This window comes from Nonomuraea montanisoli (assembly GCF_013363975.1).
In the GTDB taxonomy this organism is placed as follows: Bacteria; Actinomycetota; Actinomycetes; order Streptosporangiales; family Streptosporangiaceae; genus Nonomuraea; species Nonomuraea montanisoli.
The window spans coordinates 115,344-171,953 of sequence record NZ_JABWGN010000014.1 but is presented as its reverse complement, the minus strand read 5'-3'; the positions used below and the strand labels follow the sequence as shown (position 1 = coordinate 171,953).

The following is a 56,610-nucleotide window of genomic DNA, read 5'->3' as shown; positions in this document are numbered from 1 at the left end:
CGTGACCGTTGATTACGGAGCGTAATAGAAACCGGCTAGAGGAACGTCGCGGAGCCCTCCGGGCCGCCCAGCACGACCGGGCGGTCACAGGAACCCGGAGCGGCCGCGCGGACCATCCTCGTCCGAGCCACGGACGCGGACCGTCAGGGCGGCCGGCCGACCGGTGCGCCTGTCCGCACGCGACCCGACAGCAAGGATCGCATTGGACAGCAAACGCGCTCTTCACAGCGCTCTGGCCGCGACGGCAGCCGTCGTCGCACTCGGCGCCACGGCCGCGGCCGCCGGGGCCGACTCCGACCCGGGAGCACTCCGGCGCGAGGCCGCCGGTGCTCCGGTGGTCCACGAGGGCGTCTGGCACGCTCCGGTCATCCGGATGGGCACGTGGAGCCCGTCCGTCAGACCCCGGTTCGCCACCGCGCTCCTGAACGGCCGCCGCGCCGCCGACCTGCGGCCCAAGCGCAGGAACAAGGTCATCGCCCTGGACCAGGTGGTCCGCAGATCCTGGTCCTACCAGGAGTTCCGGTGCCTGGACAGCCTCTGGACCCGGGAGAGCAACTGGGACCATCGCGCCTACAACAGCTCGTCCGGCGCGTACGGCATCCCGCAGGCCCTGCCCGGAGGCAAGATGAGCGGGGCCGGCGCCGACTGGCGCTCCAACCCGGCGACGCAGATCCGCTGGGGGCTCGCCTACATCAAGGGCAGGTACGGACGCCCGTGCGGCGCCTGGGGGCACTTCCAGTCGCACAACTGGTATTGACGCTCACGTACCAGGCACTGACGGCAGCCGTTCAGGGGAAGGGACGGCTGCCCCGCCCGGAGGGCGCCCGGTGTCAGCGGGCGCCCTCCCGCGTGTCCGCGCTCAGTGGGTGCCCTCCTTGCGCGCGTGCAGCACGGTGATCGCCTGGATGAGCAGTTCGACGCCGAACTCGAACTCGGCGTCGTGGTCGCAGGCGCCGAGCAGTGGCGCGAGGGCGCTCACCTCGGGGAACAGGGCCGGATCGACGGCCTCGGCCCCGGCCAGGTGCCGGTGATGGACGGGCGCGAACGTCGGCGTCACCCCCACCTCGCGCAGCAGCGAGCCGACGATGAAGGCGATGAACAGCCGCACCATCCGCACCGCGTCGGGCCCGTCGAACCCGGCGCTGCGCAGGGTGGCCAGGGCCCGCTCGACCGGCAGCAGCCCGGCGGCGGAGGAGAGCTGGCGGCTGACCACGAGCATGGTGCAGCGCGGGTAGTGGTGCGCGATCTGCCGGAAGGCGCGTGCCTGGGTCCGCACCCGGTCGGTCCAGTCGTCGTCGGGGTCGTCGGTGAACTCGATCTCGCTGAGCACGGCCTCGGCCACGCCGTTGAGCAGCGCGTCCTTGTTGGGCACGTGGTTGTAGAGGGACATCACGCCGACGCCGAGCTCGGCCGCGATGCGCCGCATGGACACCGCGTCGGCGCCCTCTCTCTCGATCAGGTCGATCGCGGCGGTGACGATGCGCGCCCTGGACAGGGGCTCCGTGGTCATAGCTCATTCTATTGACGTACGTACGGTGTACGTGCCAGCCTCGAAAGGGTACGTACGGTGTACGTCTCCCCCTTGGAGGTCCGATGTCGACGCACGATCTCTACACAGTCCCCCCCGAGCTGCGCACCTGGGGCCTGGACATGGCCGGGCAGACCAGGTTCACCTGGGAGTACGACGACGGCCGGGACCGGATGCTCGCCCTGTACCAGAAGGGCAAGGACAAGCAGTGGGACTCCACCAAGCGCATCGACTGGGACCTGGAGGTGGACCCGTACGACGTGCTCGGCGTCCCCGACGAGACGCTCGCCATCCACGGCACCCCGCTGTGGGAGCGGATGGACGAGGCGCAGCGCCGTGAGGTGCGCCGGCACAGCGCCGCCTGGCAGTTCTCCCAGTTCCTGCACGGTGAGCAGGGCGCCATGATCTGCTCGGCGAAGATCGTCGAGAGCGTCCCCGACCTGGACTCCAAGTTCTACGCCGCCACCCAGACCATGGACGAGGCCCGCCACGCCGAGACCTACGCCCGCTTCCTCCAGGAGAAGGTCGGCCTGGCCTACCCGATCAACGAGCACCTCAAGGCGCTGCTGGACAGCACGCTGACCGACTCCCGCTGGGACATGCCCTACCTCGGCATGCAGGTGCTCATCGAGGGGCTCGCCCTGGCCGCGTTCGGCGTGATGCGCGACTTCACCACCAAGCCGCTGCCCAAGCAGATCCTCGCGTACGTCATGCAGGACGAGGCGCGGCACGTCGCCTTCGGCCGGATGGCGCTGCGTGACTACTACCGCGACCTGTCGGAGAGCGAGCTGCGCGAACGCGAGGACTTCGTCATCGAGGGCTGCTACCTCATGCGCGACCGCCTGCGCGGCCGGGAGACGTGGGAGTACATGGGCCTGTCCCGGGCCGAGGTCGACGAGGCCATGGAGGCCACCGACCGGTCGGAGTACCTGCGGGTCTTCCGCTCGCTGCTGTTCAGCCGCATCGTCCCGTGCGTGAAGGACATCGGGCTGTGGAGCCCCAGGCTCCAGCAGGCGTACGCGGACATGGGCGTGCTCGACATGGCCGGCCAGTCGCTGGAGGCCCTGATGAAGCAGGACGAGGACATCGCCGAACGGCTCGACCAGAAGCGCTTCGCCGAGGAGGAGACCGAGCGGCACGCCGAGGTCGCCGAGACGATCACCCTCGGCGACTCGGCCTGACGGCCGAGCCGCTCCGGTGGCCGACTCGACCTGACGACAGGGGAGGGCCGCGCGGTCAGGCGGGGTCCGCACCCTCCTCCGCCACCCGGGCGATCAGCTCCTCCACCTGGGCGTTCAGCTTGGCCCCCCGCGACCACCCCGCGTAGTGGGTCACGAACACCACGACCTCGCGCAGCTCGCCCTCCGACAGCAGCTTCGTGCGCAGGGCGGCGTCGAGCTGGATCTCGGCCTGGTCGTCGATGCCCTGCCCGACCAGCAGGCCGAGCAGCAGCAGGCGGCGGTCCCTCGTCGACAGCACGTCGCGGGCCCACAGGTCGCTGAACTGACGCTCAGCCGTCATGCCGTAGGAGTCCACGGTCTCGATCACCGGTTCCTTCATGAGAGTGCTCCCCAGTCGGAGGGATCCTCATATCTTTCGTCACTTCCTGAGAGGAACCAATGGGGGGTTGCATGAACGTTGTACGGCGGTGACCGTGGAGGGTGACTCCCTGACTGGGGCATTGCCTGGTCTGTAACAACTGAAGCCAAGGTCCGGGCAAGATTTGGTCAAGATTTCTCACCGTACATCCGGCTCATCGGGCCTGAAAACGGGCACAACAACGGCGTTGGTCCGCAAAGCGGAGGTACCCCCCGGTGAGAACGGCACGGGCCAGGGTCGCGCTCATGGCCGCGGCCCTCATGCTGCTGTCCGCTTGCGGACAGCCTGAGTACACCTACGTGCGCGACCGGGACGGCACCACCTACTTCAAGGTGCCCTCCTCGTTCGCCCAGCTCAACGCCCACCCCATCGACCTTTACCTGAGCGGGACCCAGCCCGGCTCCCTCGCCGAGGCCGAGCGTGCGCGGCGCGTCTGGTCGGTCGCCTTCGACCAGTCGGCCGAGCCGGACATCACCCACCTGCTCGGCTCCGCCGACCCCTTCCTCTACGCCACCGTCCACCAGCTCACCGACGAGCAGCGCGACGCCGTCTCCCTCGACCAGTTGCGCGACTTCCTCCTCCCGGTGACCGAGCGGGTGCGCCAGCTTTACGAGGCGCGGGCGGCCGCCTCCGGCAGGCAGCCGCTGTTCGGCGGCTTCGAGGAGATCAGCGACCAGGTCCTCACCCTGGACCGGGGCGCCAGAGGTGTCAGGGTGCGCTTCAACTACCGGATCGGTACGGAGATCCAGACCTTCGACCACACCGCCATCCTCGATGAGCAGGGCGACACCGTCTCGGTCATGCTCATCGGCTGCCAGGCGATCTGCTTCCGGGCCCGCGCCGCGGAGTTCGACAAGATCGCCGACTCGTTCCGACTGCTCCGGCTGCCCGGTTAGAGGGGGCACAGTTGAACACCACCACCCACCACGAGGGGCTGCGCGCGCCCGGCAGCGGGCCGGCCGACCCCGACTCCGTCACCAGGAAGCGGATGCCGTTCTGGGACCGCAGCAAGTTCCTCCTCGGGCTGGTCCTGGCCTTCCTCGTGCTCTCCTGGAAGACCATGGCCGACTACGAGGGCATCGTCGGCTTCCCCGAGGCGGTCCGGTTCATCGCGTACGAGCACCAGTGGATCTTCTGGCTGCTCGGCGCGGAGTCGCTGCGCCAGCTCCACTTCCTCGTCAGCGAGCGCTCCTCCGGCTACCACGGCTTCTGGAGCCGCCGGGTGTTCGGCGGGTTCGAGCGGTGGTCGCACCGGCGCTTCGACGACTGGACGCGCTACCGGATCGCCCGGGCCATCAAGATCGTCTTCTGGGGCGTGCTGGTGGCGCTGGTGCTCGGCGCGGTGCTGGAGACCAGCCCGTTCCTGGCGCTGTTCCGGGCGCCCGCGCTGGTGTTCCAGGCGCTGCCGTTCCTGTTCCAGATCGTCTTCCTGTTCTTCGTGGTCATCATCCAGTTCGTCGGCATGTTCTGGTTCCTGTCGCGCGGCGGCGTCGAGACGTACTTTCCGGACGACATCAAGACCCGCTTCGCCGACGTCTGGGGTCAGGACCACGTCGTCGAGCGCGTCCGGGAGAACATCGTCTTCCTCGAACGGCCCGGCGAGATCGAGGAGCGCGGCGGCTACGTGCCCAGCGGCCTGCTGCTGTGGGGGCCGCCCGGCACCGGCAAGACGCTCATGGCCGAGGCGGTCGCGGGGGAGACCGGCAAGCCGTACGTCTTCGTGGACCCCGGCGCGTTCACCAACATGTTCATGGGCATCGGCATCCTCAAGGTCAAGACGCTGTTCCGCAAGCTGCGCAAGCTCGCCCTGCGGTACGGCGGCGTGATCGTCTTCTTCGACGAGGCGGACTCGCTCGGCAAGCGCGGCCGGCTCGCCGTGCAGGGGCCGCCCGGCCAGGGCGGCGGCTGGTCGGCGTTCTCCGGCGCGCCCGGCTGCCACGGCCTCGGCTACCTGTCCGAGGAGACCCGTTCGGCGCTGGCCTTCCGCCGCGCCCGCGAACCGGAGGAGCCGGGCGCCCGCAACCGCTTCTTCATGGGCGGCGGCATGAACAGCGGCGACCCCGGCACCCTCCAGGCGCTGCTCACCGAGCTGTCGGGGCTCAAGAAGCCGCGCGGGTTCTTCAACCGCCTCGTCCGGCGGCTGCTCGGCATGCGGCCCAAGCCGCCGCCCAAGTACCGCATCCTCGTCATGATGGCCACCAACCGGCCCGACGCGCTCGACGAGGCGCTGCTGCGGCCCGGCCGCATCGACCGCATCTACAAGGTCGGCTACCCGTCCAAGGCCGGACGGCTGCGCACCTACCAGGGCTACTTCGACAAGGTCGAGCACGAGCTCACCGCCGAGCAGGTCGACAAGCTCGCCACCATCACCCCGTACGCCACCGGCGCCACCATCAAGGACCTGGTCAACGAGTCGCTGATCACCGCCATCCGCGACGGGCGCGAGGTCATCACCTGGTCCGACGTGCTGCGCGCCAAGCGGCTCAAGCAGCTCGGGCCGCCCGAGGACGTCGAGTACATCGAGCGGGAACGGCACGCGGTCGCCGTCCACGAGGCGTGCCACGCCGTCGTCGCCTACGTCACCCGCTTCCACCTGGAGATCGACATCGCCACCATCGAGAAGGGCGCCGACTATCTCGGCATGGTGGCCTCCATCAAGCCGGAGGACCAGTTCACCCGGTGGAAGTCCGAGTACGAGGCCGACATCATGGTCTCGCTCGCGTCCCTGGCGGGCGAGCGGATGTTCTTCGGCGAGGACAACTCCTCCGGCGTGTCCGGCGATCTGCACTCGGCGACCTACCTGACCGCGCTCATGGAGTCGCACTGGGGCATGGGCTCCGGCGTCACCTCGCTGCCCGCCCTCCAGGAGCTGGAGATCATGGGCGGCAAGGCGATGCCCCGGCGCGGCGGCGGCCCCGTCGACATCGCCGGCAAGCCGCCGCTCCAGGGACAGGCCGAGCTGACGCCCGACGTGCTGGGGGAGCGGATCGAGTTCAACCTCGTACGGCTGCTGGAGCGGACCGAGCGGCTGCTGCAGGAGCACCGGCGCGACGTGCTGTGCGTGGCGCACGCCCTGGAGACGTACAAGACGCTCAACGGCGACGACGTGGTGGCCATCATCGAGCGGCGGCCCGGGGCGATCATCAACGGCGCCGTCTACGCCTCGGACGAGCTGTACGAGGAGCTGGAGGAGTACCACCGGGACGCGGCGCGAGCGCACAAGGAGCACAGCCGCATCGACCGGGACCTGCCGGAGGCCGCCGGTCCGCCGCCCGCCGGTGAGGTGGTCACCGGGGAGATCGGTGAGGTGGTCAGCGGGGAGATCGTGGAGACGGTGCCCGGCGAGGTGCTGCCGGTGGTGGCGGCCTCCCCGCCGCCCCCGCCCGCCGCTGCCGGGACGTCCGTGGTGGTGGCGTCGCCGGGGGGCGGGGCTGACGGGCGGCCGGAGTTCATGCCGTGGGCGCCGGAGACCGGAACGGCGGTCGTCCCCGGATCCGGCCCGTTGGCCACGCCCGCGCCGTCCCCACCCTCGGCCGCGCCCGGTCACGGTGCCGGGCCCGGCTACGGTGCCGGGCCCGGCTACGGTGCCGGGCCCGGCTACGGCGGGACGCCCGGCTACGGCGGGACGCCCGGCTACGGCGGGACGCCCGGCTACGGCGGGACGCCCGGTCACGGCGGGACGCCCGGTCACGGGGCGGCGCCCGGGTTTGGCGCGCGGGTCCCGCAGGCGGGGGCCGCGGCCTCGGCCGAGGCCGTCACCACTGAAGCCGTCGCGCTCCCGGCGCGCGGACCGCGCGGCCGGGGCTGGGTGCTGGTCACGAGCCTGCTCGCCCTGGTGACGCTCGTCCTGCTGGTCGGCCTGACCCTGACCGGGATGGCGCCGCCCACCGGCGCCGGTCAGGGGACGGGGGTCGCCTCACCGGGGCTGCTGCTCATCGTGTTCGTCATCGTGGTCGCGGTGATCGTCGGCATCGGGCTGGCGCTCGTCGCGGTCCGCGGCATGCGGGCGGCCCAGATCAAGGCCGAGCGTGAACGCGACGAGGCGCACGCCCGGGCGCAGCTCCTGGCCGCCGCCATGGACCCGGACACCGCGATGCGGCTGCTCGGCTACGACGGCAGGCACGGAGGGGAGGGACGCGTCGCCTGAGCGACCGCGGGCCGGCCGGCCGGCGAGGCGGGTCAGATCTGGATCCGCAGCCGGCCGATCGGCCCGGCCAGCTCCTCCTCCTCGTACGCGAAGTGCGACGACAGGACCTCGGTCAGCCGCACGGCCCGGGCCCTGACCTCCTCCACCTCGGCGGACCCGGCCACCAGCCGCACGCACGCCTCGTCGAGCGCCGTCAGCAGCCCCGCGATGACCTCGTGCTCCTGCGAGAGCTTGGCCACCACCGGCGCCAGCCCGGAGTCGCGCTCCGCGATCGCGGGGAACAGGTTCTCGTCCTCGATGGTGTGGTGGATCGTCACCAGCCGGCAGAACGAGGCGCAGAACGCGCCCAGCGTCCACAGGTTCTGCCGCATGGTGAGCCGGTTGATCTGCGAGCGCAGCGCCTCGGGATCGAGCGTGCCCGCCGCCACCTGCTCGGCCGCCGTCACCACCTGCCGCATCTCGTGCCGGTAGCCGTCGTGGACGGCGGCCAGGTGCTGCCCGAGCCGGCGCTCCTCGGGGGTGAGCTCCGCCGGGTCCGGCTTGGGCGCGCGCGGTCGGCCGGCCTCGTCGAGTTCCGCGAGTTCCGCGAGCTCGTCCGGCGACGCTTCGTGGTGGGTGTGCATGGGGGAACCTCCGGCCCCACATGATCGCACGATCCGCACAGCGGAACGTACGGACCGGTGCGGATTAACACGACGTTCACATTCGGGCAAAAAGCGGGAAACGGCCACCCGTAAGACTCGGCGTGGCTGAGAGAGACCCCGAAAGGACCGTTCGTGAGCTACAAGGCTGAGTACATCTGGATCGACGGCACCGAGCCCACCGCTCTGCTGCGCTCGAAGACCAAGATCCTTGCCGACGGAGCCGAGCCGCCCGTGTGGGGATTCGACGGCTCCAGCACCAACCAGGCCGAGGGTCACTCCTCCGACCGGGTGCTGCGCCCGGTGTTCACCTGCCCGGACCCGATCCGCGGCGGTGACAACATCCTCGTGCTGTGCGAGGTCGAGGAGATCGACGGCGCCGCGCACAAGAGCAACACCCGCGCCCTCCTCCGCCCGATCGCCGAGCAGTTCGCCGACCAGGACTCCTGGTTCGGCATCGAGCAGGAGTACACCTTCTTCAAGGGCAGCCGCCCGCTCGGCTTCCCCGAGGGCGGCTTCCCCGCGCCGCAGGGCCACTACTACTGCGGCGTCGGCGCCGAGGCCGTGTTCGGCCGCGAGATCGTCGAGCTGCACCTCGACCGCTGCCTCGCCGCCGGTCTGGCGATCTCCGGCATCAACGCCGAGGTCATGCCCGGCCAGTGGGAGTTCCAGGTCGGCCCGGCCGGCCCCCTCGAGGTCTCCGACCACCTGTGGGTCGCCCGCTACCTGCTCTACCGGACCGCCGAGGAGTTCGGCGTGGAGGCCACCCTCGACGCCAAGCCCGCCCGCGGCGACTGGAACGGCGCCGGCGCGCACACCAACTTCTCCACCAAGGCGATGCGCGAGAACTACGACGCGATCATCGCCGCGTGCGAGGCCCTCGGCGAGGGTGACAAGCCGATGGAGCACGTCACCCAGTACGGCGCCGACATCGAGTCGCGCCTGACCGGCCACCACGAGACCGCCCCGTGGAACAAGTACACCTACGGCGTGTCCAACCGCGGCGCCTCCGTCCGCATCCCGTGGCAGGTCGAGGTGGACAAGAAGGGCTACATCGAGGACCGCCGCCCCAACGCCAACATCGACCCGTACGTGGTCACCCGCCTGCTGGTGAACACCTGCTGCGCGGCGCTGGAGAAGGCCGGCCTCGTCTGAGCGTCAACCGCTGACGGCTGAGGGAACGCGGGCACCCCCGATGGGGCCCGCGTTCCCGTGTTTTCCGGCTGCGTACCGTCGCCGTTCGGAGCCGTTCCGTAACCGGAGTACGCCCATCCTGGCACGACGCCGCTCCGCCGGCAGGCGAACGCCGGCCGGCGGAGTGGCTTTCTTGGCTTCCGGCGGGAGGATCCTCCACCGAAGTCCCCGTATTTTCGCTACAGCGGTGCCGTGCGGGTTGCTACGGAAGGCGGAAGTCGAGGTCCGGCGTGATGTCGGCGACGTCCATCTGGGCCTTCTGCAGACGGCCCGAGTGGTCCCAGTTCATCGCCTGCCAGCGGGTGAACTGGTCCAGCACCCACATGCCGGACTGCCTGCTGCCGTTGCCCGACTTGCCGTTGCCGCCGAACGGCAGGTGCGCCTCGGCCCCCGACGTGGAGTTGTTGACGCTGACCATGCCGGCCGATATGCCCTCGCGGAAGCGGAAGGCGTTGCGGGCGTCGGTCGTGTAGATGGAGCTGGACAGGCCGTACCCGGGCAGGTTGGCCAGCTCGATCGCCTCGTCCAGGGTCCGGAACGTCGTCACGCCGACGATCGGCCCGAACGTCTCCTCCAGGAACAGCCGGTCGTCCGGGCGCACCCCGTCGACCACGACCGGGTGGTAGTACAGCCCGCCCTCGCCGGTGAAGTCCTGGCGCGGGCTGTCCGCGGTGACGCGTCCGGTCTCGCCGGAGACGACCCGGTGGTGGGGCTGGATCCAGGTCAGGTACTCCTCGTACCGGTCGGCGAACTTCTGGTCGAGCAGCGGGCCCGCCAGCACGTCCTGGTCCGGCTCGCCGATCCGCGCCTCGCGCACGGCCTCGGCGAAGCGCCGCAGGAACTCGTCGTGGACGCTCTCGTGCACGATCACCGTGCCGAGGCTGGTGCAGCGCTGGCCGGCCGTGCCGAACCCGGAGAACAGCGCCCCCTCGACGGCCAGGTCCAGCTCGGCGTCCGGCATGATCACCATCGGGTTCTTGCCGCCCAGCTCCAGGCACGCCGACTGCAGGTGCCGCCCGGTCAGCTCGCCGACCTTCCGGCCGACCTCGCTGGAGCCGGTGAACCCGACCTTCTGCACCGTGCCCTCCTCCAGCGCCCGCTCCAGGCCCCGGAACGTCTCGGCGCCGTCGGCGAACACCACGTTGAGCACCCCGTCGGGCAGCCCGGCCGCGGCGAACAGCCGGTACAGGGCGTGCCCGGACGCGGCGGCGTACTCGGCGGGCTTCCACACCACGGCGTTGCCGCACAGCAGCGCCGGCACCAGGTACCAGGACGGCACGGCGACCGGGAAGTTCCCCGCCGTGATCACCGCCGCCACGCCGACCGGGTTGCGGAAGGTGAACAGGTTCTTGTCCGGCATCTCCGACGGCACCGTCTGCCCGTACAGCCGCCGCCCCTCGCCGAGGAAGAAGTCGCACGTGTCGACGATCTCCCGGACTTCGCCCAGCGCCTCCGCGTACGGCTTGCCGATCTCCTCGGTCACCAGCCGGGCCAGGCTCTCGGCGTTCTCCTCGACCAGCCGCCCGATGGACGCGATCACCCGGCCGCGCACCGGCGCCGGCACCTTGGCCCACTCGCGCTGCGCCTCCTTGGCGGTACGGCAGGCGGCGGCGAACGTGTCGGCGTCCGCCATCCCGACGCTCGCGACCACCTCACTGGTGCGCGCGGGGTTGGTCGACTGGTACGTGCTCGCGCTGGCGGCGTCCTTGCCACCCACGACGGAGACGATCTGACGGGTCACCGGTGCCCTCCTCATAGTTCCTACGGTCAGACAATCATCCCGCCGCAAAAAACCCAACCTCAGAGCGCGCCGGGCTTCGCACTCCGGCCCCCTCGCGCACCCCCGGCGCGTTGACCGTGTCGTTCAGCTCGGAATGGTGCCACCGGCCACCCAACGCGGTTGCCCCCGCAATCGACCACCTGCAGTGGGCTGCTGCCCCCGTGGCCGGCTCGCCGGGCGGGCGAGCGAAGCTGCTGCTGTCCACGGTCCTAGAGGTCGTGCCATTGCCGGACCGCGTCCAGGTGCTCCTGGCGGCCGATGGCCACGAGGTTGGAGCGGTACAGGCCGATCGTGTCAGGAGCGTCGAGGTCGGCTCGCGTGCACAAGCGCAGGACGCCGGCCAGCTCGTCCACCAGGAAGACCCAGTGGTAGTGGGCGAAGACGAGGTCGAGCAGGTCGCCGGCGTCGCCGCCGCAGTTCGCCTGGAGCTCGGGGTGCAGTTCGAACAGCAGCGTCGGCGCCGCGGTCAGGGTCTGAGCCGCGCCCTGCAGCACGAATCCCTCGTACCCCTCGACGTCGATCTTGATGACGTCGGGCGGCCCGAGGCCGCTGCGGTCGAGGTAGGCGTCGATCGACGTCATGGGGACGGTGACGGCGCCGGCAGACGTCCCCACATTCGCCGCGGCGGCCGAGTGCTTGCCGGACTGCTCGCCCGACAGGTGGACGGTCAACTCGCCGGGCGCGGCCCCGACGGCCATCTGCTCCACGGTCACGCGGGCGTCGAGGTCGTTGCGTTCGACGTTGCGCCGCAGGTAGGCGGCGTTCTCCGGCGCGGGCTCGAACGCGATCAACATGCCGTCCCGGGGTAACCGCGCGGCGCCCGTGCAGGTGTAGGCGCCGATGTTCGCTCCGACGTCGACCATGGAACGGCTCACCGAGGCGAGTCGCTCGAAGACGCCGACCTCGAACTCCTCGTAATATCCACCCGAGATCGACGGCATGATCGTCGCGTCCCACATCGGGCCGGTCAGCACGACGCCCCGGTATCGCGCCTCGACGTCTCGATCTCCGGCGGCGACGCCGATCCGGAACACCGCGTGATAGAGCCGGTTGACCAGGGGGAAACGCCGGACGCTACGGCCCCTCAGCACGGTGCGGGTCAACCGGTTCCTGCTCGCCGCCCTGGCTGCGCGCATCATCCCGATGGCGATGGTCTGCCGCAGTCGCTTCGTGGATAGGGACATGCCGGAAAAACTTACCAAGCCGATCAACCGAATGTCGGTAGATTCGGTCACGCTCGCCGTGGTTCGTGAATTTCCCGCTTTCTGGTCAGGTGATTGCGGTTGCGGTGCGATATCCCAACGGGCTCAGGCAAGCGCGTCCGGCCTCTGATGGCAGGTCGCCTCGGCCGAAGCTTCCAGCAGCTTGCGCTCGCTCTCCTGGCGCATCACCACGATCATGGCCAGAGGCCGTATGGACCCGCTCGCGGCCTGAAAGCCGTGAGCACCCATCCCGGTGATGTCGTAGTCGTGACTACTCCCGGTGTCGCAGTCGCGGGCCGGTCGTTGATCCCGGTGCGGTAGAGGCGAATGACCCTCCACGGGGACGCCTCGGAGCGGCGGATGGCCGACGATTACCGGTCATGAGAACCCCAGTCAGCTACATCCACGGCGCGGCGTTGCTCGCCACCGGGCTGCTCGCGGGGGCGTTCGGCTACGGCGCGGCCAATGTGGTCCCGACGTTCGACGCCGTTCCGCTGGATGTGCGCCTGACCTTCCACATCACGATGATGAAGGTCAACGAGCCGGTCATGCAGAGCGCGATGGCGCTGGCCATCATCACCACCTTCGGCCTGGCGATCGCCGGCCGTGACCGGGCGCGCAGGCTGGCGCTCGGTGCCGGTGCGCTGGCGCTGGCCTCACTGCTGATCACTCTGTTCGGCAACGTCCCCCTGCACGCGCATTTCCGGAAGTGGGCCGCCGGCACGGTCCCGGACGGCTACGCCGAGATCTTCCAGCGCTGGGAACTGTTCCACACCCTGCGCACACTGACCGCGCTGGCCGCGTTCGTGCTGATCGTCACCGCCGCCGTCGTACCCCGTCCCGCCACCCCCTGAAATGCGCGAAGACATGGCCATGATGACTTCCGCGCCTTTCTGACGCGATCGCCGTACGAGCCGGCCTTCAGCGAGGAGGACCCGCCACGATCGCGGACCGCCTGACCTGCACGCGACGCTGCTCGACGGCGATCGAGCCGCCCGCTCCACCACGCCCAGCTCGCTCCCGACGGGCGCGTACGCCCCGTCGACTCCCTCACCCGGACCGCGAACCCATGAACGTCACTCTCACCAGGACGGCGAACCCATGAACGTCACCCTCATAGGCTCCACCGGCCGCACCGGCCGCCACGTTCTTGCCGAGGCCCTGCGTCGCGGCCATCGCGTCACCGCCTTCACCCGCGACGCCGCCGCCCTGCCGGTCGAGCCGCACGCCGTCGTCGAGGGCGACGGCCGCGACCTGGAGAAGATGCGGACGGCCGTCGCGGGCGCGGGCGCGGTGATCTCCATCATCAACGGCGGTGACAGCGGCGACCCGCATCGCGCCGCCCAGGCCACCCGCACCGTCATCCAGGCCATGACCGAGACCGGAGTCCGGAGGCTCGTGGTCACCACGCCCTATCCGATCGTCGCCCGCCGGCCGTACCCGCTGATGTGGCTGCTCCGCCGCCTGCTGGCCACCCCGTACGCCGACGCCCGCGACCTGGAGCAGACCGTGAGCGCCAGCGATCTCGACTGGACCATCGCCCGGTTGACCCGGCTCACCGACCGGCCCGCCACCGGCGCGGTCGCGATCCACCGCGGGCTGCTGGCCAGGCCGCGCGCCCTGACCCGGGCGGACGTGGCCCGCACCCTGCTGGACATCGCCCAGGAGACGCATCTGAGCGGCGTGGCCGTCAACATCCACGGCCGCTGAGTGGCCTCACAAGAGCATGGTCGCGATCTGAAAGCCCTGCGTGGCGAAGGTGGATCAAGGCTGTGGTCGCTCACTCGCCGCACTGATCATGTAGGGATGCGGGTGTTATCGTCCCTCGCGTGACCGAACTGATCGCTCCTACGGAACGGCTGCACTCCTCGTGGCTAGCGGCGCGGGACGAGTGGCAGCCCCGTGCCCACCAGGACGGCGCCGGCCTGCGTCTGGTCGGTGACGACGACCTCGACAGCCCGGAAGGGTTCGCCTCGTGGGTCGAGCGACTGCGCCGGCAGTCGGACCGGTCGATGCCTGTCGGAGAAGGGCGCGTCCACGCCACCCACTGGTGGATCGCCGACGGCGAGAGCTACCTCGGAGCCATCGACCTCCGACATTATGTGAACGCCTTTCTGCTGGAAGGCGGCGGAAACATCGGCTACAGCATTCGGCCTTCCGCACGAAGGCGCGGACTGGCCACGTGGGCGCTGGGAGAGGTTCTGCGGAAGGCGCCGGCGCTCGGTCTGGACCGGGTTCTGCTCACCTGTGACGACGGCAACCTCGGCTCGGCGCGCACCATCGAACGCAACGGCGGTGTCCTGGAAGACGTGCGCAGCACCGAGATCGGGATCAAGCGCCGTTACTGGATCGCTCTCGATGCCGCTGATCGCAGCCCTTCCTCGATGACAGCGACGAGGACGGTCACCTCGTAGCGGACGGCGGATCTGCCGGATCCGCCGGATCGTCTGGTCGGCCTGGCGAGGAGCGGTGACGCGGCATGCGCGGGCGTACTGCCACTGGCCCCTCGTGGGTACGCCCGGGCCCGCTCCTGGTCGGTCAGGGGCGCACGTAGCGCCGGAACATGATTCCCGACGCGAAGGAACGGTGCTCGACCAGGCGCAGCCGCAGTTCTTCCTTAACCGGCAGGTACGGCTTCCCGCCCCCGATGATCACGGGGAACGCGCATACCCAGAACTCGTCGATCAGGTCCAGCAGGGAGGCTGCCAACTCGGGGCCGCCGAGCTGGAGGGTGCCGTCGATCTCCTGCTTGAGACGCGTCACCACGGACACGGCGTCCTTGCGACGGACGATCGTGACCCCATCGGGGACGGTCTGGAGGGTGTCGGAGAAGACGTACCGCGGCGTCTGCTTGTAGAGCTGGGCGAACTCCCGCTCGATGGCCGGGGCGCCTTCCCCGCCGAGGTCCTGCGTCCAGGGCTTCTCCATCGCCTCGTACAGCCGCCGCCCGAACAGGAACGCCGCGATCCGGCGCACCTCGTCGTTCGCCGCCTGGTGAAAGTCCTCGGCCGGGTCCAGGAAGTCCATGCCACCGTCAGGATCCTCGATATAACCGTCGATCGAGGTGTTCATCCAGTAGATGACCTTGCCCATGAACTCCTCCTTGGTCGTGGGCGCGTACCGGAGTGGAGACCTGATGGAGCGCCGGAACTCATCGCAGGCTGGGCACCCAACCTATGCTTCTCCTGATCGACTGAGGTCGTGCTGGACGGGCCAGGCCGCTCAGGATGAATTCCGGGCCGAAAGTGCAGCGGCCGTCCAGGATGTCGGTGTCGTCGTGGCCGGCGCAGCCCGTGCGCGCGAGGACGCCGATCAACACGGTAGTGATCAACGTCGCCGGGGCCGGGGCAGGCACGCGGCCCGCGAGCGGAGATCGCATCATGATCCTGTTTCTGATCGAGCAGGCGCATCTCCGCAACGGGCCACCCACACCCCCACAGCGGCTCGGCGACGTCGAAGCGGCTTCTCCGCCTACGACATCAGCGATCCGTCGGCATCCAGCCGCTCGGCGCTCGTGCCACCAGCATCGAGCGACGACGCCGTCTCCGACGTGCCTTCGAACGACGTGCTCTCGAACGGCGTGCTCTCGAACGGCGTGCTCTCGAACGGCGTGCTCTCGAACGGCGTGCTCTCGAACGGCGTGCTCTCGAACGGTGTGCCCTTGACCGGGGTGCTCTCGAACGGCGTGCCCCTGACCGGGGTGCTCTCGACCGGGGTGCTCTGGAAGGGGGTGCTCTCGACCGGGGTGCTCTCAACGGGCGTGTGCCTGGTGGATGCGCGCTTGAAGGCGGTGGCCAGCACGGCCAGTCCCGCGATGCCGGCCGCGGCGATGAGGACGGCCGTCCGCAGGCCGTCGCTGGTCGCCGCGCGCAGAGCGGCTCCGGTCAGGCCGTCGGTGCCGGCGTTGGCGACGGCCACCAGGACGGCCAGGCCGACGGCGGAGCCGACCTGCTGGCCGGTGGAGGCCATGCCCGAGGCGATGCCCTGGTCCTCGGGTGCGACGCCGATCGAGGCGGCGGCGAACATCGTGGTGTAGGCGACGCCCTGGCCCAGGGAGAGGATGACGAGGCCGGGAACGAGGGTGAGGAAAGAACCGGAAGGGCTCATCGGCAGGGCGAGCAGCAGCGTCCCGGCCGCGCCGAGCACCGACCCCAGGGTCAGGGCGGCGCGGACGCCGAGACGGGTGACCAGGCGCCCGCCCGCGTTGGAGCCGACCAGCACGGCGACCATGGGAACCACGAAGGCGAGTCCGGTCTGCAGGGCGCTGTAGCCGTGGACGTTCTGGAAGTAGACGGTCTGGAAGTACAGCAGGCTGCCGAACGTCCCCATGAACAGGAACATGGTGGCCATCCCGGCGCTCAGGTGGCGGTTGGCGAACAGCCGCAGCGGCATGAGCGGATCGCGGCTGCGGCGTTCGACGGTGATGAAGGCGGCCAGCGCCACGGCGGCGAGCACCGCCGCGATCACCACCGGGACCGACCCCCATCCGGCCTCCGGGCCTCGGACGAGCGCGAACACCAGGGCGGTGACGCCGATGCTGCCGGTCAGGGCGCCGGGCACGTCGAAGCGGCGGTGCGCCGCCCGGGCCTGGTCGGGGGTGATCAGCGGGAAGGCGAGCACGATGGCGAGTCCGGCCATCGGCGCGTTGACGAAGAAGACGGACTCCCAGCCGAACGCCTGCGTGAGCAGGCCGCCGAGCAGCGAACCCAATGTCATGCCGACCGCGCCGGCGGTGGCCCACACGCCCAGGGCGCGATTGCGCGCGGCGCCTTCGGCGAAGATCGTGTTGATCAGGGAGAGGGTGGCGGGGAAGAGGACGGCCCCGCCCAGTCCCTGCACGGCGCGGGCGGCCACGAGCGCCCACTGAGTGCCGGCCAGCCCTCCCACGAGCGACGACACTCCGTACAGCGCCAGCCCGAGCACGAACATGCGGCGCCGGCCCAGCAGATCCGACATCCGGCCGCCCAGCAGCAGGGCCCCGCCGAAGGCGACGACATACGCGCTGACGACCACCTGCAGGGACTGCGGGGAGAAACCGAGATCGGCGCCGATCGCGGGGAGTGCGACGTAGACGATGTTGTAGTCGAGCGAGACGATCAACTGGGCGAACGCCAGCAAGGCGAGCGCCGGACCTAGTCGTCGTGCTGATGGCATGGTTCCACTCCCACATCTTTACTAAACCGTTTAGTCAGAACGCTAGAACCGCAAGTGCGGTTGAGGTCAACAGAGAGTGGCGTACATCGCAACTAAACGGTGTAGTTTATGCTCGTCCCCATGACGGACGAGGTGGACCAGGACGGCATTCCGATCGTCGCCGTGCCCGCACGCGCATCGGTGGGCCGAAGGAAGGCGATCATCGAGGCGGCCCGCGAGGAGTTCCTCAAGGTCGGCTACGCCGCCGCCTCCATGGACGCGATCACCGCGCGCTCCAAGGTGTCCAAACCCACGCTCTACAGCCATTTCGGCAACAAGGAACGGCTCTTTCTGGCCGTCATCGGGGGCGCGCTCAGGGATGCCTACGCCGAGCTCGGTACGCCTCCTTGTGAGATGTCCAGGTCGCCCGATCTGCGGGCCGCCCTGAGCGGCTACCTGGGCCGCTGGGCGCGTGCCCTGCTGGATGAGGACCTGCTGCGCCTGCGGCGGCTGGTCATCGGCGAGATCGGCCGCTTCCCCGAGCTGGGACGGCTGTGGTTCCAGATCACCGACGACCAGCTCAACCGTCCGTTGGAGGACGAACTGGCCAAGTTGCACGTCAAGGGCCGCCTGCACGTTCCCGACGCGCCGCTCGCCGCGCGCCAGCTCATCGCCATGGCGATCGGCGCGCCCCAGCTCGTCCGCACCATGCTGCCTGAGCGGGCCTTCGACGAACGTGAGCTGACGCCGGTCGTCACCTCGGCGGTCGAGGTCTTCCTCTCCCACTACGGCCCATCATCGTGACCTTGACCACGTGGCCACCCATGCGCCTATGTGCTGCATATCCATGCCCGTATGCCCGTATGCCCGTGTGCGCATGATCGGCTCGGGCGCAGGCGTGACCCTACGCCGGTCAAGCGCCCGCCGCCCAGCCCGGCCGCCGCACACTCGCGTGCATGCTGCTCCGACGTGGCTGCTCGTGACGCGGCGAGACGGCGATGTGGGGACACGGCGATGTGGGTGCGCAGTGCTGCGGGGACGTGGGGACTGGGGACGTGGCGACGCGGGGGCGCAGGGCTGCGGGGACGTGGGACGCCGCAGGGACGCAGGGCTGCGGGGGTGGCGACGCAGGGACGCAGGGCTGCGGGGACGTGGAACGCCGCAGGGACGCAAGGTCGCAGGGAGGCAGGGGCGCGGGGGCGCGGGGCGCCGCAGGGACAGCACTCGATCGACCGCCCATAGCCGTGCGCCTCGGCGCGACGACCGAAGAGCGCCAGCCGCTTACCTGGCGCGTAATTGGCACGCATACCTCCACCACGCAAAACTAGTCCCATAAGCACCAACACCCACCCGCACCACCACATAAGGGGCAACGAGATGTTCTTCGCGACGAATGACGGCACCCGCCTGGCCTACGAGGACTACGGCCAGGGCCGGCCGATCGTGTTCGTGGCCAGCGCGATGCTCTGCGCCGACATGTGGGAGTACCAGATCCCGTACTTCGTGGAGCAGGGCTACCGTTGCATCGCCCTCGACCGCCGCGGCCACGGCCGTTCCGACCGTCCCAGCACCGGTTACGACATGGACACCGCGGCCGACGACCTGGCCGAGCTGATCGAGCTGCTCGACCTGCGCGACGTGATCCTGGTGGGCCACTCGATGGGCGGCGCCGAGATCGCCCGGTACCTGCACCGGCACGGCGACGAGCGGATCGAGCGGATCGCGCTCATCTCGGCCATGCTGCCGTTCATGCGGCAGACCGACGACAACCCCGAGGGGATCCCCGGCGCCCTGCTGGACGCGTCGATCGCCGCGCTCGACGCCGACCGGCCCAAGTGGCTGGCCCGGCAGGCCCAGGCGTTCTTCGCCACCCACCTGGGCAACGACGTCTCCCCGGCGCAGGTCGACTTCACCATGCGCCAGTGCCTGGAGGTCTCGCCGTGGGCGGTGCGCCAGGCCCAGCGCAACGTGGTGAGCTTCGACCACCGGGCCACCCTGCCCGAGATCAAGCTCCCCACGCTGGTCATCCACGGTGCGGCCGACTTCTCCGCGCCCATCGACGTCACCGGCCGCCGCACCGCCAAGATGATCCCCGGCGCCGTCTACCACGAGTACCCGACCGCCGGCCACGGCCTGTTCGTCAGCCACCGCGACCAGCTCAACGGCGACCTGCTCGCCTTCATCGAGAAGCGTTGACCCACCGCCGGCGTGGCTCCTCAGCGGCGCAGGCGCTCCAGGACGAAGGCGACGCGGGCGGCCACGTCCGCCCTGGGCAGGGGGATCACCTCGTACCCGTGCCGCCCGTACGCCTCCACCATGGCGTCGTGCGTCCGCACCGCCTCGTCGAGGTCCTGGCGGCGTTCGGCGTCGTGGGAGTAGATCTCGGGCCACGGCGGGGCGGCGAACACGCGGCGGTGGTAGCGGAAGAGGCCGGCGGCGGCCGACACGTGGGGCGGGACGGGGCGGTCCAGCAGGAGGTGGTAGCCGACCAGGTCGGTGACGCCGCGGTCGAAGAACACCGGGCCGGGCAGGGCGCGCGCCTCGTGGTGCGAGCGCATCTCCCAGGCCAGCATGACCTCGGCGAACAGCGCCGTGTCGCCCTGGTGCAGGGCCCGGCCGCCGATCGCGACCTGGTCGCGGATGATCGCCCGGCCCGCCTCGGCGACGCAGGCGTGACCGGCGGCGCGCAGGGCCTCGATCAGCGTGGTCTTGCCGGCGCCGGGTCCGCCGGTGATCACGACGAAGTCGTCGGGCGTGATCAGGTGAACCACCTCCGGTGGGTCGGGTTCAGGGGACGCGCGTCACGAAGCAGCCGCAGGACCGCGCCGTCCCGCGGAAAGCCGTCCCGCGGAAAGGAGGGTACGGTCCGTCGCATGGCCCTGCTCTCGAACGACGACCTCATCGCCTCGGCTCAGGCGGTGCTGCACCGGCGCGAGTCAGGTCACATGACCTCTGGCCAGGTGGCCTCGACCCTGGTCACCGTCCAGGGCAGCCTCTACTCCGGCGTGTGCGTCGACACGCCCTGAGGCATGGGATTCTGCTCCGAGCACGCGGCCATCGCCGCCATGGTCACCGCCCGAGAGCAGCGCGTCGCCCGGATCTTGGCGGTCTGGCGCAGCGAGGAGGGCGTCCTGCACGTGCTGCCGCCGTGCGGGCGCTGCCGCGAGTTCATCCGCCAGATCGACCAGGCCGATCTCGACACCGAGGTCGTTCTGGGCCGCGACCGTTCCGCCCCGCTCAGGGAGCTGCCTCCGCACCACGAGTGGCCCGCCGCCGGGTAGATCGAGCCGGTACGGAGGTGTTCCTCCTCTCGGAGTACTGAGCTCTCGCAGTACAGGGCAAAAAGCGGTGCGTGCCGGTGTCGTCCGTCCTGGGTGGGGATAGGGATCGGGTTGCCAGGGACCGGTCCCGGTCCCGGTTCCCAAGCAGGAGATGACACATGGTCACTCCCCTTCTCGCCGCCGTGAGCGCCGCCGGGCCCGCCACCCCGGCCGACCTCGGCGCCGCGCGGATGCAGATGGCGCTCTCCCTGGGCTGGCACATCGTCCTGGCCTGCCTCGGGGTGGGCATGCCGGCGATCACCCTGCTGGCCGAGTGGCGGGGCCACCGCACCGGGGACGTCCACTACCGGCTGCTGGCCCGGCGGTGGGCCAAGGCCATGGGCGTGCTGTTCGCCGTGGGCGCCGTGTCGGGCACCATCCTGTCGTTCGAGATGGGCCTGCTGTGGCCGGGGCTCATGGGCACGTACGGCGAGGTCATCGGGCTGCCGTTCTCGCTGGAGGGCATCGCGTTCTTCATCGAGGCGATCTTCATCGGCGTCTACCTGTACGCCTGGGACCGGCTGTCGCCCGGCAAGCACCTGCTGTCCGGCGTGCCGATCGTCCTCGCGGGCGTGGCCAGCGCCTTCTTCGTCGTCACCGCGAACGCGTGGATGCAGCAGCCCACCGGGTTCGCGCTGCGCGACGGCAAGGTGGTGGCCGTGAGCCCGTGGGCGGCGATGTTCAACCCGGCGACGCCGCCCCAGACCGTGCACATGATCCTGGCGGCGTTCATGGTCGCCGGGTACGGCATGGCGAGCGTGTACGCGGTGGCGATGCTGCGCGGCCGGCGCGACCGCTACCACCGGCTGGGGCTGCTGCTGCCGATGACCGTGGCGGCGATCGTCACGCCGTTCCAGATCGGCGTGGGCGACTGGGCCGCGCACTTCGTGGCCGACTACCAGCCGGTCAAGCTGGCCGCCATGGAGGGCGTGTTCGCCTCGGGCCGCGGGGTGCCGCTGCACCTGGGCGGCATCGCGGTCGACGGCGAGCTGAAGTACGCCCTGGAGATCCCGTACGGGCTGTCGCTGCTGGCCCACTGGGACCCCCACGCCGCCATCCAGGGCCTGAACGTGATCCCGCCCGCCGACCGGCCGCCCGTCAACGTCGTCCACTGGGGCTTCCAGATCATGGTGGGCATGGGCTCGGCGCTGCTGCTGCTCGCCGCATGGCTGGCCGTGTCGTGGTGGCGGCGGCGCGACATCCCGCGCACGGCGTGGTTCGCGCGCGCCGCGGCGGTGTCGGGGGTGGCGGCGGTGGTGGCCCTGGAGGCCGGCTGGGTCGTCACCGAGGTGGGGCGCCAGCCGTGGACCGTGTTCCGCGTGCTGCGCACCGTCGACGCCGTCAATCCGGCGCCCGGACTGGTGTACGGCTTCGCGCTGGTCTCGGCGGTGTACGTGGTGCTGACCGTCGCCACCGTGTACGTGCTGAGACGGCTGGCGCGGGACGTGCCGGTGCCCATCGCGCCGCAGGAGCCCGACGTCGCCGGCTACAAGGTCGTCTGACCGTGGGGCTGCCAGAGATCATGCTCGCGGTGCTGTGGGTCGGGCTGACCGCGTACGTGCTGTTCGGCGGCGCCGACTTCGGCGGCGGCGTGTGGGACCTGCTGTCCGGCGGGGCCGGGACGGGACGCCGGCGGCGGGAGCTGGTGGAGCACTCCATCGGCCCCGTCTGGGAGGCCAACCACGTGTGGCTGATCTTCGTGATCGTGCTGATGTGGACGGGCATCCCCTCGGTGTTCGCGGCCGTCGCCTCCACCCTGTACGTCCCGCTGACGCTCGCGGCGCTCGGCATCATCGCCAGGGGAGCGGCCTTCGCCTTCCGGAAGGCGTCGACGCGGCTCTGGCAGCAACGGCTGTTCGGGGCCACGTTCGCGTTCTCGTCCGTGGTGACGCCGTTCTTCCTGGGCACGGCGGCGGGCGCCATCGCCTCCGGCCGGGTGCCGCCGGGCATCGCGCGCGGCGACCTCGTCACGAGCTGGGCCAACCCGACGTCGCTGACGGCGGGCGCGCTGGCCGTGGGCACCGCCGCCTACCTGGCCGCCTGTTACCTGACCCGCGACGCCGAGCGCACCGGGCAACCCGACCTGGCGGAGGAGTTCAGGCGCCGGGCGCTGGTGACGGGCGTGGTCGTGGGCGTGCTGTCGGCGGCGGGGCTGCTGGTGCTGCACGCCGACGCGCCGGGGCTGTTCGCGGAGCTGACCAGCGGGCGCGCGCTGCCGTTCCTCGTGCTGTCGGTGGTGGCCGGGGTGGCGTCGCTGCCGCTGCTGTGGCTGCGCCGCTACCGGGAGGTGCGCATCACCGCGGCGCTCGCCGTCGTGGGGCTGCTGTGGGGGTGGGGCGTGGGGCAGTACCCGGTGCTGCTGCCCGGCGTGACGCTGCGGGAGGCGGCGGCCACCACGTCCGTGCTGGCGGCGAGCCTCGGCTCGCTGGCGGTCGGTGCGGTGCTGCTGGTGCCGTCGCTGTGGTGGCTGTACGCGACGTTCCAGCGGGAGCACACCGCGGGCCGGGAGCGGGCCGAGCCCTGACCCGTGCCAACTCCTTACGCCATAAGCTATCCTCTACTCCCGACAACTCTTTACGGCATAAGGAATCAGGGGAGAAGCGGATGACGACCACCACGGCCAAGCTGCACGACGGGGCCGCGCTCGACATCGAGATCAGCGGCGACGGCCCCACCGTGCTCCTGCCCGTCAACCCCCGCCCCGTCGAGGGCCCGAAGGCGGAGGAGATGCGCAAGTGGGGCGTGGACCCGGCGCTGGGCCGCACCCTCATCGACGGGCTCGCCGACGCCTTCCGCGTCGTCGCGTTCGACTACGAGAACCACGTCCTGGCCGACCCCAAGGCCGACACGCTCACCCCCGCCAACGTCGCCGCCGACCTGCTGGCCGTGGCCGACGCCGCCGGCGCCGGGCGGTTCGCGTACTACGGCTACTCCTGGCTGGCGCTCAGCGGCCTCCAGCTCGCGATCCGCACCGACCGGCTGTCGGGGCTCGTCATGGGCGGCTATCCGCCGATCGGCGGCCCGTACGCGGAGATGCTCGCCGTCACCATGGCGACCCACGCCATGGCCTCGCCCGAGCAGCCCGCCGCCCCCGCCGCCCCCGCGGAGCCCGCGGAGCCCGCCGAGCCGGGGGACTGGTCGAAGGCCGAGGTGACGATGAGCCCCGACCAGACCAAGCAGTTCGTCACGCTGTACGAGGGACTGCGCGGGTTCGACGACCGGGCCGTCCAGGACCGGGTCACCTGCCCGCGGCTCTGCTTCGCCGGCTCCGCCGACGTGATCGAGTACGACCAGCGGTGGGGCGGCGTCCGCGTCGACATCGCCGGGCCGTTCCTGAACCGGCGGGCCGAGCTGGAGTCACTCGGCTGGGAGGTGCGGGTGCTGGACGGCCTCGACCACACCGGCGCCATGCAGCCGCCCGCCGTCCTGCCCGCGCTCCGCCCCTGGCTCCAGGCCCACCTGGCCGTGGACTGAGGAGCCGTGGACTGAGGAGCCGGGGACTGAGCAGGCGTCAGACGTAGTAGCCCTCCACCGGGACCCGCGCCTCCGCGTACAGGGCGGGTCCCTCCAGGAGGGGGCCGGCGGCGGTGGCCGGCGGTTTGAGGCCGGCGAGCTGCTCGCCGGACAGCGCGAACACCACGCGGCCGAGGAACGAGCGCTCGATCGCGCCCGCGCACATGCCGCACGGCTGGCAGCTCGTGTACATGCTGGTGGCCGCCGCGGCGTCCGGGGAGAGCTCGCGGGCCGCCCAGCGGGCCAGCTTCAGCTCGGGGTGGGCGGTGATGTCGCCGCCGGTGACGGTCGTGTTGCGCTCCTCCACCAGCACGGCGCCGTCCGGGCCCACCAGCAGCGAGCCGAACGGCGGGTCGCCGCCCTCGCGGGCCTCGGCGGCCAGCTCGATGGCCCGGCGCAGGAAACGTTCTTCGTCGCTGGTCACGATGTCTTCTCCGTTCGTACGGACGAGGGGGCGGTCACTTCGGGGCGGCGGCGGCCGGGGGACGGGCGGCGGCCAGCGCGGCGAGGTCGCGCCAGGCGGCCTCGGGGTGCAGGGTCTCGCGCGGGTCGGTGCCGAACGGGTCGACGACCACGGTGTCCGCGCCGAGCAGCCGCAGCTCCTCCAGGTCGCCGAGGACCTGGTCGAGCGTGCCCTCCCCGGCGAGCCGGTCCGGATCCGTGACCGGGGCGTCGGTGAGCCGGAGCCGGACGCGCGGGACCAGGGCCGGCACGGGCCGCCCCAGCTCCGCGGCGGCGGCCTCCATCCGGCCCGCCGCCTCCCGGATCCAGGACACGCTGCGCCGCAGCGGGTGCCAGGCGTCGCCGAGCCGTACGGCGCGGCGGATGCCCGCGTCGCTGTTGCCGCCCACCCACAACGGGATCCGGCCCGCGCGATAGTCGTCCTCGTCCTCCCACGCGGCCCGCATCGCCAGCAGGTGCTCCTCGGTCAGCCTGCCGCGCCGCTCGAACGGCACGCCCAGCGCCTCGAACTCCTGCCGCGCCCACCCCACGCCCACGCCGAGCACCAGCCGCCCGCCGCTGAGCTGCTGGAGGTTCGCGGCCATCCGCGCCACCAGGAGCGGATGGCGGTACGGGACGATGAGCACGGTCGTGCCGAGCCCGATGCGGTCCGTGACGCCGGCCAGCCACGACAGCGTGGTGAACGGCTCGTAGAACGGGGCCGGATACTGCTCGGCCACGTCGGGCGTCACCACGACGTGGTCGGAGACCATCAGCAGGTCGAAACCGAGGCCCTCGACGGTCCGAGCCCACCGGCGCAGGGCGGCGGGGTCGGTGCCGGGGCCGAAGTTCGGGACATTGACTCCTATACGCACCCGCCCCACGCTATCCACCCCCATGGAGGGTTCGGAAGGGAATCCTCCTGGCGTATCGCCGGCATCGCCGTGGAACCACCGGTAGTTTCGGGATATGACCGAGAATGTCGACGCGACCGACTGGGCCATCATCGCCGAGCTCCAGCGGGACGGCCGGATCCCGCTCACCGAGCTGGCCCGGCGCGTCAGCCTCAGCGCCTCGGCGACGACCGAGCGGGTCAGGCGGCTGGAGACGGCGGGCGTCATCACCGGCTACCGGGCCGAGATCGACCTGGGCAAGGTGGGTTTCACGGTACTGGCGGTAGTGCGGCTGAAGTACCCGGGCAACCGGCACCAGCCGCTGCACCGGCTGCTGGGCGAGCGCCGCGAGATCCTCGAATGCCTGCGCACCACCGGCGACGACTGTTACACGCTCAAGGTGGCGGCCGTCTCCATGGGACATCTGGAGCGGATCGTGGACGAGCTCGCGCAGTTCGGGAGCACCACCACGAACGTCGTCTACAGCCAGACGCTGCCCTACCGGGCGCCGTCCGCGCCCTACGCCTGAGCCTCATCCGGCCCGGGTGTCCGCGCGTCTCAGCCCTTCCGTCCGCGCCTCCTCCGGCGCGCGGTCGGGGCGCAGGCCGCGCCACGAGGGGTGGCGCAGCCGCCCGTCACCGGTCACGTCCGCGTACCGCACCTCGCCGACCAGCCGCGGCTCCACCCAGCGGGCGTCGCGGGCGAACTCGCGCGGCACCGGCTGCCCGAACGGCGAGGTCGGCCGCTCCAGCGGCGCCAGCTCCGCGCGCAGCGCCTCCAGCATGGCGTCGGTGAAGCCCGTGCCGACGTGCCCCACGTACAGCAGCCGGCCGCCCGGGTCGTACGCGCCGAGCAGCAGCGACCCGATCCCCCCGGCGCGCCGCCCCGCGCCCGGCTTCCACCCGCCGACCACCACCTCCAGGCTGGAGAAGTTCTTCACCTTCGTCCACTCCGGGCCGCGCCGGCCCGGCCGGTACGGCGAGTCGCGGCGCTTCACCACCACGCCCTCCAGGCCGAGCCGGTGGCTGGCCTCCAGCGCCGCGCGCGGGTCGCCGAGGAACGCCACCGGCGTCTGCCACCGGAAGCCCGGCCGCACCAGGCCCTCCAGCAGCTCGCGCCGCTCGTCGTACGGCAGCCGGACCGTGCTGCGGTCGCCGACGTGCAGCACGTCGAAGACCATGTACGTGACGGGAACGGTCTTGACCAGCTCGGCGATCCTCATGGGGCGGCGCTGGTGCATCCGCAGGGCCAGGGCGCCGAAGCTGGGCAGCCCGGTCTCGTCGAACGCGACGATCTCCCCGTCGAGCACCACGTCCTTCCCGCCCACGGCCCCGGCCATCGGGTACAGCTCCGGGTAGGCGAGCGTGACGTCGCGGCCGTTGCGCGACATCAGGCGCAGCGCCCCCTCCTCGACGTACGCCAGGCCGCGCACGCCGTCCCACTTCATCTCCGCCGACCACAGCTCCCGCTGCGCGGGCGGCGGCAGGGGGCCGAGCTGGGCGAGCATCGGCCGGTAGGTGGGCAGTCGCCCCATGACCGATGGCCTTCCCGCCCGCCGGACGGCTACGGTCCGCCGCGGGTACAGGGAGGGTCAAGTCCCCGTAAAACGGGCTCAGGTCGAGAAGTCGGCGAAGTCGAAGCCCGGCGCCACCACGCAGCTCACCAGCACGGCCTCGTCGCCGGCCGGCCGCGCCGCCTGCCGGACCCCGCCCGGGACCAGGGCCTGCGGCACCTGCCCCTCCTCCACCAGCGGCCCGAGCACGACGGTCTCGTCGCCGACGGTGAGCGCCAGCGGCCCGCCCCGGTGCCACAGCCACACCTCGTCCGACCGCACGCGGTGCGGGACCGACTCCTCGCCGGGCTGCAGCAGGAAGTAGATGCCCGTGGCGCTGGCGCGCGGGCCGGGATACCCGTCGGGCCGGAACTCCACCGGCGACCGCCAGGTCTGGCGGTACCAGCCGCCCTCGGGGTGGGGCAGCAGGTCGAGGGCGCGGGCGATCGGCGGGCGCTCCTCGAACCCGACCGGCGCCCCGTGGACGTCACGGCGCAGGAACCGGGCGCCGTCCAGGACGAGCTGCCCCTCCAGGCCGCTGGCCAGGGCTTCCGCCTCGTTCGCGACCTCGATGGACGGGCCGTCGGGATAGATCATCAGCTCCACGGGCCGAGTCTACGGGCGTGGCTCTGACTAGGGTGTCAATGAGGCTGGAAATGTCAGCCGGAGTGGCTAGTGTGCCAAGGTGATCGAACGGTGGAGCCGAGACCAGGTGCTCGCCCTCGCCCCTGACGCGCCGTCCCGCAAGGCCGCCCAGGGCGTGGCGCGGGCCGAGGCGTGGCCGCTGCTCGGGGTCGCGACCGCCGCACCTCCCGCCGCCGTGCCCACCGTCGAGCATGAGGCCCTGACGGGGGGAGGGCAGGAGGGCCCGGTGGTGTTCGGCGAGTGCAAGGGCAGCGGGGCGACGCCGTACCAGACCTGCGTCGAGCTCGACGGCCCCGCCTGTCAGTGCGGTTGCCCGAGCCGGAAGTCCCCGTGCAAGCACGCGCTCGGCCTGCTGCTCCTCTGGTCGGCCGGCGACGTGCCCGCCGCCGAGCCGCCGCCATGGGTCGCCGACCGGCTCGCCCGCCGCGACCGGAGCGCCGCCCGCGCCGGCGCGGGCGAGGCCGCGCGGCAGTCACGGCAGGGCGCGACGACCGGCGGCAGGGCGGGCGCGCGGAGCGCGGCGACGGAGTCGGCCCGGCACGCGCGCGTGGCCGCCGGGCTGGCCGAGCTGGAGCGCTGGCTGGCCGACCAGATCCGCCAAGGGCTGGCCACGGCCGGCGACGGCGCCTGGGACGACCTGGCCAAACGGCTCGTCGACGCCCAGGCGCCCGGGGTCGCGAGCACGGTGTCGCGCCTGCGTGAGGCGCGGGCGGCCGACGACTGGCCGGAGCGGCTGCTGGAGGAGTACGCCCTGATCGACCTGCTGGCGGTGGCCTACCGCCGCCGCGCCCACCTGCCCGTCCCGCTGGCGCAGACGGTCCTGTCGCGGGTGGGCTTCCCGGTCATGCGCGAGGAGGTGCTGGCCGGCCCGGCCGTCCGCGACCGGTGGGACGTGCTGGGGCGGCGCGACGAGGTGCAGGAGCGGCTGACCTCCCGCCGGGTGTGGCTGCGGGGGCGCGACACGGGACGTCCCGCGCTGGTGCTCTCGTTCGCCCCGCAGGGCCAGGCCCTCGACCCCTCGTTCGTCACGGGCGCCACCGTGGACGCCGACCTGGCCTTCTACCCGGGCGCCGCCCCCCTCCGGGCTCTGGCGGCCGGCGCGACCACGCTCGCCGCCCCGATGGGGGAGCCGCCGGGGGTGACCCCGGAGGAGGCGATGGACGAGGTGGCCGCCGCGCTCGCCGCCGACCCGTGGACCGACTCCTGGCCGCTGGTGCTGGCCGGCGTCGTCCCCGGGCGCACGGGTGTCGGCGGGTTCCCGCTGCACCGGAGCGCGTACGACCCGTGGCGGCTGATCGCGGTCTCCGGCGGGCGGCCGGTCACGGTCGCCGCCGAGTGGACGCCCCACGGCCTGCGGCCGCTGACCACGTGGGCCGAGGACGGGACGGTGGTGATCCTGTGAGCTGGGACGATCTCGCCTCCACGGCCCTGGTCGGCACGGACCGCCGGCCGTACCACGGAGACCTGCTGGCCGACGCGGCCGTGCAGGTCGCCCGCCGCCGCGCCGGCCGCCTCCTCACCCCGCCGCCCGCCGACGCTGGGGAGGGCCGGGGCGTGTCGGCCGGGGCCGGGGAGGGGGGGATCGCGGCCGGGGAGGAGCAGGAGGCCGTCGGTCGTCGTGCCGCCGAGAGGCTGACGCGGATCCTCGGCGGTGAGCACGAGCGGCTGCTGCCCGAGTGGCTGGCCGCCGCGGCGGCGACCGGCCGCCGGGTCCCCCCGTACGTGCTGCCCGAGCTGCTCGACCGCGGCCGCCGCGACCACTCCATCCGCGCCCACCTCGGCGTGCTCGCCGGCCGGCGCGGCCGGTGGCTGGCCAGGCTCAACCCCTCCTGGGCGTACCTCCTGGAGGAGCCGACCGGCGAGACCTGGGAGCTGGGCAGCCCCGCCGACCGCCGCGCCTACCTGCGGCGGCTCAGGGCCGGCGACCCCGGAGCCGCGCGGCTGCTGCTGGAGAGCACGTGGGCGAGCGAGACGCCGGACGACCGGGCGGAGTTCGTGACGGTGCTGGCCGACGGGCTGTCCATGGCCGACGAGCCGTTCCTGGAGAACGCCCTGGACGACCGCCGCCGCGAGGTCCGCCAGCAGGCCGCCAACCTGCTGGCCCGGATGCCCGGCTCCCGCCTGTCCGGGCGGATGGCCGAGCGCGCCCGCGCCTGCTTCACCATCGCCGCCGACGTGATGCACGTCGAGCCGCCCCGCGAGTGCGACCGGGCGATGGAGCGCGACGGCGTCAAGACCAAGCCGCCCCGGGGCATCGGTGAGCGGGCCTGGTGGCTGCAGCAGGTCATCGCCCGCGCCCCGCTGGCGATCTGGGGTCCCGACCCGGCGCCGCTGCTGGCGCTGCGCATCCCCGACTGGGACGCCGAGGTGAAGACCGCCTGGGTGCGGGCCGCCCTGTTGCAGCGCGATCCGGAGTGGGCGCGGGCGATGTTCGCCTGGGACCCGATCGCCGACCTGCTGACCGTGCTGCCGCCGGGGGAGCAGCAGGTGCTCGCGGCGGCGTTCGTGCGGGAGCACGACCTCGACAGCCAGTTGATCATGGTGTTGGGCGGCGTGTCCCCGCAGTGGCGCGAGGAGCTGGCCACGGCCGTCCTCGCCAAGATCGTCAAGGTGGCCGGCACCCAGCCCTGGAACCTCGGCGAGCTGGTCAAGCTCGCCGGCGAGCGCGTCGCCCCGGCGCTGGCCGAGCCGGCCGCCCGTTACTCGACCGAGCCGGCGGTGCAGCAGGTGGCCGCCCTGCTGCGGTTCCGCGCCGACATGATGGAGGAGCTCTCGTGAACGACCTCAGCCCGGTGAGCAGTCCCCGCCAGGGGAGCGACGCCGATGTGCTGCGTCCCCACGCGGAGGAGCAGTACGCCGAGGAGCTGCACCTGCTCGCCAAGGAGGACGACCGGCCCCGGCCGCCCGGCTGGAAGCTGTCGCCGTGGGCGGTCACCACCTACGTCCTCGGCGACGGCGACCGCGTCACGCCCAAGTACGTGGGCGCCCGCCGCGTCGTCGAGGTGGCCGTCGCCACGCTCGCCACCGACCGCGCGCTCCTGCTGCTCGGCGTGCCGGGCACGGCCAAGACGTGGCTGTCGGAGCACCTGGCCGCCGCGATCAGCGGCGACTCGACGCTGCTCGTGCAGGGCACCGCCGGCACCGCCGAGGAGGCCGTACGGTACGGCTGGAACTACGCGCGGCTGCTCGCCGAGGGCCCGTCGATCGAGGCGCTGACCCCGTCGCCGGTGATGCGCGCCATGGCCGAGGGCCGCGTGGCCCGGGTCGAGGAGCTCACCCGCATGCCGTCCGACGTGCAGGACGCGCTGATCACCGTGCTGTCGGAGAAGACCCTGCCCATCCCCGAGCTGGGCCGGGAGGTGCAGGCGCGGCGCGGGTTCAACCTGATCGCCACCGCCAACGACCGCGACAAGGGCGTCAACGACCTGTCCAGCGCGTTGCGCCGCCGCTTCAACACGGTCGTGCTGCCCGTGCCGGCGACGGCCGAGGAGGAGGTGGACATCGTCGCGCGGCGCGTGGACCAGCTCGGCCGGTCGCTGGAGCTGCCGGGCGCGGGCACGGGGCTGGAGGAGATCCGGCGCGTGGTGACGGTGTTCAGGGAGCTGCGCTCGGGGGTCACCGAGGACGGCCGCACCCAGGTGAAGTCGCCCAGCGGCACGCTGTCCACGGCCGAGGCCATCTCCGTGCTCACCAGCGGCATCGCGCTGGCCGCGCACTTCGGCGACGGGGTGCTGCGGCCGGCCGACGTGGCGGCGGGCATCGTCGGGACCGTGGTGCAGGAGCCGGTGTCGGACCGGGTGGCGTGGCGGGAGTACCTGGAGACCGTCGTCCGCGAGCGTCCGGGCTGGCAGGACTTCTACCGCGCCTGCCGCGACGTCTCCTGACCTGTCCCATCCGGCGGGGCTTGACGCTCCACTTGTGAGGAGATGCGATGACTGTCTCGGTCCTGGGGGTGCGCCACCACGGGCCCGGGTCGGCGCGGGCCGTGCGAGAGGAGCTGCGGCGGCTGCGGCCCGACGTGATCCTCGTCGAGGGGCCGCCGGAGGCCGACCCGCTCGTGGCCCTCGCCCCCGAGCTGGAGCCGCCGGTGGCGTTGCTGGCGCACGTCCCCGGGGCGCCGTCGAGCGCGGCGTTCTGGCCGTTCGCCCGGTTCTCGCCCGAGTGGCAGGCCATCCTGCACGGGGCGGAGCACGGCGTGCCCGTGCGCTTCTGCGACCTGCCCGCCGCGCACACCCTCGCGGATCCGGCGCCGAGCCCGCCGGACGGCGACCAGGACGACGCCGGCGAGGCGGCGCCCGTGGAGGTGCGGCTGGATCCGATCGCCGCCCTGGCCTGCGCCGCCGGCTACGACGACCCCGAACGCTGGTGGGAGGACGTCGTCGAGCACCGCGGCGACACCCCGTTCGAGGTGATCGCCGAGGCGATGGCCGCCGTGCGCCAGGGCTACGCGCCCGACGGCCGGGAGGCCAGGCGCGAGGCGTACATGCGCAAGACCCTGCGCAAGGCCCTCAAGCAGGGGCACCAGCGGATCGCGGTGATCTGCGGCGCCTGGCACGTCCCCGCGCTGACCGGGCCGCTGCCACCGGCCAGGGCCGACGACGCGCTGCTGCGCGGCCTGCCCAAGGTGAAGGCGGAGCTGACCTGGGTGCCGTGGACGTACGGGCGGCTGGGCTGGTGGAGCGGCTACGGCGCGGGGGTCGCGTCGCCGGGCTGGTACGACCACCTGTTCGCCGCCCCCGACCGGCCCGTCGAGCGGTGGCTGAGCGCGGCGGCGGCCGTGCTGCGCGACGAGGGCCTCGCGGTGTCGTCCGCGCACGTGATCGAGGCGGTGCGGCTCTCCCACGGCCTCGCCACCCTGCGCGGACGCCCCCTCGCCGGGCTGGGCGAGGTCACCGAGGCGGTCCGGGCGGTGCTGTGCGAGGGGGACGAGCTGGCGGTCGAGCTCATCCAGCGGCGCATGGTCGTGGGCGACCGCCTCGGCCACGTCACCGACCGCACGCCCATGGTGCCGCTCCAGCGCGACCTGCGCGACCAGCAGCGGCGGCTGCGGCTCAAGCCCGAGGCGCTCGACCGCGACGTGACCCTCGACCTGCGCAAGCCGCTCGACCTCGAACGCAGCCACCTGCTGCACCGGCTGCGGCTGCTCGACGTGGGCTGGGGCACGCCGGGGGAGTCGCGGGGCAAGGGCACGTTCAAGGAGACGTGGAGGCTGCGGTGGCGGCCCGAGTTCGACCTCACGCTCATCGAGGGCGCGGCGCTCGGCGTCACGGTGGTCGAGGCCGCCACCCAGCGCGCCCGTGACCTGGCCGCGGGCGACGGCACAGCCTCCGGCGGGGCCGGGGCCGGGGCCGGGGCCGGGGCCGCGGTGTCGCTGGCCGAGCTGGCGGATCTGGTCGAGCGGTGCCTGCTGGCCGAGCTGCCGGACGCGTTGCCGGAGGTGCTGGCCGCCCTGTCCGCCAGGGCCGCCCTCGACACCGACGTCACCCGCCTCATGGCCGCCCTCCCCGCGATGGCCCGCGCGCAGCGTTACGGCGACGTGCGCGGCACCCCGGCCGAGGGGCTGGCGGTGATCGTCCGGTCGATGCTGGACCGGATCCGCGTCGGGCTGCCGGCGGCGGTGACCGGGCTGGACGACGAGGCGGCGGCCACCCTGCTCGGCCACATCGACGCGGTCCACGCGGTGGTCGCCCTCCTCGACGCGCCGACCGACGCCGTCGGGAACGTGCGGGCGCGGTGGTTGTGCGCGTTGCGGAACCTGAGCGAGCGGCCCGGCCTGCACGGGCTGATCGAGGGGCGGCTCACCCGCATCCTGCTCGACGCCGGCGAGCTCGGCGACGCGGCCGACCGCATGTCCCGGGCGATGTCGCGCGGGCAGGCGCCGGCCAGGGCGGCGGCGTGGGTGGAGGGCTTCCTGGCGGGCGGCGGGCTGCTGCTGGTGCACGACGCCCGGCTGCTGCAGCTCGTGGACGGATGGCTGACCGGGCTGTCCGGCGACCAGTTCACCGAGGTGCTGCCGCTGCTGCGCCGCACGTTCGGCGGCTTCGCCGTACCCGAGAGACGGGCGGTCGGGGAGCGGGTGCGGTCGGCGGGGCGGCACGTGCGGCGGCCGGAGCGCGACCTGGACGAGCGCCGCGCGGCTCCCGCGGTCGCCACGGTGCTGGCCATCATCGGCGCCCCCGCCGGGGGAACGGACACCGGCGCCCCCGCCCAGGGCGCGGACATGAGCGAGGAAGACAACGGGTGAGTGAGGGCATGGAGGAGCGGCTGCGCAGGTGGCGGATGGTGCTGGGCGGCGGGGAGGCCGACGGCACCGGCGTGGCGCTGCACGGGTCCGACGCGGCGATGGACGGCGCCCTGTCCGCCGTCTACGAGCGCGAGGGCGGGCTCGGCGCCTCCGCGCCGCGCGTGGCCCGCTGGCTGGGCGACATCCGGACGTACTTCCCGTCCACGGTCGTCCAGGTGATGCAGAAGGACGCCATCGAACGGCTGGACCTCACCCGCCTCCTCCTCGAACCGGAGATGCTGGAGGCGGTCGAGCCCGACGTCCACCTGGTGGGCACGCTCCTCGCGCTCAACCGGGTCATGCCCGACCGGGCGCGCGAGTCGGCCCGGACCGTGGTGCGGACGGTGGTGCGGGAGCTCGAACGGCGGCTCGTCCAGAAGACCCGGGCGGCCGTCACCGGGGCGCTCGACCGCTCCGCCCGCACCCACCGGCCGCGCCGGGCGGCCGACATCGACTGGGACCGGACGATCCGGGCGAACCTGTCGCACTACCTGCCCGAGCACCGCACGGTCGTGCCGTCGCGGCTGGTCGGGCACGCCCGCAGGCAGCGGGCGGTGCGGCGCGAGGTGGTGCTGTGCGTCGACCAGAGCGGGTCGATGGCGGCCTCGGTGGTGTACGCGGGGGTGTTCGGCGCGGTCCTGGCGTCGCTGCGGTCGCTGCGGACGTCGATGGTGGTGTTCGACACGGCCGTGGTGGACCTCACCGATCGGCTGGACGATCCGGTGGAGGTGCTGTTCGGCACGCAGCTCGGCGGCGGCACCGACATCAACCGGGCCGTCGCGTACGCCCAGGGGCTCGTCACCCGCCCCGCCGACTCGATCTTCGTGCTGGTCAGCGACCTGTACGAGGGCGGGGCGCGGGAGGAGATGCTGCGCCGGGTCGCCGCGATGACCCAGGCGGGCGTGCAGGTGGTCGTGCTGCTGGCCCTGTCCGACGAGGGGGCTCCGTCGTACGACCACGACAACGCGGCCGCGCTCGCGGCGCTGGGCGTGCCCGCCTTCGCGTGCACGCCCGACGCCTTCCCCGAGCTGATGGCGGCCGCGATCGAGCGGCGTGACCTGGACCACTGGGTGGAGAGCCACACCTCGTGACGGGCGCCGGCGTCAGTGGGCCGGCTGGTCGGTCTGGGCGCGCCGCGGGAGGAGGAACGACAGCGCGAGCGTGAGCCCGAGCAGCCCGACCTCGACCCACACGGTGGCCTGCATCGCCGCGCCGAAGCTCCACTGCGCCTTGAGCAGGTGGAAGAAGAACGTCCCGAGGACGGCCGTGCCGAGCGCGGCCCCGAGCTGCTGCACGGCCGTCAGCGTGCCCGAGGCGGAGCCGGACTCGCGGTGGTCGACGCCGGCCAGCACGATGTCGAAGAACGGCGCCATGATCATGCCCATGCCGATCCCGGCGATCGCGAGGCCCGGGGCGAGCTGCCACGGGGAGACGTCCAGACCGGTGAGGTGGACGGTCACCCCGAACACCACGGCGCCGGCGGCCATGACCACGGCGCCGATCTGCAGCAGGCCGCGGCCGAGCTTCTCCTGCAGGCCCGACATCGCCAGGCCGAAGCCGGCCACGGAGCCGAGCGCCTGCGGAAGGGACGTGAGACCGGCCTTGAGCGGGCTGTAGTGCAGGCCGACCTGGGTGAAGAGCGACAGGACGAGGCTGAAGCCGATCAGGCCGGAGAAGAACGCGAGCCCCGCGACGAGCCCGCCGGTGAACGCCCGCTTGCGGAACAGGCTGGGCGTGACCAGCGGGTCCTTGCCGCTCCTGGCCCGGTGCGACTCGAAGACGGCGAAGACGGCGAACATCACGATCGAGCCCGCCATCGAGGCGAACGTCCAGACCGGCCAGTCGAGCTCGGGGCCCTGGATGAGCGGGTAGACGAGCAGGAACGCGGCCGCGGACACGAGCAGCACGCCGACGAGGTCCAGCCTGGTGGCGTCGGTGAGCCGGACCTCCGGCAGGAACTTCAGCCCGGCCAGCACCGCGGCCAGCCCGAGCGGCAGGTTGATCAGGAAGATCATCCGCCAGCCCGCGCCGAACAGGTCGGCGTCGACCAGCCACCCGCCGAGGATCGGCCCGCCGACCGACCCGAGCGTCATGACCGGGCCGAACGCGCCGAACGCCTTGCCCAACTCCTCCGGCGGGAACATCTCCTTGATCATGCCGAGGCCCTGCGGGAGCATGACCGCCCCGAACAGGCCCTGCAACGCCCGGCCGGCGATGAGCAGTTCGGGATCGCCGGCCAGGCCGCACAGCAGTGACATGACCGTGAACCCGGCCGCGCCGATCAGGAACATCCTCTTGCGGCCCAGCAGGTCGCCGAGCCGGCCCCCGGTGATGAGGCCGACGGCCATCGCCAGGGTGTAGCCGGCGCCGAGCCACTGCACGAGGCTCTCCTCGCCGCCGAGGTCCTGGCGGATGGTGGGGGCCGCGATGGTGGTGATGAGGGCGTCCAGCATGTCCATGACCTCGGCGGCCAGGATGACGCCGAGGGCGGGCCAGCGCCAGCGGTGGGGTTGCAGCGTCGTGACGGCGCTGGGTGCGGTGACGGTCATGGGGGAATCTCCTTGAAAACATCGTTCGTGATCTACGAACGCCGTTCGTCAACGAACACCGTTTTAGTGGCGAACGGTGTTCGTGTCAAGTACAGTGTTCGTATGCGAAGCGCGAACAGTGACGATGACCTCCCGGAAGTCCCCCTGCCGCCCTGGCGCAAGGCCCGCAAGTCCTCGCAGCCGAGACCCCAGCTCAGCCGCGAGCTGATCGTGGACACCGGCCTGCGGGTCCTCGACGCCGAAGGGCTCGACGCGCTCAGCATGCGGCGGGTCGCGCAGGAGCTGGGCACCGGCCCGGCCTCGCTGTACGCGCACGTCTCGGCCAAGGAGGAGCTGCTGGAGCTGATCTACGACCGGGTGCTCGGCGAGGTCAGGCTCCCGGAGTACGACCCCTCCCGATGGCTGACGCTGCTGCGCCAGTGCGCCCTGGAGCTGCACCGCGTCATCGTCGGCCACGCCGACGTCGCCCGCGCGGCGCTGGCCAGCATCCCCACCGGGCCGAACGCGCTCCGGCTGTCCGAGTTCATGTTCGGCCTGCTCGTCGACGCCGGGATGCCGCCGCGCGACGCCTCGCTCGCCTTCGACCGGATCATCCTCTACGTCTGCGCGGACGCCTTCGAGGGCTCGCTGCACTACCCGCGCATGAAGGCGCTGGGCCACACCAGGCTCAGCGAGTACTTCCACATGTACGTCTCGCAGATCGAGGAGTACTTCACGTCGCTGCCGCCCGACCGGTTCCCGCACCTGAGCGAGCACGCGCGGGTCCTGGTCGCGGACGGCGGCGAGGCCCGCTTCCGGTACGGGCTGGACCTGCTGTTCGACGGCCTCGCGGCGCGCATGCCCGCCGGCGGGGACAGACCGGGGTCCTGAACTCCACCCAGGCGGGGATCGGTGCGGCGTGCGTCCCCGGCCTGCGTCCTTAGGCCGAATTGCCTAGGACCCGGGCCCGATGTGCCGCGAGGGCCGGAACTCTAGCGTGCCGGTATGACAACGACTCTGGAAGCTCCCCCCGTCCCCGGCGTGGTCTCCGCCAGCTACCGGACGCTCAGCGTGGGCCTGGTGGCCCTGGTCATGCTGGTGGCGTTCGAGGCGATGGCGGTGGCCACGGCCATGCCCGTGGTGGCCCGCGAACTCGGCGGCATGCCCCTGTACAACCTGGCGTTCAGCGCCACCCTGGCGGCCAGTGTGATCGCGACCGTGCTCGGCGGGCGGTGGAGCGACGTGCGCGGCCCCGTCGCGCCGCTGTCGGCGGGCGTGGCGAGCTTCGTGGCCGGGCTGCTGGTGGCCGGGTTCGCGCCCACGATGGAGGTGCTGGTCGCCGGCCGGTTCGTGCAGGGACTCGGGGCGGGCCTCGTCCAGGTGTCGCTGTACGTGCTGGTCGCCCGGCTCTACCCGCCGGTGATGCACCCCAAGGTGTTCGGGTTGTTCTCGGCCGCGTGGGTGGTGCCGTCCATGGTGGGACCGGCCATCGCGGGGTTCGTCGTGGAGAACGCCGACTGGCGGTGGATCTTCCTCGGCGTGTCGCTGATCGTGGTCCCCTCCGCGCTGCTGCTCTGGCGCGGCATCGCCGGCCGCGCCGACGCGGCCCGTGGCGGCGCCGGTGACCCGGAGGGCGCGCCCCCGGCGCGCCTCGGCGGCAAGCTGGTCTGGGCCACGCTGACCGCCGTCGCCGCCGCCCTCATCCAGTACGGCAGCGCGCTCAAGCTCGCCGGGCTGCCCCTGCTCGCCGCCGGCGTCGTCCTGCTGGCCGTCGGCCTGCCCAAGCTCCTGCTGCCCGGATCCCTGCGCGTCGCCCGCGGCCTGCCCACCGCGCCCGTGCTGCGCGGCCTCGCGTACGGCGCGCTCATGGCCACCGAGGTGCTCATCCCGCTCATGCTGAGGAGCGAGCGCGACCTGTCCCCGACGGGCGCCGGCATCGTGCTGACCATCGGCGCGCTCGGCTGGTCCACCGGCTCCTGGATCAAGGGCCGCGGCGTCATCGGCAACGTGGCCGCGGTCCGCGGCGGCGCCGCCCTGATCGCCGTGGGCATCGCGCTCGTCTCGCTCGTCCTGATCGACGCCGCGCCGCTCGCGGTGGCCCACGTCGCCATGGCGATCTCCGGTCTCGGCATCGGCGTCCTGCACCCGACGGTCTCGGTCATGGTGCTGGAGATGTCCAGGCCGGGGGAGGAGGGCGGGAACACCGCCGCCGTGGGCGTCGGCGAGTCCGTCTTCACGGTCGTGGCCGTGGCCGGCGCCGGAGCGCTGTTCACCGCGTCCGGCGAGTCGTATCTGGTCGGGCTGGCGTTCACGTTCGCGCTGGCCGTGCTGGCGGTCGTCGTGGCGCCCCGTTTTGCCCAGTCCGCCAAGGCGGGCACACTGGAGGGAGCCGCGTCATAAAGGGGGGCACATGCCGCGAGTGCGTGAGGTCGAGGTCTATCGGATCGTCCTGCCGTTCGGCAGGCGGTCCGAGAGCCTGCTCGTCAAGCTCACGGACTACGCCGGCATGACGGGATGGGGCGAGGCCCTCGCCCCCGATCCGAAGACGTTCTCCCGGCTGGAGGAGACGCTCGGCGCCCTGCTGATCGGCGTCGACTGGGAACACCCCGACGCCCTCCCCGCCAGCGACCCGGCGGTCGACATGGCCTGCTGGGACCTGTGGACCCGCATGCGCGGCGTCCCCCTCGCCCACGCCATCGGCGGCGACCGCACCTCGCTCATGGCCACCGTCCGCCTCACGCCCGACACCTCGGCCGAGAACCTCGTCGCCCGCGTCAACCAGCAGGTCTGCGCCGGATACGGCCACGTCACGCTCGACGTCCGGCCCGGCTGGGACGTGGAGCCGGTCCGGGCCGTGCGCCAGGCGTACCCCGCGCTGACGCTCGCCGTGGACGGCGGCGGCTCCTACACCGACGACGTCCAGCTCGTGGCGCTCGACTCCTACGGCGTCGAGGTCATCGAGCGGCCGTTCGCCGTGGGCGACGTCTACCGCCACGCCGCGCTGCAGGACCAGGTGTCGGCCGCGGTCGCCGTCGAGGTCCGCTCGGCGGCCGAGCTCGACGACTACCTGACGCTGCGGGCGGCCCGCGTGCTGCTGCTGCGGCCCACGGCGTTCCCGTCGCTCACGGGGGCGCGGCGCGCGCACGACCGCGCGGCGGCGGCCGGCTGGGACATCCAGTGCGCCGGCGGGCAGGGCGCGGGCCTGGCCCGGGCGGCCACGGTCGCGGTGGCCAGCCTGCCGGGCTGCACGCTGCCGTGCGACGTCACCCAGCCGCCGCGCGCCAACCAGATCGTCACGCCCATCGTGGGCGCCAACGCGGGCGTCGTGGCGGTGCCGCTGACGCAGCCCGGCCTGGGGCACACTATCGACGAGGCGCGGGTGCGGCGCCTGGCCAAGGACCACTTCCGGGCGTGACCCGGGTGTGATCCGCTCCCTCTACCTTGATCGCCTACGGGTGGCGAGGGAGGGGCGGGGCGGTGGAGGACGTGGCGGGGCTCACGTGGTGGCGGGTCCGACTGTTGTGGCTGATGTGGGGGCGGCCGTCCTTTCCCGCGGCGTCGTGGTCCAGATACGCGGCGGGTATGGCGCTGCTGGCGGCGCTGAGCGTGGGGGCGGCGTGGGGCTACTTCCAGCTCCACGGGTTCGGCATGCCCGTGATCTTCCAGGTGTTCGTCTACGCGGCGGCCGGCCTCGTGGTGCTGGCGTTGGCCGTCCATTACCGGCCGACCCGGTATCGCTGGCGCAACCCCCGCCTGCCGTTGGACGACCCTGCCGGGCTGCGCGCCCTGGTGGCGGAGGCCGCGGAACTGGCGGGCTGGGACAGACCGCTCCCGGCGGTGCGTGTGAACGCGTGGGCGAAGGTGCTGGTGTGGCGTGGCCGCTTCCGCGGCGAGGTCATGCTGGGGATGCCGCTGCTCCTGGGGCTGACCAGGGAGGAACTCCGGGTCATCATCACGCGGGAGCTCCTCCTCGCCCGCACGGTGCCGTGGCACGCGATGTACCTGCTGGCCCTCAACTCGGACGACGTCGGCAACGCGGCGCGGGGCGGGACGTCGCCGTGGCGGCCGTGGCTGCGCGCGCACGCCTACAGGGTGCGGCACGACCTGTGGGAGGCCATGGCCGAGCTGGTGGGCGTGACGACCCTGGAACGCGTGATCCGGCGGGAGGACGAGATCGCCGACGCCTTCGCCTGGCACCTCCAGCGTTACGTCGTCCGCATTCACCCGCCCACCTTCGTCACCGACGTCTACCGCTCCTTCGGCCGGGCGCTCACCGAGGACGACCTCATGACGAGGATGGGCCCGAGCATCCAGGCGGACACGGGTGAGGAGCTCGACGGGCACGAACGGAGGTTGCTGGAGGAGATCGGCTGGAAACCCGGTGCGGTTGTGGAGGCCGTCACCGAGCCGGTGATCACCGAGGTGTCCGAGGACCTGGACCGCAGACTCGGCCAGGTCCTGCTTCGCCACTACCTGATGGAGCCGGCCCTGCGTCCCGCGGCGCTCTCACTGGCGGACATCACCGCCGAGCAGTGGCTCTTCTACCATGAGGACCAGCTCGAACGGCTCCGCACGGCCGCCCGTGCCGTCCTCGGCGACTCCCACAAGCTCACCGACCTGATCCGCCTCGCCGACGAAGGCCGCCTCAAGGAGCTCGACTGGTGGCACGCGAAGACCGTGTGCCCCCACCCCAGCCGCGCCGTCTGCGTCCTGCTGCCCCTGCTCCAGGTCGGCCTGCGCCACCAGGGGTACGCCCACGACGACCCCGTACGGCAGCGCCTCCTGACCGGCCCCGAAGGGGACAAGGTGGACGTGGTACAACTGGCCGGGAAGATCGCCGCAGAGCTTCGCGAAGGGGGCGAAATGACCGGTAAGGATCCCGATGAGGACGCCCGCCGGCTCGCCGGGGAGTCGCTGGCCGGTGGTGACCCGACCGGCTGGTTCGAGCGTCTGTACGCCGGGTCGGCGGCCGGCGAGGCGGTCGTCCCCTGGGACTCCGGCGGCCCGCACCCGCTGCTCGTCGCCTGGACGGCGGGGCGCAAGCCCGAGGAGGGCGACTCGCCGAAGGCGCTGGTCGTGGGCGCCGGGCTGGGCGACGACGCCGAGCACCTGGCCGCCCTCGGCCACGACACCACGGCGTTCGACGTCAGCGAGTCGGCCGTGCGCCTGGCCCGCGAGCGCTTCCCCGGCACGGCCGTCTCCTACCAGGTGGCCGACCTGCTCGACCCGCCCGCCGCATGGCGCCGCGCGTTCGACCTGGTCGTGGAGATCATGACCGTGCAGGCGCTGCCCGAGCCGCTGCACCAGGACGCCATCGAGCGCGTCGCCTCCTTCGTCCGGCCGGGCGGCACGCTCCTGGTCATCGCCTCCGGCCGCGACGAGGGCGACCCCGTGGGCGCGCCCCCGTGGCCGCTGACCAGGGCGGAGATCACCGCGTTCGCCGTCGGCGGGCTCGGGGTGGGCGAGATCGAGGACCTGCGCGAGCCGGGCCGCCGCCGCTGGCGCGCCACCTTCCACCGCCTCATGAGCTAGGCGAGGACGGCGTCCAGCAGCAGGGAACCCGCTCCCAGCAGGGCGGCGTCCCGGCCCGCCCGTGCCGGCGCGATCTCCAGGTCGCGCGTGGCCAGCGGCAGGCACCGCTCGTACACCGCGGCCCGGATCGAGGTGATGAGCGGCTCGGCCGCCGAGAGGCTGCCGCCCACGGCCACCACGTCTGGGTTGAAGAAGTTCACGAGCACGGTGAGCACCTCGCCGATACGGCGCCCGGCGGTGCGGACCATGCTGGTCGCCTCGGGCACGGCGTCGTTGACCAGGTCCACGACGCCGGAGGTGTGCCGTACCTCGATGCCCGCCTCGGCCAGCGCGGCGATGAGGGCGGCGCCGCTGGCGTACGCCTCCAGGCAGTCGTGGTGGCCGCAGGCGCAGATCACGGAGGAGTCGGAGCTGACCCGCACGTGGCTGATGTCGCCGGCCGCGCCCCGGCCGCGGTGCAGGCGGCCGTCGACGATGGCGCCGCACCCTATGCCGGTGCCGACCTTGAGCACCATGAGGTTCTCGCGGCCCGGCCAGGAGCGGGCCTCGCCGGCGGCCATGAGGTTGGCGTCGTTCTCGACCAGGACGGGCAGGTCGTAGCGGGCGCGCAGGTGGTCGGCGACGGGGAAGTCGTTCCAGCCGGGCATGCGCGAGGGCGTCACCACGCGTAACGTCGCCGGGTCCACGGGGCCGGGCACGCCGGTCCCGACGCCGCGCAGCGGCACCGACGGCGGCACCCGTTCGGCCAGCAGGCGGTCGAACGCGTCCGACAGCAGGTCGAGCGTCGCCTCGGGCCCTTCGGTGATCTCGCACGGGACCTCCTCGACCACCAGCGGGGCGCCGCTGAGGTCGAGCAGCCCGAGCCGGGCGTGGTGGGCGCCGAGGTCGGCGACCGCGAGCACGCCGGCCGTCGGCGACAGGCACAGCCGGCGCGGCCTGCGTCCGCCGCGCGAGGTGCCGGAGCCCTCCTCGACCAGCAGTCCCGCCTCGATGAGCTCCTCCACGCGCAGCGACACGCTGGACGCCGCGAGTCCCGACATGCGGGCCAGGCCGGCGCGAGACTCGGCCGCGCCGGTGGCGACGAGCCGTAACAGGTCCCCCTGAGCCCCCTGTACGGGCAGCCGCTGCTTCATGGGAGATGCATACCATCGATCTACTTCCGCCAGCAACGTGTTGACTTCGTACGAAATCCACCATTACGGTCCCCTTTATCTTCGACATCGAAGGAAGTGGACGCTCATGAAGAAGATGCTCGCTGTCGTCGCCGTCTCCGTGTTAGGCCTGACGGCCTGCGGCGAGACGAGCAACACCGCCGTGCCCGCCGTGCCCGGCGAGTCGAAGACCGCCGCCACCGACGTGCTGGCGAACGCCCCCGTCGCCGAGGCGGCCGCGATCCTCCCCGGCTCGACCATGGAGAAGATCAAGAAGCGCGGCGAGCTCCTCGTGGGCGGCTCGCTCGACGCCCCGCTCCTGTCCCAGCAGAACCCCGCCACGGGTCAGGTCGAGGGCTTCGACGCCGACCTGGGCAAGGCGCTGGCGAAGTACATCCTCGGCGAGCCGAAGGTCAAGATCGTCAACTCGGCGTCGGAGACGCGGGAGGCGCTGCTGTCCAACGGCACCGTGGACGTCGTCTTCCAGACGTACACGATCACCGAGGAGCGCGCGAAGCAGGTCGCGTTCGCCGGCCCGTACTACACCTCGGGCCTGACGATCGCCGTGAAGAAGGGCACCTCCGGCATCGCCAAGCCGGAGGACCTGAACGGCAAGAAGGTGCTCGCTGGAGCCAACACCCCGGCCATCCCCGCGATCAAGAAGCTCGCCCCCCAGGCCGAGATCATCACCTTCGGCAGCGACCCCGAGTGCGTGCAGGCCCTCAAGCAGGACCGCGGCGTCGCCTACGTGCAGGACGAGACGCTGCTGATCGCCGACGCCAAGAAGGACCCCTCCATCGAGATCGTCACCAAGCCCTTCACCGTCGACCCCTACGGCATCGGGCTCAAGCACGGCGACGACCAGATGAAGACGTTCGTCAACGACTGGCTCGGCAAGATCCAGGGCAACGGCGTCTGGCAGGGCATCTGGAAGAACTCCATCGGCACCGTCGTCACCGGCGACGCGCCCCAGCCGCCCAAGATCGGCTCCGTCCCGGGATCCTGATGTCCGTCATCCTCGATCACCTGCCCGAGCTCTGGCAGGGCCTGATCGTCACGCTCCAGCTCACCGCCGCGTCCTTCCTCGGCGCGGCGGTGCTGGGCGTGGTCGTCACCGCCCTGCGCGTGAGCCCCGTACGCGTGCTGCGCGCCATCGGCACCGCGTACGTGGAGACGTTCCAGAACCTGCCGCTGCTGGTGCTGCTCGTCCTCGCGGTCTTCGGCCTGCCCGAGATCGGCATCCAGGCCGACCTGCTCGTGACGGCGATCGTGGTCATCGCGGTGTACGAGGCGGCCTACATCGGCGAGGCGCTGCGCTCCGGCGTCAACGCCGTCTCCAGGGGGCAGGGCGAGGCGGCCCGGGCGATCGGGCTGACGTTCACCCAGTCGCTGCGGCACGTGATCCTGCCGCAGGCGCTGCGCACGGTCGTCCAGCCGCTCGGCAACATCTTCATCGCCCTGACCATGAACACCGCCCTGGCCGGCGCGGTCGGCGTCATCGACCTCACCGCCGCCGCCAACCGGGTGAACCTGGTCGAGGCGCAGCCCATCCCCATCTTCGTCGGCGCCGGGCTCGCGTACGCGCTGCTCGCCGCCTGCGCCGGCTTCGTGACCGGACGCCTGGAGAAGAGGCTGGTGATCCTCCGATGAGCACCATGCTCTTCGACGAGCCGGGCCCGCGCGCCCGGCGGCGCATGCGCGTCGCCACCGTGATCGGCGCGCTGGCCACCGTGGCGCTCGCCGTGCTCGCCGTGCGGCAGTTCGCCGCCAACGGCCAGCTCGACGCCGCCCGCTGGCAGCCGTACGCGACCTGGCCCATGTGGCGCTACCTGCTGAACGGCCTGGGCTCGACCGCGCTGGCCGCCGTGGTGTCCGCGGCGCTCGCCATGGCGTTCGGCCTCGTGCTGGGGCTCGGCCGCCTGTCGCCGCGGCGGTGGGCGCGCGTGCCCGCCGCCGGCTACGTCGAGGTCGTGCGGACCGTGCCGGCGCTGCTGCTGGTGTACGTGGTGCTGTTCGCGCTGCCCCGCTACGGGCTGGACCTGCCGCTGTTCTGGAAGCTGGTCGTGCCGCTGAGCGTGTCGCACGCCGCGTCGTTCGCCGAGATCTTCCGCGCCGGCATCCTGTCCGTCGAGCGTGGCCAGAGCGAGGCCGGCCTGGCCGTCGGGCTGACCCCGGGGCGCACCATGCGCCTGATCGTGCTGCCCCAGGCGGCCCGCCGGGTGCTGCCCTCGATCGTCAGCCAGTCGGTCGGCCTGCTCAAGGACACCTCGCTCGGCTTCGTCGTCAGCTACACCGAGCTGCTCTACAGCTCCAAGGTGCTGGCCAACTACAACGGGCTGCTCATCCAGACCTACATCGTGGTGGCGCTGGTCTACCTGGTGGTCAACATGTCGCTGTCCAAGCTCGCCCGCACGCTGGAGGCCCGCCGGCGCGCCGTCCTCAGGAGGAGAACCACCCGTGTCTGACCCCGCCGCGTCGAGCTACGCCGTTCTCGCCGAGGTCGTGCGCTCCGGCTTCACCGAGAGCGTCCACTACGGCAGCGCCGTGGGCCTGGACCCGTCCGGCCACGCGGAGGTCGCGCTCGGCCCCGTGGACGCCCCGGTGCTGCCCCGCTCCTCCACCAAGCCGTTCCAGGCGCTGGCCTGCCTCACAGCCGGCGCCGCGCTGGCCGGCCCGCGCCTGGCCATCGCCGCGGGCAGCCACACGGGCGAGGACTTCCACGTACGGGTGACCGGCGAGATCCTGGCCGACTACGGGCTCGGCTTCGACGCCCTGGCCTGCCCGCCGTCCTGGCCCGAGGACCAGGCGACCGCGCACGCGCTGATCCGGCAGGGCCTCGGCCCCACCCGCGAGCGCATGAACTGTTCCGGCAAGCACGCCGCCATGCTGGCCGCCTCGGTCGCCAACGACTGGGACGTGCGGTCGTACCTGTCCGCCGAGCACCCGCTCCAGCAGAAGGTCCGGTCGGTCACCGAGGAGCTGGCGGGGGAGAAGGCCGCGCACGTGGCCGTCGACGGCTGCGGCGCGCCGCTGTTCGGGCTGTCGCTGACCGGCCTCGCGCGGGCCGTGCGCGCCCTCGTGACGGCCGCCCCGGGCAGCGGGCCGCGCCAGGTCGCCGACGCCATGCGCACCCACCCCGAGTACGTCGGCGGCACCGGACACCAGAACACCGAGCTGATGCGCGCCCTGCCCGGCGCCCTGGTCAAGGGCGGCGCCGAGGGCGTGCTGGTCGTGGCGCTCGGCTCCGGGCACGCGGTGGCCGTGAAGGTCGTCGACGGCAGCCCGCGCGCCACCACGGCCGTCGCCCTGGCGGTCCTGCGCCGCATGGGGGTGGACGTGTCGGGCGCCGAGGAGTTCGAGCGCGTGGACGTGCTGGGCGGCGGCGTCCCGGTGGGACGGATCGTCACGCCCCTCCGCAGCCCTCGGTGAGGGACTTGGCCGGGGTGTCGGACGTCTTGGCCTTCGGGGTCCTGCGCGGCCCCGGCGTGCCCGTCTCGGCCGACGGCGTCGTCTGAGGTGTGGCCGCCGTGGCGGAGGCGGTCGGCGCGGGCGTGGCGCTCGCGACCACGCCGGCCGGGACGCCCCGCGTGGACGCGTGGATCGCGTCGCGGGTGACCTGGCGGATCTTCTCCCAGTCGGGGTAGCCGGTGTTGATCAGCGGCGGCACGAATTGGACGCTCGTCACCTTCGCGCCCTTGACCTTCAGCGCCAGCGGTACCAGGTCCTTGAGCATCGGCCGCGGGATGTCGGTGCGGATCAGCTCCTTGGTGGCCAGCGCGATGCGGCGGAAGCGGATCAGCACGGTCGCCGGGTCGGCCTGGTCCAGCAGCGCCCCGATGACGCAGCGCTGACGGCGCATCCGGGTGAAGTCGTCGCTGTAGGTGCGCGAGCGGGCGTACCACATGGCGTCGGCGCCCTTCAGCTTCCGCGTCCCCGCCTTGACCAGGCCCTCGTTGTACTTGCCGAACACCACGTCCTGCTCGACGTGGATCCGCACGCCGCCGATCGCGTCGATCAGCCGGGCGAAGCCCCACATGTTGACCAGCGCGTACCAGTCGATCTTGAGGCCGAGCGTGTAGCCGATGGTGTCCATCAGCACCCCGGGGCCCTGGTGCTGCTTCCCGCCGAAGATCTCGGGGTGCGCGTCGGCGTACTCCCACACGCTGTTGAGCAGGTCGCTGCGCCCGCCGCCGGGGTCGGGCGGCAGCCGGAAGCCGTCCGGGAAGTGCTGGGCCATCGGCGTGCCCGGCCGGAACCGGACGTCCTCCAGGTTGCGGGGCAGGCTGATGAGCACGGTGTTGCCGGTCTTCACATCGACGCTGGCCACGTTCATGCTGTCGGTGCGCACGCCGATCCGGTTGTCGTCGGCGTCGCCGCCGAGCAGCAGGATGTTGACCCGCTCACGGCCCGCCCACGGGTCCTGCGGCCGGGACGACCCCTGCGCCACGGGCTGCGGGGTCTCGGGCGCGGTGAAGATGCCGTCGATGGCCTGCCGCGAGGTCCACACGTACTGCGCGGTCAGCCCGAACGGGAGCACCACCAGCACCGCCATCAGCCCCGCGAGCGTGCCGGTGAGGATCTGCCCGGCCTGCGGGAGCCCGCCGGGCCGCAGCACGACGAACGAGTGGACGACCAGGGCGAACCAGGCCACGCCCAGCACCGCCGCGGCGGAGGTGATCGACACGAGCCAGGAGTCCTCGGCGACCACGTTGCCGAGGAGGTTGTCGGTGGTCAGCACCACGGCGAGCAGCGCCAGCAGCAGCGCCACGTACAGGCTGAGCAGCACGAGCCCGGTCGTGCGCCACCCGGCCCGCAGGTGCGCCGCGCCGGGTGCGAGCGCCGACAGCGCGAGCCAGCCGAGGACGCCCCGGGCGCTCACCGGTTTCGTTGCCTGCCCCACGCCATCCCCGTTCCCCGTGAACCACTTCGTAGGCCGAATCGAGGCGGCAGCCTACGCGTCCAATGCGAAATCTCTCGTTATGCCGGAGTGAACATCAACAGCCGATTCGCCGTCGGGCTCGGCCGCGCGGCGGCCCGCCTGACGCGGATGACCGCTCTGCCGGATATTGAAGCGCCCCGCCGGGCCCCGCGTCCCCATCTTCGCCAGGACCGGAGGGTCCGCCCGGGATGCCCACCAAAGCGGCGAAACCCTATGGTGTCTCTTATGTACGAGATCACCGTTCTGCCGATGAAGCCCGACTTCGAGGGCGAGGTCGTCGCCACGCTCGTCTCCCGGCGCACGGGCTCCCGCCGGGCGGTGCTCTACCTGCACGGGTTCACCGACTACTTCTTCCAGGACCACCTGGCCGAGCACTACATCGCGCGCGGCATCGACTTCTACGCCCTCGACCTGCGCAAGTACGGCCGGTCGCTGCTGCCCCACCAGACCCGGGGCCTGGTCAGGAGCATCACCGAGTACTTCCCCGAGATCGACGAGGCCGTCCGCCTCATCGGCCGCGACCACGACGAGGTGACGATCAACGCCCACTCCACCGGCGGGCTCGTCGCGTCCCTGTGGGCCGACCGGGTCCGCGGCCGCGGCCTCGTGCGGGGGCTCGTCCTCAACAGCCCGTTCTTCGACCTCAACGTGCCCACCCCGCTCCGCGTGGCCGCCGACCTGCTCAAGACCCCGCTCTCGTACACCAGCAGGGCGCTGCCGCTGCCTCCCAGCACCGTGTACGGCCGCACCCTGCACCGCTCCGAGGGCGGCGAGTGGGACTACGACCTGGACCTGAAGCCGCTCGGCGGGTTCTCCGTGCACGCCATGTGGCTGGCCGCGATCCGCCGCGCGCAGCGCCGCCTGCACGCCGGGCTCGCCGTGGACGTGCCCGTGCTCGTGCTCGCCTCGTCCCGGGGGCTGCGGGTGCGCGACTTCGTCCCCGAGGCCAGGTCGGCCGACGTCGTCCTCGACCCCGAGCACATCGCCCGCTGGTCCACCTGCGTGGGCCCGCACGTCACGTGCGTGCGCGTGCCCGACGGCGTCCACGACCTGGTGCTGTCGGCCGAGCCGGTGCGCAGGCGCGTGTTCGCCGAGATCGACCGCTGGATGGACGCGTACGTCACCGCGGACCCTTCGGACGGCCACCGGGAACCGGACGCCTACCAGGGGAACGCGAACAAGCCGTAATAGGCGGCCGCCACCAGCAGCAGCCCCGTGCCGCCGAGCACGCCCGCCATCGCCACGTGCTGCCAGCGGCTCGGCCGCATCCCCTCGCGCAGCGCGGACACCACCGCCGCGACCGCGGTCACCTCCTGCACGAGCATCAGCGCGGCCAGCACCCGCACGATGACCCAGCCGGCCAGCACCGCGGGCCACGCCCCGGCCTGGTTGACCGCGAACAGCACCAGCACCGTGATGAACAGCACCACCGAGGCCAGCATCCCCAGCCCCGTCCACGCCATCCTGGTCAGCCGCCGCCGGATCGGCGGCCACAGCCGCGCGTCGGTCTCGCCCAGCACGAGCGGCCCGCCACGCAGCCGTACGAGCATGACGGCGACCGGGCCGGCCACGTAGCCGACCGCGGTCAGGCACAGCGTCAGCCCGAGCATCGCGCCGCCCGCGTACCACGGCGCGGCCGGCACGTCCGCCGCAGCGAACCGCTGGACCGGCGTCGCGCCCGCCAGGTGCACCGCCGGGACCGCCGTGCCCGGCAGGCCGATGATCCAGTTGGCGAGGGTGTCCAGGTAACCGGGGGTGAAGTCGCCGCCGTTGATCCGCATCGCGTGGTCGCCGCCGGCCATGAAGCGGATCGTGTAGCGGTCGTTGCCCGACCCCGACAGCGCCGTGGTCAGCGCCCGCGTCGACTCCACGAACGGGATCGACGGGTCCTGCGTGCCGTAGAAGGCCAGCACCGGCTGCCTGACCTGGCGCAGCGCCGGCATCGCGTCGTAGCGCAGGAAGTCGAAGCCCACCCCGCCCATGGCCCGCGTCAGCAGGTCGCGCACCCCGATCGGCGCGCGCAGCCGCAGGAGCTGCTCGTTCAGCGCCCACGCCACCTGGCGCAGCGGGGAGACGTTCGGCGAGGACACCAGCACCGCGAACCCCACCGACGGGCTCTTCGCCGCCGCGATCGGCACCACCCAGCCGCCCTCGCTCACGCCCCACAGCCCGATCCGCGACGGGTCCACGTCCGGCCGCTTGGCCAGCAGCGCCACCATGCGCAGCGTGTCGTCGGCCAGCAGGCCGAAGTCGCGGTCGCGGAAGTTGTAGCCCACCGTCCGCTTGTCGTAGGCGAGCGTCACCACGCCCGCCCGGGCCAGGAACTCCGCCTGCGGGGTGAACTCCGTCCGCGACCCGTTGCCCGACCCCGACACGAACACCAGCGCCGGATGCCGTCCCGGCGTCAGCGGCGCCCGCACGGTGCCCTCCAGGGGCTGGCCCTCGGCCCGGACCGTCACGCTCTGCTCGGCGATGCGCGCGTTGCGCGCCACGGGACGCAGCTCGCCGCGCGGCTGCGCCGGGATCGCCTGGAACGCGTGGTCGGCCTGGAGCGGCGGGGGATCGAACGCGGGAGGCAGCACGTAGCCGACGCACGCCAGAGCCACCAGCACCAGACCGGCGGCGACGCTCAAAGCGCCACGGCCCGCGCCCATCGGCCTCCCCATGTGCGTTGGTTTGCCCGCTGATCTTCCAGCCTACTCCCGGGTTCTGTGGCGTATGAGGCCGCATTTGTCGGTGGGACCTGTTAGCTTCCTGCGACATGCGGATCCTGCACACCTCCGACTGGCATCTCGGGCGCTCGTTCCACCGGGAGAGCCTGCTGGAGGGGCAGGCGGCGTTCGTGGACCACCTGGTCGAGACGGTGCGCGCCGAGCGGGTCGACGTGGTCGCGGTGTCCGGCGACGTCTACGACCGGGCGCTGCCCCCGGTCGACGCGGTCTCCCTGTGCAACGAGGCGCTGGGGCGCCTGCGCTCCGCGGGCGCGCGGGTGATCCTCATCAGCGGCAACCACGACTCGGCGCGGCGCCTCGGGTTCGGCGCCTCGCTGTTCGACGCCTCCGGCGTCCACCTGCGCACCGACCCCGCCCGCGCCTGGGAGCCGGTGCTCGTCGACGACGTGGCCTTCTACGGCATCCCCTACCTGGAGCCCGAGCTGGTCCGCGCCCCCTGGGAGCTGGACGAGCGCAGCCACACGGCGGCGCTGACGTACGCGATGGAGCGCGTGCGCGCCGACGCGGCCCGCCGCCGCGCCTCGGTCGTCCTCGCCCACGCGTTCGTCACCGGGGGAGAGGCGAGCGACAGCGAGCGCGACATCACCGTCGGCGGCGTCGCCCACGTGCCGCTCACCGCCTTCGACGGGGTGAGCTACGTCGCGCTCGGCCACCTGCACGGCCGCCAGCGCATGTCCGAGACCGTCCGCTACTCCGGCTCGCCGCTGGCCTACTCCTTCTCCGAGGCCGATCACGTCAAGGGCTCGTGGCTGGTGACGATCGGGGCCTCCGGAGCGGTCGACTCCGCCGACTTCGTGCCGGCGCCCGTGCCCCGGCCGGTGGCCCGCCTGCGCGGCCTCCTCGACGACCTGCTCGCCGCTCCCTCGTACGCCGTCCACGAGGACCACTGGCTGCAGATCACCCTGACCGACCCGGTGCGGCCCAAGTCCGCCATGGACCGGCTGCGCGCCCGCTTCCCGCACACGCTCGCCCTGTCCTTCGACCCGGTCGGCGCGGCGCCCGCCGCCGCCCCCGTGCGGCTCAGCGGCCGTCCCGAGGCGGAGGTGGCGCTCGACTTCGTCCGCGAGGTACGCGGCGAACCCGCCGGCCCCGACGAGGAGGAGCTGCTGCGACAGGCCGTCGAGGCGTCGCGCATGAAGGAGGCGATGGCGTAGATGCGCCCGCACCTGCTCTCCCTGACCGCCTTCGGCTCGTTCCCGGGCACGGAGACGGTCGACTTCGACGCGCTCGCCGAGGCGGGCCTGTTCCTCGTGCACGGCCCCACGGGCGCGGGCAAGACCACCATCCTCGACGCGCTCTGCTTCGCCCTGTACGGCCAGGTGCCCGGCCAGCGCAACAGCGCCCGCGCCCTGCGCTGCGACCACGCCCCGCCCGGCACGGGCCCGTCGGTCACGCTGGAGGTCACCATCCGGGGCCGCCGGCTGCGCGTGCGCCGCTCGCCGGTCTGGCAGCGCCCCAAGCTGCGCGGCACGGGCGTCACCGAGGAGAAGGCCAAGGTGGTGGTGGAGGAGCGCGCCGGCGGCGGCTGGCAGGGGCTCACCACCCGCTCCGACGAGGCCGGCGACCTCATCGGGGGGCTGCTCGGCATGAACGCCGACCAGTTCTGCCAGGTCGCCATGCTGCCCCAGGGCGACTTCGCCCGCTTCCTGCGCGCCGACGGCGACGACCGGCGCCGGCTGCTGGAGCGCCTGTTCACGGTCAAGGTGTTCACGCAGGCGGAGTCGTGGCTGGCCGAGCACCGCAAGCAGACGTGGCGGGAGCAGGTCGAGCTGCGGCAGCAGGTGGACTACGCGATCCAGCGCCTCCAGGAGGCCGCGGGCCCCGACCTGCCGACGACCGCGGACGGCTTGGGTGACCTCTCCGGCTCCCTGATCAACGTCCCTTCCCCCCGGCCCCCCGCCTTCTCCCCGGCGAAGCGCGCGTCCGAGGCAGGGGAAACGACCGGCGCGACCCCGGGCGCGTCCCAGCCGTCGCCGGAGGACGACCCGCTGGGCTGGGCGGGGGCCCTGCTCGACGCGGCCCGCGCCGTCGTGTCCCGTACCGGTGCCGGCCACGCCGAGGCGGAGCGCGCACTGAGAACGGCCCGCGTCCGCCACGAGCAGGCCTCGGCCCTCGCCGCCCGCCAGCGGCGCCACGCCGAGGCGCTGACGATGCGCCGCACCCTCGACGAGCGCGCCGACGAGCGGGCCGAGCTCCAGGCGATCCTGGACGACGCGCTGCGCGCGGACCGCGTCCTGCCGCTCGTCATGGCCGCCCGCCAGCGCGCCGAGGCGGCCACCAAGGCCCACGCCCTGGCCGCCGACGCCGTGGCCCGCGCCCGCCCTCTCCTTCACGCCGCGCCCACCACGTCCCCCGGTGCCCGGACGGGGGAGAGCGTCGCGCGGCGCGACGGCGTCCAGAACGCTGACGCGGACACCGCGCACCCGGAGGGCGTCCCGTCCGGTCACGCGGACACCTCGCCGCCGTCGGCCCGAGCCGCCGCCCCCACCTCCCTCCGCATGGTGGAGCCGGAGCGGCTCGCCACGCTCGAACGGGAGCGGCAGGCGGAGATCGCCCGCCTGTCCGAGCTCCTCACCGAGGAGGCCAGGCTGCTGGTGGTCCGCCGCGACCTGACCCGCGTCGAGGGCGAGCTGGCCCAGCTCGTGACCGAGGAGAAGACCACCACGGCCCGGCTGGCGACGTTGCCCGCCCTGGTGGAGGAGGCCGAGCGCAGACTCGTCTCCGCGCGCCTGGACGCGGCCCGCATCCCGGCCGCCGAAGCCGTGCGCGCCTGCGCCGCCGAGTTCATCGGCGTCGACCGTGACCTCGTCCGCGTGGGCGACGAGATCACCCGGCTGGAGCGGCAGGAGGCCGAGGTGGCCGCCGCCGAGCGCGAGCTGCCCGCACGGCTCGCCCAGGCCCACGAACGGCTGACCGCCACGCGCGCGGAGGCGGCCGCGATCCCGGCCGCGAGCGCCGCGCTCGACGCCGCGAGGGTGTCCCGCGACACGGTCCGGCGCCGCGACGCGTTCGCGGCCGAGATCGACACGGCCTCCGCCGCCCGCCAGGCGCTCGTGGACAGGGCTCAGGAACTGCGCGAACGCTGGCTCGACATCCGCCAGGCCCGCATCGACGGTATGGCCGCCGAGCTGGCCCGCGACCTGACCGAGGGCCGTCCCTGCGCGGTGTGCGGCTCCGACCACCACCCCGCGCCCGCCGCACCCGCGCCCAGCGCCCCGTCACCCGACGACGAGCGTGCCGCCGAGAGCGCCCACGAACGCGCCCTCGCCGAGCGTGAGGCGGCCGAGCGCGCGCTGGCCACGCTCCAGTCACGCCACGCCGACGCGGCCGAGGCCACGCGCGGGCTGGACCTCGACGCCGCCGAGTCGGCCGTCCGGGAGGCGAAGCGTGAGGTGGGGCGCCTGGAGGCGCTCGCCGCCCAGGAGCCGGGACTGGCCGCCGCGTACGAGCGGATCGAGGCGGAGCGCGAACAGGTGCGGGCGCGATCCCGGGAGCTGGGCGAAGCACTGGCCGCTCGCCGCGCCCACCAGAGCCGTCTGCGCGCCGAGCGCACCCGCCTGGCCACCCGCCTCCTCCAGAGCGACCTGACCGTCCTCGCCCCGTTCCGCCCGGCGATCCCGCAGGAGATGTCCGGCGTACGCCTGGAGGACACGCCGGAGACCCTCTTCGAACACGGCCCGCTTGGTGACACGGACGCGCCCTCGCAAGAGGCCGCGTTTTCGCAGGGTGGCGCGCCTTGGCACGGGAGTGCGTTCTCGCAGGACGGTGCGCCTTCGCAAGGGGCTGCGTTCTCGCAAGGCGGTGCGTCTTCGCAAGGGGCTGCGTTCTCGCAAGGCGGTGCGTCTTCGCCAGGGGCTGGGTCCCCAGAGGGAGGCGCGCTCTCTCAAGAGGTCGCGCCTTCGCGCGGCGACGCGACCTCACGGGGAGACGCGGAGCTTTCCCGGCAGGCGGGGCTTCCCCAGCAGGGCGGGCTTCCGCAGAGCCTGGAGTATTCGCAGAGCCTGGAGTATTCGCAGAGCGTGGAGTATTCGCAGGGCGTGGGGCTTCCGCCGGAGGTCGGGGCCGCTGCTCTGGCCGAGGCCGAGGAAGCCGTGCGGCGGTTGAGGGCGTCGGCGGGGCGGGAGCCCTCACTGGCGGCCGAGGCGGCGAGGCTGGCGCGCGAGCGGCTGGAGCTGGAGGAACGGGCCCGCCGGGTCACCGCGCGCCTGGCCGCGGGCCGTACCCGCCAGGAAGAGCTGAGCGGCGACGCGACGCGCCTGACCGCCCGGCTCGACAGCGCGCGCGGCGGCGACGTGACCCTCACCGCGCGCCTGTCCCGGCTGAACGACGAGGCCGAACTGCTCCGCGAGGCGCTGGAGGCGACCCAGCGGGCCGCCACCGCCGAGCGGGAACGCGCCGAGGCGGCGCGCGCCGCCGAGCGGGCGGCGGCAGAGGCCGGGTTCGGCGACGCGGCCGAGGCGGCCGGCGCGGCCCGTACCCCGGCCGAGCAGGAACGCAGGGCGGAGGCGCTGCGGCGGCTGGACGACGAGTACGCGGCGGTCACCGCGACCCTCGCCGACCCCGAACTGGTGGCCGCGGCTGCCGAGCCCGTACCCGACCTGGGGACGCTGGAGGCCGAACGCGACGAGGCCGAGCGCGCCCACACCGCCCTCGCGTCGGCCCGAGACCGGGCGGAGGCCAGGGAACGGCGGCTGCGTGAGCTCATCGCGGAGCTGGAGGCGGGCATCGACCGGTGGCGTCCGGCCGCCGAACGGCACCGGCTGGCCGAACGCCTGGCCGCCCTGGCCAGCGGCACGTCCGGCGACAACCAGTGGAGCATGAGCCTGTCGTCGTTCGTGCTGGGGGAGCGGCTCAGGCAGGTGGTCGACGCCGCCAACGAACGGCTCGACCACATGTCGGCCGGCCGCTATCTCCTCCAGCACGACCTGCGCAAGACGGCCGGCGCCCGGGGGCGGTCGGGCGGCGGGCTGGGGTTGCGGGTGTCCGACGGGTGGACGGGCGTGGACCGCGACCCGGCCACGCTGTCCGGCGGCGAGAGCTTCATCACCTCGCTCGCGCTGGCGCTCGGGCTGGCCGACGTGGTCACGGCGGAGGCGGGCGGGGCGGAGATCGGCACGCTGTTCGTGGACGAGGGGTTCGGCACGCTGGACGAGGACACGCTCGACGGGGTGCTCGACATCCTCGACGGGCTGCGCGACGGGGGGCGCGCGGTGGGCATCATCAGCCACGTCGCCGAGCTGCGCGGCCGCATCCCGGCCCAGCTCAAGGTCACCAAGACCCGCACCGGCTCGACCCTCAGCACGCACGTCTCCCCGTCCACCTGAGCCGAGGCGGGCTCACACGGTCAGGGCGACGTTGACGGCCACGATCAGCGCCAGGATCAGCAGGGTCCACATCCACTTGTTCATGACGACCTCCCCTCAGCGCTCAGGACGATCCGGGCGGGAACGAGCAGCGACACCGCGCCCAGCAGCGACGTCCCACCCACGATCACCAGGTACAGCCACGGCGGGACATACGGCAGCGCCGAGCCGGTCAGGCCGTAACTCACCATCGCCAGCGGCAACACGGTCGCCAGCGTCCCCAGCCCGGTCGCCAGCGCCGCGACCAGCAGCGCCTCGGCGCGCATCATCCGCATGACCTGCCCGCGGCCGGCTCCGGCCCGCAGCAGCAGGCCGAACTCCCCGCCGCGCTCGCTCACCGACAGCACCAGGGAGTTGCCGACGGACACGGCGATGTACCCGAAGACCAGCATGAGCGGCAGCGCGCTGCTCAGCAGGCCGGCGAACTGGTCGCCGCGCGCCACGGCCGACATGTCGCTCCGCGTCACCCCCGGATGCCTGGCCACCATGGCCGC

Annotated in this window: 49 protein-coding genes (1 of these 49 cut by a window edge); 32 read left to right on the top strand and 17 right to left on the bottom strand. The window is 72.7% G+C overall.

Annotated features, from left to right (window positions below):
• The first annotated feature begins 202 nt into the window (after window positions 1-202).
• Window positions 203-757 (top strand): aggregation-promoting factor C-terminal-like domain-containing protein, encoded by a 555-nt coding sequence (locus HTZ77_RS46815; protein WP_235995545.1) that lies wholly within the window; start codon window positions 203-205, stop codon window positions 755-757.
• A gap of 102 nt (window positions 758-859) precedes the next feature.
• Here HTZ77_RS46815 and HTZ77_RS33125 read toward each other — a convergent pair whose 3' ends face one another.
• Complete coding sequence (locus HTZ77_RS33125; protein WP_175593662.1) at window positions 860-1,510, bottom strand: TetR/AcrR family transcriptional regulator; 651 nt, start codon at window positions 1,508-1,510, stop codon at window positions 860-862.
• A gap of 83 nt (window positions 1,511-1,593) precedes the next feature.
• Here HTZ77_RS33125 and HTZ77_RS33120 point away from each other — a divergent pair, with 83 nt between their 5' ends.
• On the top strand, window positions 1,594-2,709 hold the full coding sequence (locus tag HTZ77_RS33120) for a ferritin-like domain-containing protein (RefSeq protein WP_175593661.1): 1,116 nt from the start codon (window positions 1,594-1,596) through the stop codon (window positions 2,707-2,709).
• 55 nt (window positions 2,710-2,764) lie between these two features.
• Here HTZ77_RS33120 and HTZ77_RS33115 read toward each other — a convergent pair whose 3' ends face one another.
• Complete coding sequence (locus HTZ77_RS33115; RefSeq protein WP_175593660.1) at window positions 2,765-3,088, bottom strand: carboxymuconolactone decarboxylase family protein; 324 nt, start codon at window positions 3,086-3,088, stop codon at window positions 2,765-2,767.
• A 254-nt stretch (window positions 3,089-3,342) separates the two neighbouring features.
• Here HTZ77_RS33115 and HTZ77_RS33110 point away from each other — a divergent pair, with 254 nt between their 5' ends.
• Together HTZ77_RS33110 and HTZ77_RS33105 are read left to right on the top strand one after the other, a co-directional pair.
• Window positions 3,343-4,023 carry a hypothetical protein gene (locus tag HTZ77_RS33110; RefSeq protein ID WP_175593659.1) on the top strand — a complete coding sequence of 227 codons (681 nt, stop codon included), beginning with the start codon at window positions 3,343-3,345 and terminating at the stop codon, window positions 4,021-4,023.
• 11 nt (window positions 4,024-4,034) lie between these two features.
• Window positions 4,035-7,274, top strand: a complete 3,240-nt coding sequence (locus tag HTZ77_RS33105) for an AAA family ATPase (RefSeq protein WP_235995544.1) — start codon at window positions 4,035-4,037, stop codon at window positions 7,272-7,274.
• 32 nt (window positions 7,275-7,306) lie between these two features.
• On the opposite strand, the gene HTZ77_RS33100 is transcribed toward HTZ77_RS33105, so the two are convergent.
• Window positions 7,307-7,897 (bottom strand): hemerythrin domain-containing protein, encoded by a 591-nt coding sequence (locus HTZ77_RS33100; RefSeq protein WP_175593658.1) that lies wholly within the window; start codon window positions 7,895-7,897, stop codon window positions 7,307-7,309.
• Between the two features lie 153 nt (window positions 7,898-8,050).
• Between HTZ77_RS33100 and glnII the strand changes: the two genes are divergently transcribed.
• The gene (gene glnII / locus HTZ77_RS33095; protein WP_175593657.1) at window positions 8,051-9,070 is read left to right on the top strand and encodes a glutamine synthetase; all 1,020 of its coding nucleotides are present in this window, start codon (window positions 8,051-8,053) and stop codon (window positions 9,068-9,070) included.
• Between the two features lie 241 nt (window positions 9,071-9,311).
• Here the strand turns inward: glnII and HTZ77_RS33090 are convergent, their stop codons facing one another.
• Together HTZ77_RS33090 and HTZ77_RS33085 are read right to left on the bottom strand one after the other, a co-directional pair.
• Window positions 9,312-10,850 (bottom strand): aldehyde dehydrogenase family protein, encoded by a 1,539-nt coding sequence (locus tag HTZ77_RS33090; protein WP_328808914.1) that lies wholly within the window; start codon window positions 10,848-10,850, stop codon window positions 9,312-9,314.
• A gap of 248 nt (window positions 10,851-11,098) precedes the next feature.
• On the bottom strand, window positions 11,099-12,073 hold the full coding sequence (locus HTZ77_RS33085; protein WP_175593655.1) for an FkbM family methyltransferase: 975 nt from the start codon (window positions 12,071-12,073) through the stop codon (window positions 11,099-11,101).
• 398 nt (window positions 12,074-12,471) lie between these two features.
• On the opposite strand from HTZ77_RS33085, the gene HTZ77_RS33080 reads away from it, so the two are divergent.
• From HTZ77_RS33080 to HTZ77_RS33070, 3 genes are all read left to right on the top strand, one after another.
• Complete coding sequence (locus tag HTZ77_RS33080; protein WP_175593654.1) at window positions 12,472-12,945, top strand: anthrone oxygenase family protein; 474 nt, start codon at window positions 12,472-12,474, stop codon at window positions 12,943-12,945.
• Between the two features lie 247 nt (window positions 12,946-13,192).
• Complete coding sequence (locus HTZ77_RS33075; protein ID WP_175593653.1) at window positions 13,193-13,801, top strand: NAD(P)-dependent oxidoreductase; 609 nt, start codon at window positions 13,193-13,195, stop codon at window positions 13,799-13,801.
• 119 nt (window positions 13,802-13,920) lie between these two features.
• A complete protein-coding gene (locus tag HTZ77_RS33070; protein WP_175593652.1) occupies window positions 13,921-14,505 on the top strand; it encodes a GNAT family N-acetyltransferase in 585 nt (194 codons plus the stop codon).
• 124 nt (window positions 14,506-14,629) lie between these two features.
• Here HTZ77_RS33070 and HTZ77_RS33065 read toward each other — a convergent pair whose 3' ends face one another.
• Together HTZ77_RS33065 and HTZ77_RS33060 are read right to left on the bottom strand one after the other, a co-directional pair.
• Window positions 14,630-15,184 (bottom strand): dihydrofolate reductase family protein, encoded by a 555-nt coding sequence (locus tag HTZ77_RS33065; protein ID WP_175593651.1) that lies wholly within the window; start codon window positions 15,182-15,184, stop codon window positions 14,630-14,632.
• Between the two features lie 378 nt (window positions 15,185-15,562).
• Entirely contained in the window at window positions 15,563-17,245 is a 1,683-nt protein-coding gene (locus HTZ77_RS33060) for an MFS transporter (RefSeq protein WP_205304178.1), read from the bottom strand.
• A gap of 120 nt (window positions 17,246-17,365) precedes the next feature.
• Between HTZ77_RS33060 and HTZ77_RS33055 the strand changes: the two genes are divergently transcribed.
• On the top strand, window positions 17,366-18,028 hold the full coding sequence (locus tag HTZ77_RS33055; RefSeq protein WP_205304175.1) for a TetR/AcrR family transcriptional regulator: 663 nt from the start codon (window positions 17,366-17,368) through the stop codon (window positions 18,026-18,028).
• 573 nt (window positions 18,029-18,601) lie between these two features.
• Window positions 18,602-19,420 (top strand): alpha/beta fold hydrolase, encoded by an 819-nt coding sequence (locus tag HTZ77_RS33050; RefSeq protein WP_175593649.1) that lies wholly within the window; start codon window positions 18,602-18,604, stop codon window positions 19,418-19,420.
• Window positions 19,421-19,440: 20 nt separating this feature from the next.
• On the opposite strand, the gene HTZ77_RS33045 is transcribed toward HTZ77_RS33050, so the two are convergent.
• On the bottom strand, window positions 19,441-19,995 hold the full coding sequence (locus HTZ77_RS33045) for an AAA family ATPase (protein ID WP_328808913.1): 555 nt from the start codon (window positions 19,993-19,995) through the stop codon (window positions 19,441-19,443).
• 102 nt (window positions 19,996-20,097) lie between these two features.
• Between HTZ77_RS33045 and HTZ77_RS45520 the strand changes: the two genes are divergently transcribed.
• The 5 genes from HTZ77_RS45520 (at window position 20,098) to HTZ77_RS33025 (ending at window position 24,018) form a co-directional block, all read left to right on the top strand.
• On the top strand, window positions 20,098-20,250 hold the full coding sequence (locus HTZ77_RS45520; protein ID WP_205304172.1) for a hypothetical protein: 153 nt from the start codon (window positions 20,098-20,100) through the stop codon (window positions 20,248-20,250).
• A 3-nt stretch (window positions 20,251-20,253) separates the two neighbouring features.
• A complete protein-coding gene (locus tag HTZ77_RS33040; protein ID WP_205304169.1) occupies window positions 20,254-20,505 on the top strand; it encodes a hypothetical protein in 252 nt (83 codons plus the stop codon).
• A gap of 158 nt (window positions 20,506-20,663) precedes the next feature.
• Window positions 20,664-22,046, top strand: coding sequence for a cytochrome ubiquinol oxidase subunit I (locus tag HTZ77_RS33035; RefSeq protein ID WP_175593648.1), 1,383 nt, complete (start codon window positions 20,664-20,666; stop codon window positions 22,044-22,046).
• Window positions 22,047-22,048: 2 nt separating this feature from the next.
• Window positions 22,049-23,068 carry a cytochrome d ubiquinol oxidase subunit II gene (locus tag HTZ77_RS33030; protein WP_328808912.1) on the top strand — a complete coding sequence of 340 codons (1,020 nt, stop codon included), beginning with the start codon at window positions 22,049-22,051 and terminating at the stop codon, window positions 23,066-23,068.
• A gap of 80 nt (window positions 23,069-23,148) precedes the next feature.
• Window positions 23,149-24,018 carry an alpha/beta fold hydrolase gene (locus tag HTZ77_RS33025; RefSeq protein WP_175593647.1) on the top strand — a complete coding sequence of 290 codons (870 nt, stop codon included), beginning with the start codon at window positions 23,149-23,151 and terminating at the stop codon, window positions 24,016-24,018.
• A gap of 37 nt (window positions 24,019-24,055) precedes the next feature.
• Here HTZ77_RS33025 and HTZ77_RS33020 read toward each other — a convergent pair whose 3' ends face one another.
• Together HTZ77_RS33020 and HTZ77_RS33015 are read right to left on the bottom strand one after the other, a co-directional pair.
• Window positions 24,056-24,481 carry a nucleoside deaminase gene (locus tag HTZ77_RS33020; protein ID WP_175593646.1) on the bottom strand — a complete coding sequence of 142 codons (426 nt, stop codon included), beginning with the start codon at window positions 24,479-24,481 and terminating at the stop codon, window positions 24,056-24,058.
• A gap of 34 nt (window positions 24,482-24,515) precedes the next feature.
• The gene (locus HTZ77_RS33015) at window positions 24,516-25,373 is read right to left on the bottom strand and encodes an LLM class flavin-dependent oxidoreductase (protein ID WP_175593645.1); all 858 of its coding nucleotides are present in this window, start codon (window positions 25,371-25,373) and stop codon (window positions 24,516-24,518) included.
• Between the two features lie 94 nt (window positions 25,374-25,467).
• On the opposite strand from HTZ77_RS33015, the gene HTZ77_RS33010 reads away from it, so the two are divergent.
• Window positions 25,468-25,920: an Lrp/AsnC family transcriptional regulator gene (locus tag HTZ77_RS33010; protein WP_175593644.1), complete on the top strand. Its 453-nt coding sequence runs from the start codon at window positions 25,468-25,470 to the stop codon at window positions 25,918-25,920.
• A 3-nt stretch (window positions 25,921-25,923) separates the two neighbouring features.
• Here the strand turns inward: HTZ77_RS33010 and ligD are convergent, their stop codons facing one another.
• Window positions 25,924-26,925 carry a non-homologous end-joining DNA ligase gene (ligD, locus tag HTZ77_RS33005; RefSeq protein WP_175593643.1) on the bottom strand — a complete coding sequence of 334 codons (1,002 nt, stop codon included), beginning with the start codon at window positions 26,923-26,925 and terminating at the stop codon, window positions 25,924-25,926.
• Window positions 26,926-27,003: 78 nt separating this feature from the next.
• Entirely contained in the window at window positions 27,004-27,540 is a 537-nt protein-coding gene (locus HTZ77_RS33000) for a cupin domain-containing protein (protein WP_175593752.1), read from the bottom strand.
• Between the two features lie 88 nt (window positions 27,541-27,628).
• On the opposite strand from HTZ77_RS33000, the gene HTZ77_RS32995 reads away from it, so the two are divergent.
• From HTZ77_RS32995 to HTZ77_RS32975, 5 genes are read left to right on the top strand one after another with little or no spacing between them, the layout of a single operon-like run.
• Window positions 27,629-28,990, top strand: coding sequence for an SWIM zinc finger family protein (locus HTZ77_RS32995; RefSeq protein WP_175593642.1), 1,362 nt, complete (start codon window positions 27,629-27,631; stop codon window positions 28,988-28,990).
• Window positions 28,987-30,366, top strand: a complete 1,380-nt coding sequence (locus HTZ77_RS32990; RefSeq protein WP_175593641.1) for a DUF5691 domain-containing protein — start codon at window positions 28,987-28,989, stop codon at window positions 30,364-30,366. The genes HTZ77_RS32995 and HTZ77_RS32990 overlap by 4 nt, the downstream gene beginning before the upstream one ends.
• On the top strand, window positions 30,363-31,472 hold the full coding sequence (locus HTZ77_RS32985; RefSeq protein ID WP_328808911.1) for an ATP-binding protein: 1,110 nt from the start codon (window positions 30,363-30,365) through the stop codon (window positions 31,470-31,472). The genes HTZ77_RS32990 and HTZ77_RS32985 overlap by 4 nt, the downstream gene beginning before the upstream one ends.
• A gap of 47 nt (window positions 31,473-31,519) precedes the next feature.
• The gene (locus HTZ77_RS32980) at window positions 31,520-33,832 is read left to right on the top strand and encodes a DUF5682 family protein (protein ID WP_235995543.1); all 2,313 of its coding nucleotides are present in this window, start codon (window positions 31,520-31,522) and stop codon (window positions 33,830-33,832) included.
• A gap of 8 nt (window positions 33,833-33,840) precedes the next feature.
• Window positions 33,841-34,962 (top strand): VWA domain-containing protein, encoded by a 1,122-nt coding sequence (locus tag HTZ77_RS32975; protein ID WP_175593750.1) that lies wholly within the window; start codon window positions 33,841-33,843, stop codon window positions 34,960-34,962.
• A 12-nt stretch (window positions 34,963-34,974) separates the two neighbouring features.
• Here the strand turns inward: HTZ77_RS32975 and HTZ77_RS32970 are convergent, their stop codons facing one another.
• Complete coding sequence (locus HTZ77_RS32970) at window positions 34,975-36,420, bottom strand: DHA2 family efflux MFS transporter permease subunit (RefSeq protein WP_175593640.1); 1,446 nt, start codon at window positions 36,418-36,420, stop codon at window positions 34,975-34,977.
• Between the two features lie 102 nt (window positions 36,421-36,522).
• Between HTZ77_RS32970 and HTZ77_RS32965 the strand changes: the two genes are divergently transcribed.
• The 4 genes from HTZ77_RS32965 (at window position 36,523) to HTZ77_RS46810 (ending at window position 41,931) form a co-directional block, all read left to right on the top strand.
• Window positions 36,523-37,290, top strand: a complete 768-nt coding sequence (locus tag HTZ77_RS32965; RefSeq protein ID WP_175593639.1) for a TetR/AcrR family transcriptional regulator C-terminal domain-containing protein — start codon at window positions 36,523-36,525, stop codon at window positions 37,288-37,290.
• A 114-nt stretch (window positions 37,291-37,404) separates the two neighbouring features.
• Complete coding sequence (locus tag HTZ77_RS32960; protein WP_205304164.1) at window positions 37,405-38,799, top strand: MFS transporter; 1,395 nt, start codon at window positions 37,405-37,407, stop codon at window positions 38,797-38,799.
• A 10-nt stretch (window positions 38,800-38,809) separates the two neighbouring features.
• Complete coding sequence (locus HTZ77_RS32955) at window positions 38,810-39,814, top strand: enolase C-terminal domain-like protein (protein ID WP_175593638.1); 1,005 nt, start codon at window positions 38,810-38,812, stop codon at window positions 39,812-39,814.
• Between the two features lie 167 nt (window positions 39,815-39,981).
• Complete coding sequence (locus tag HTZ77_RS46810; protein ID WP_235995542.1) at window positions 39,982-41,931, top strand: class I SAM-dependent methyltransferase; 1,950 nt, start codon at window positions 39,982-39,984, stop codon at window positions 41,929-41,931.
• Here HTZ77_RS46810 and HTZ77_RS32945 read toward each other — a convergent pair.
• Complete coding sequence (locus tag HTZ77_RS32945; protein ID WP_175593637.1) at window positions 41,928-43,064, bottom strand: ROK family transcriptional regulator; 1,137 nt, start codon at window positions 43,062-43,064, stop codon at window positions 41,928-41,930. The two genes, HTZ77_RS46810 and HTZ77_RS32945, sit on opposite strands and share 4 nt — an antisense overlap.
• A gap of 106 nt (window positions 43,065-43,170) precedes the next feature.
• Between HTZ77_RS32945 and HTZ77_RS32940 the strand changes: the two genes are divergently transcribed.
• The 4 genes from HTZ77_RS32940 to HTZ77_RS32925 are packed head-to-tail and all read left to right on the top strand — an operon-like array spanning window position 43,171 to window position 46,511.
• The gene (locus HTZ77_RS32940; protein ID WP_175593636.1) at window positions 43,171-44,088 is read left to right on the top strand and encodes a glutamate ABC transporter substrate-binding protein; all 918 of its coding nucleotides are present in this window, start codon (window positions 43,171-43,173) and stop codon (window positions 44,086-44,088) included.
• Complete coding sequence (locus HTZ77_RS32935) at window positions 44,088-44,732, top strand: amino acid ABC transporter permease (RefSeq protein ID WP_175593635.1); 645 nt, start codon at window positions 44,088-44,090, stop codon at window positions 44,730-44,732. The genes HTZ77_RS32940 and HTZ77_RS32935 overlap by 1 nt, the downstream gene beginning before the upstream one ends.
• A complete protein-coding gene (locus tag HTZ77_RS32930) occupies window positions 44,729-45,547 on the top strand; it encodes an amino acid ABC transporter permease (protein ID WP_175593634.1) in 819 nt (272 codons plus the stop codon). Before HTZ77_RS32935 ends, HTZ77_RS32930 begins: the two co-directional genes overlap by 4 nt.
• Window positions 45,540-46,511 (top strand): asparaginase, encoded by a 972-nt coding sequence (locus tag HTZ77_RS32925; RefSeq protein ID WP_175593633.1) that lies wholly within the window; start codon window positions 45,540-45,542, stop codon window positions 46,509-46,511. The genes HTZ77_RS32930 and HTZ77_RS32925 overlap by 8 nt, the downstream gene beginning before the upstream one ends.
• Here HTZ77_RS32925 and HTZ77_RS32920 read toward each other — a convergent pair.
• Window positions 46,486-47,982, bottom strand: a complete 1,497-nt coding sequence (locus HTZ77_RS32920) for an LCP family protein (protein WP_328808910.1) — start codon at window positions 47,980-47,982, stop codon at window positions 46,486-46,488. The two genes, HTZ77_RS32925 and HTZ77_RS32920, sit on opposite strands and share 26 nt — an antisense overlap.
• Window positions 47,983-48,246: 264 nt before the next feature.
• Here HTZ77_RS32920 and HTZ77_RS32915 point away from each other — a divergent pair, with 264 nt between their 5' ends.
• Window positions 48,247-49,209 (top strand): alpha/beta hydrolase, encoded by a 963-nt coding sequence (locus HTZ77_RS32915; RefSeq protein WP_175593632.1) that lies wholly within the window; start codon window positions 48,247-48,249, stop codon window positions 49,207-49,209.
• On the opposite strand, the gene HTZ77_RS32910 is transcribed toward HTZ77_RS32915, so the two are convergent.
• A complete protein-coding gene (locus tag HTZ77_RS32910) occupies window positions 49,182-50,675 on the bottom strand; it encodes an alpha/beta hydrolase family protein (RefSeq protein WP_175593631.1) in 1,494 nt (497 codons plus the stop codon). The two genes, HTZ77_RS32915 and HTZ77_RS32910, sit on opposite strands and share 28 nt — an antisense overlap.
• Before the next feature lie 107 nt (window positions 50,676-50,782).
• Here HTZ77_RS32910 and HTZ77_RS32905 point away from each other — a divergent pair, with 107 nt between their 5' ends.
• Both HTZ77_RS32905 and HTZ77_RS32900 read left to right on the top strand, forming a co-directional pair.
• A complete protein-coding gene (locus tag HTZ77_RS32905) occupies window positions 50,783-51,907 on the top strand; it encodes a metallophosphoesterase family protein (protein ID WP_175593630.1) in 1,125 nt (374 codons plus the stop codon).
• On the top strand, window positions 51,908-56,077 hold the full coding sequence (locus HTZ77_RS32900; protein WP_175593629.1) for an AAA family ATPase: 4,170 nt from the start codon (window positions 51,908-51,910) through the stop codon (window positions 56,075-56,077).
• A gap of 80 nt (window positions 56,078-56,157) precedes the next feature.
• Here HTZ77_RS32900 and HTZ77_RS46805 read toward each other — a convergent pair whose 3' ends face one another.
• Window positions 56,158-56,610, bottom strand: partial view of an ABC transporter permease gene (locus HTZ77_RS46805; RefSeq protein ID WP_175593628.1) — the 3' end only. 2,097 nt of this gene lie beyond the right edge of the window; the window shows 453 of its 2,550 coding nt (coding positions 2,098-2,550); its start codon lies beyond the right edge, outside the window; it ends in the stop codon at window positions 56,158-56,160.

Excerpts from the sequence above, each read along its gene's own strand:
- HTZ77_RS32910 (WP_175593631.1), bottom strand. The coding sequence starts at position 50,675 with ATGGGCGCGGGCCGTGGCGCTTTGAGCGTCGCCGCCGGTCTGGTGCTG.
- HTZ77_RS33050 (WP_175593649.1), top strand. The coding sequence starts at position 18,602 with ATGTTCTTCGCGACGAATGACGGCACCCGCCTGGCCTACGAGGACTAC.
- HTZ77_RS33115 (WP_175593660.1), bottom strand. The coding sequence starts at position 3,088 with ATGAAGGAACCGGTGATCGAGACCGTGGACTCCTACGGCATGACGGCT.
- HTZ77_RS33000 (WP_175593752.1), bottom strand. The coding sequence starts at position 27,540 with ATGATCTATCCCGACGGCCCGTCCATCGAGGTCGCGAACGAGGCGGAA.
- HTZ77_RS33035 (WP_175593648.1), top strand. The coding sequence starts at position 20,664 with ATGGTCACTCCCCTTCTCGCCGCCGTGAGCGCCGCCGGGCCCGCCACC.
- HTZ77_RS32945 (WP_175593637.1), bottom strand. The coding sequence starts at position 43,064 with ATGAAGCAGCGGCTGCCCGTACAGGGGGCTCAGGGGGACCTGTTACGG.
- HTZ77_RS32965 (WP_175593639.1), top strand. The coding sequence starts at position 36,523 with ATGCGAAGCGCGAACAGTGACGATGACCTCCCGGAAGTCCCCCTGCCG.
- HTZ77_RS32900 (WP_175593629.1), top strand. The coding sequence starts at position 51,908 with ATGCGCCCGCACCTGCTCTCCCTGACCGCCTTCGGCTCGTTCCCGGGC.
- HTZ77_RS32935 (WP_175593635.1), top strand. The coding sequence starts at position 44,088 with ATGTCCGTCATCCTCGATCACCTGCCCGAGCTCTGGCAGGGCCTGATC.
- HTZ77_RS32980 (WP_235995543.1), top strand. The coding sequence starts at position 31,520 with ATGACTGTCTCGGTCCTGGGGGTGCGCCACCACGGGCCCGGGTCGGCG.
- HTZ77_RS33040 (WP_205304169.1), top strand. The coding sequence starts at position 20,254 with ATGGGATTCTGCTCCGAGCACGCGGCCATCGCCGCCATGGTCACCGCC.
- HTZ77_RS33060 (WP_205304178.1), bottom strand. The coding sequence starts at position 17,245 with ATGCCATCAGCACGACGACTAGGTCCGGCGCTCGCCTTGCTGGCGTTC.
- HTZ77_RS33075 (WP_175593653.1), top strand. The coding sequence starts at position 13,193 with ATGAACGTCACCCTCATAGGCTCCACCGGCCGCACCGGCCGCCACGTT.
- HTZ77_RS32960 (WP_205304164.1), top strand. The coding sequence starts at position 37,405 with ATGACAACGACTCTGGAAGCTCCCCCCGTCCCCGGCGTGGTCTCCGCC.
- HTZ77_RS33120 (WP_175593661.1), top strand. The coding sequence starts at position 1,594 with ATGTCGACGCACGATCTCTACACAGTCCCCCCCGAGCTGCGCACCTGG.
- HTZ77_RS33125 (WP_175593662.1), bottom strand. The coding sequence starts at position 1,510 with ATGACCACGGAGCCCCTGTCCAGGGCGCGCATCGTCACCGCCGCGATC.
- HTZ77_RS32955 (WP_175593638.1), top strand. The coding sequence starts at position 38,810 with ATGCCGCGAGTGCGTGAGGTCGAGGTCTATCGGATCGTCCTGCCGTTC.
- HTZ77_RS33085 (WP_175593655.1), bottom strand. The coding sequence starts at position 12,073 with ATGTCCCTATCCACGAAGCGACTGCGGCAGACCATCGCCATCGGGATG.
- HTZ77_RS32915 (WP_175593632.1), top strand. The coding sequence starts at position 48,247 with ATGTACGAGATCACCGTTCTGCCGATGAAGCCCGACTTCGAGGGCGAG.
- HTZ77_RS33025 (WP_175593647.1), top strand. The coding sequence starts at position 23,149 with ATGACGACCACCACGGCCAAGCTGCACGACGGGGCCGCGCTCGACATC.
- HTZ77_RS46810 (WP_235995542.1), top strand. The coding sequence starts at position 39,982 with ATGGCGCTGCTGGCGGCGCTGAGCGTGGGGGCGGCGTGGGGCTACTTC.
- ligD (WP_175593643.1), bottom strand. The coding sequence starts at position 26,925 with ATGGGGCGACTGCCCACCTACCGGCCGATGCTCGCCCAGCTCGGCCCC.
- HTZ77_RS33100 (WP_175593658.1), bottom strand. The coding sequence starts at position 7,897 with ATGCACACCCACCACGAAGCGTCGCCGGACGAGCTCGCGGAACTCGCG.
- HTZ77_RS32930 (WP_175593634.1), top strand. The coding sequence starts at position 44,729 with ATGAGCACCATGCTCTTCGACGAGCCGGGCCCGCGCGCCCGGCGGCGC.
- HTZ77_RS33055 (WP_205304175.1), top strand. The coding sequence starts at position 17,366 with ATGACGGACGAGGTGGACCAGGACGGCATTCCGATCGTCGCCGTGCCC.
- HTZ77_RS45520 (WP_205304172.1), top strand. The coding sequence starts at position 20,098 with ATGGCCCTGCTCTCGAACGACGACCTCATCGCCTCGGCTCAGGCGGTG.
- HTZ77_RS33065 (WP_175593651.1), bottom strand. The coding sequence starts at position 15,184 with ATGGGCAAGGTCATCTACTGGATGAACACCTCGATCGACGGTTATATC.
- HTZ77_RS33080 (WP_175593654.1), top strand. The coding sequence starts at position 12,472 with ATGAGAACCCCAGTCAGCTACATCCACGGCGCGGCGTTGCTCGCCACC.
- HTZ77_RS32975 (WP_175593750.1), top strand. The coding sequence starts at position 33,841 with ATGGAGGAGCGGCTGCGCAGGTGGCGGATGGTGCTGGGCGGCGGGGAG.
- HTZ77_RS32970 (WP_175593640.1), bottom strand. The coding sequence starts at position 36,420 with ATGACCGTCACCGCACCCAGCGCCGTCACGACGCTGCAACCCCACCGC.
- HTZ77_RS32940 (WP_175593636.1), top strand. The coding sequence starts at position 43,171 with ATGAAGAAGATGCTCGCTGTCGTCGCCGTCTCCGTGTTAGGCCTGACG.
- HTZ77_RS33010 (WP_175593644.1), top strand. The coding sequence starts at position 25,468 with ATGACCGAGAATGTCGACGCGACCGACTGGGCCATCATCGCCGAGCTC.
- HTZ77_RS32905 (WP_175593630.1), top strand. The coding sequence starts at position 50,783 with ATGCGGATCCTGCACACCTCCGACTGGCATCTCGGGCGCTCGTTCCAC.